Origin of the sequence: Shinella sp. HY16, assembly GCF_028534175.1 — a bacterium.
Lineage (GTDB): Bacteria > Pseudomonadota > Alphaproteobacteria > Rhizobiales > Rhizobiaceae > Shinella.
The window spans coordinates 2,665,947-2,721,114 of sequence record NZ_JAHYXL010000001.1 but is presented as its reverse complement, the minus strand read 5'-3'; the positions used below and the strand labels follow the sequence as shown (position 1 = coordinate 2,721,114).

Sequence of the window (55,168 nt, the reverse complement as noted above, 5' to 3'; positions counted from 1 at the left end):
GCTCGACCTGGTCCTTCGTCACATCGACGCGGTAGCCGCCGAGGCCTTCGTCATAGTTCAGCTTCGCCCAGGGCAAGGGATAGTGGTCCTGGCCGAGGCCGAGGAAACCGCCGAAGCTGAGTACCGCGTAGGAGACGTGACCGCTGCGCTTGTCGAGAATCAGGCGCTCTACCGAGCCGATATGCTTGCCGTCGGCCCCGTAGACACTCGTTCCCTCCACTTTGTCGCTGGCGATCAGATTCTGGGTTTCGCGAATGTTTGCATCCTGCATGGCCATAGGTGTTTCTCCTTGCTTGTGATGGACAGGAAACGGGCCAAGGCGGTAATGGTTCCTTATGAGGGTATGCATCGGATTCAATTCGGCTTCCGGCCGTCCGCTGCACCGGTGCCGTCCATTGTCGAGGTGATCGAATGACTGAGAAGACCTATCCGCGCGACCTGATCGGCTATGGCCGCACGCCTCCCAAGGTTCGCTGGCCGGGTGATGCCAACATCGCCGTGCAATTCGTCATCAATTACGAGGAGGGTGGCGAAAGCTGCCTGCTGGACGGCGACCCGGCATCGGAGAACCTGCTCTCGGAAATCGTCGGCGCGCAGCCCTGGCCGGGGCAGCGTAACCTCAACATGGAATCGATCTACGAATATGGCTCGCGCGCCGGCTTCTGGCGCCTGCATCGCCTGTTCACCAGCCGCAACGTCACGACCACCGTCTATGGGGTGACGCTTGCCATGGCACGCAATCCGGAAGCCGTCGCCGCCATGAAGGAAGCCGGCTGGGAAATCGCCAGCCACGGCTATCGCTGGCTGGAATACAAGGACTTTTCCGAAGAGAAGGAACGCGAGCACATTCGCGAGGCCGTGCGCCTGCACAAGGAGCTGACCGGCTCCCACCCGCTCGGCATGTACCAGGGCAAGCCCTCCGACAACACGCTGCGTCTCGTCATGGAGGAGGGCGGTTTCGTCTATTCCTCCGATTCCTACGCCGACGACCTGCCGTATTTCGTGCCGGGTCTCGATGGCGAACCCTTCCTGATCATCCCCTATACGCTCGAAACCAATGACATGCGCTTTGCGACGCCGCAGGGCTTCAATGCCGGCGACCAGTTCTTCAACTACCTGAAGGACGCCTTTGACGTGCTCTACCAGGAAGGTGCGGAAGGCAGCCCGAAGATGCTGAACATCGGCCTTCATTGCCGGCTGGTCGGCCGTCCGGGCCGTGCCGCGGCGCTTGCCCGCTTCGTCGACTACGTGCTCGGCCACGAGAAGGTCTGGATCCCGCGCCGCATCGACATTGCGCGCCACTGGATCGAGAATCACCACCCGTCGAAGGCGAAGGGCGCATGATCGACCGCGCAGATTTCCTCGCCCGCTTCGGTGGGGTCTTCGAGCACTCGCCTTTCATCGCCGAGCGTGCGCTGGATGTCGGCACCGTTGCCCTGCCGCTGACGGCAGAGGGCGTGCATGCCGCGCTGGCGGCGGCATTCCGCAGGGCGAGCGAGGCCGAGCAGCTCGGCGTGCTGCGCGCCCATCCGGATCTTGCGGGCAAGCTGGCGATTGCGGGCGAGTTGACGGAGGACAGCCGCAGCGAGCAGGCCGGCGCCGGCCTCGACCGGCTTTCTCCGGCCGAACACGCCCGCTTTACCGAACTCAACACCGCCTATATGGAAAAGTTCGGCTTCCCCTTCATCATCGCAGTGAAAGGGCTTACCAAGGACGACATCCTTGCCGCCTTCGAAGCCCGTATCGGCAATGTGGCGACGGTGGAATTCGAAACCGCGAAGAAACAGGTGGAGCGCATCGCGCTCCTCAGACTGACCGCTGCCCTCCCCGGAGAATGAACATGCCCGACCACCAAAGACCGCCCTTCCTCTCCCCGGGAGGGCTGTCTCATGGCTGAGAAACTGACGATCCGGCCGTTGACCCAGGAAGCCTTCGCCCCCTTCGGCACGGTGATCGAGGCTGATCCCGCCACGATGCGCCATATCAACGGCGGCAACACGGAGCGCTACCATGCGCTTGCCGAGGCCGAGGCCGTCGGCGAAGATGCGAAGGTCATCATCAACCTTTTCCGCGGCAGCCCGCGGCGCTTCCCCTACGCCGTCGACATGATGGAGCGCCACCCTTTCGGCAGCCAGAGCTTCTCGCCGATCGACAACCGGCCCTGGCTGGTGGTGGTGGCGGAGGACGAGGGTGGCAAGCCGGGCCGGCCGCAGGTCTTCCGCGCCGGCGGGCGGCAGGGCATCAACTATCGCCGCAACGTCTGGCATCACCCGCTGATGACCCTGGATGCGGTGAGCGATTTCCTCGTCGTCGATCGCCTCGGCGGCGGCGTCAATCTGGAAGAGTTCTTCTTCGACGAGCCCTTCATCATCGAGCACCCTTGAGGGAACCATGAGCAAGCCCGGCCGCCTCACGACCCATGTCCTCGACACCGCACTCGGCCAGCCCGCCGCGGGTCTCGCGATCGATCTGTTCTGGATAGAGAACGGCGAGCACCAGCACATCGTGCGTGCGGTGACGAACAGCGACGGTCGCGTCGATGCCCCGCTGGTCGAGGGCGTCGGCTTCATGGCTGGCACCTACGAGCTGGTGTTCCACGCCGGTGACTATCTGCGCGCGACGGGGGCGGATGTCAGCGAACCCGCCTTCCTTGACCGCATCCCGCTCCGCTTCGGCGTCGCTGATCCGTCGAGCCACTACCACGTCCCGCTGCTGCTCTCGGCCTACAGCTACTCGACCTATCGCGGCAGCTAGAACAATTTTCGGCCGAAGCGGGATCGCTTCGGCGTCGGACAATGCGTTAGAGCGTCGCCTTCATGGGTTTGCCGGCCACGTAGGTCTCTCGCACTGCCCGGTCGTCGCCGAGCGTCTGGAGCAGGAAGAGTTCGTCCGTCAGCGAGCGCACCACTTCCATCTTCAGCGCCATGGCGGGCGTTGCGGCGGCGTCCAGCACCACGAAGTCGGCGTCCGTGCCGGCGTCCAGCGTGCCGATGCGGTCTTCCAGCGACAGCGCCTCGGCATTGCCGAGCGTCATATGGTAGAAGCTCTCGAACGGGTTCAGCCGCTCGCCGAGCAATTGCTGGATCTTGTAGGCTTCGTCCATCGTCTTCAGCATGGAATAGCTCGTGCCGCCGCCGACATCCGTCGCGACGCCGATGCGTACCGGCTTTTCCCGGCGCGACAGCGCCTTGAGGGGAAAGAGGCCGGAGCCGAGGAAGAGGTTGGAGGTGGGGCAGTGCACCGCGACGGCGCCCGCCTCGCTCATCGCGTCCGCCTCGCGTTCGGAGAGATGGATGCAGTGGCCGAACAGGCTTTTCGGGCCGAGCAGACCGTATTTCGCATAGACATCCGTATAGTCGATCGCGTCCGGATAGAGTTCGCTGGTGAAGCGGATCTCGTCGTGGTTCTCGGAAAGGTGCGTCTGGATATGGAGGTCCGGGAACTCGCGGGCCAGAACCGCCGCCATCTCCATCTGTGCCGGCGTCGAGGTGATCGCGAAGCGCGGGGTGATGGCGACATGGTTGCGGCCCTTGCCGTGCCATTCGGCGATCACGGCGCGCGTCTCGTCATAGCCCATTTCGGGTGCGTCGAGCAGGCCCTGCGGCGCGTTGCGGTCCATCATCACCTTGCCGCCCACCATGCGCATGCCGCGCTTGAGTGCTTCGGCGAAATAGGCGTCGGAGGAGGCCTTGTGCACGGAGCAATAGGCGACAGCTGTCGTCGTGCCGTGGCGGATCATCTCGTCGTAGAAGTGGCGGGCGATACGGGCGGCATGCGTGCTTTCGACAAAACGGCACTCTTCCGGGAAGGTATAGGTGTTCAGCCATTCCAGCAGGTTCGCGGCATAGGAGCCGATCACCTGCATCTGCGGGAAATGCAGGTGCGTGTCGATGAGGCCCGGCAGGATGAGGTGCGGGCGATGATCGATCTCCTCCACGTCGGCGGGCGTGCTGGCGCGCAGGTCCGCGTAGGGGCCGACGGCGGTGATCTTCCCGTCCTCCACCAGCAGGCCGCCGTCTTCCTCGTAACGATAGCTTGCGGCATCGTCGATCGCGACCGGGCGGCGGTGGAAGGAGAGCAGGCGCCCGCGGATGAGGGTTTTCGTCATGGCGGTCAGCTTCCTTCTGCTGCGGTTTCGAACCAGGCGGCGATGAGGGCCCGCTCTTCCGCCGTCATGCCGGTGACGTTGCCCGGCGGCATGGCGTGGCTGCGCCCCGCCTGCAGATAGATCTCGCGCGCGTGGAGGGCAATCGCCGTTTCGCTTTCGAGCACGACATCTTTCGGCGCCGCGCGCAGACCTTCCCAGACGGGTTCGGCGGCATGGCACATCGAACAGCGGGTGGAGACGAGATCGCGCACCGCCGGGAAATGCCCGTTCGATGCGAAACGCTCTACGGAGGAGGGCAGGCCGGCCTCGGCGCTTTCGCCGGTAAGCACCTTCGGCACGGTGGAAAGCCACATGATGAGGAGGAACAGGAGCGCGGTGACGAGCCAGGTCCAGGTGGGTTTGCCCTTGCGGGCATGGGTCGTGTTGAACCAATGCCGGATCGTCACACCCATCAGGAAGACCAGCGCGGCGATGATCCAGTTGAAGGCCGTCGCGAAGGCGAGCGGATAGTGGTTCGACAGCATGAAGAAGATGACGGGCAGCGTGAGGTAGTTGTTGTGCGTGGAGCGCTGCTTGGCGATGACGCCGTATTTCGGATCAGGCGTGCGTCCGGCGATGAGGTCGGCTACGACGACGCGCTGGTTCGGCATGATGATGAAGAACACGTTGGCCGACATGATCGTCGCCGTGAAGGCACCGAGATGGAGGAAGGCGGCCCGGCCGGTGAAGACCTGCGTGTAACCCCAGGCCATGGCGACGAGGATGCCGTAGAGAACGAGCATCAGACCCCAGGTGTTCCTGCCGAGCGGGGACTTGCAGAGAAGGTCGTAGAGGATCCAGCCGAGCGCCAGCGAGGCGAGCGAGATGAGGATGGCGACCGGCGTCGAGACGTCGAGCACCGAGCGATCGATGAGGAAGAGGTCGGCGCCGCCGTAGTAGACCAGACAGAGCAACGCGAAACCGGAAAGCCAGGTCGCGTAGCTTTCCCATTTGAACCAGGTGAGGTGCTCGGGCATCTGGGCCGGTGCGACCAGATATTTCTGGATGTGATAGAAGCCGCCGCCGTGCACCTGCCATTCCTCGCCATAGGCGCCGGCCGGCAGATGCGGCCGCTTCACGAGGCCGAGATCGAGCGCGATGAAGTAGAAGGACGAACCGATCCAGGCGATGGCGGTGATGACATGCAGCCAGCGGACCGCGAAGGTCAGCCATTCCCAGGCGATGGCGTATTCATACATCGGTGCGCTCCCTCATCGTCGTTTTGCAAGGCGCACATTGCGCAAGAATCGCGGGCGAGGAAAGGGGGCGGCCTACCGGCGGTTTCCATGCCCGTCCCGAGCCGGGTTTCAGGGTGTAGTGCTCACGCCGCCGCCGGCATCGTCGCCAGGATCCAGTCGCGGAAGGCGCGAATCTTCAGGATGTTGCGGCGGTTTTCCGGATAGGCGAGCCAATAGTCGCGGCCGTCGTTGCAGGTCAGCGTGAAGGGTTGATAGAGCTGGCCGGCGGCGACCTCCGCCCGGAAGTGGCCGGGATTGAGGATTGCGACGCCCTGGCCGGCCATCGCCACCTGCGCGTCGATCGTCTGCACGCCGAGCTCGTTCGGGGGGAACCGTTCGAGGCCCGGGTTGTCGATGCCAGCCGCGGAAAACCAGGTGCGCCACCAGATGTCCAGCGGGCTGATGATCGGTAGCTTCAGGAGGTCGGCCGGCTCATTTATGCCGCCGATCGTCTCGGCCAGTGCCGGGCTCAGCATGGGGGCGAAGTCCATGCGCATGATGCGGTGGCAGGTCAGGCCCGGCCAGTCGCCCTTGCCCCAGCGGATCGAGACATCCGCCTCTTCCCGGGCAAAGTCGATCAGGTCCTGTGACGTGGAAAGCCGGACGGCGATGGTCGGATGCTTGAGCTGGAAGTCGCCGAGCGTGCGGCTCAGCCATTGCGTGGCGAAGGTGGGCGTCGAGTGGATGTGCAGCTTCTGCTCGGCCGCGCCGCGCAGGTCCGCCACCGCTTCGGCGAGTTTCGTCAGCCCCTCGGCTACCTTCGGCGCCAGTCGCTCGCCGGCCTCGCTCAGGATGACCTGCCTTGGCTGGCGCAGGAACAGCGTCTCGCCGAGCGTCTCCTCCAGGAGCTTGATCTGGTAGCTGACCGCGGTCTGCGTCATGCCCAGTTCGTCGCCGGCACGGGTGAAGCTGGCATGCCGGGCGGCCGCCTCGAAGACGCGGAGCGCATTGAGCGGGAAATTGCGCGACATCTTCAAGGCTGAGTTCTCTTTATGGGTGCAGACGAAGCTTCGATTGGAATTCCATCATTTTTGCGCGCATCCTGCAAGCAATGGATTGGAATTTACGAGGTTTTACCATGGCATGCATCGTCAACGAGACCCCGGTGGCACATCTGTCGTTTCGCAAGGAAGGCCTTTGGCATAAGCTCTCCCGTGTCTTTCATTGGCGGCAGCACAGACGTCGCCCCCGCCTCGATCCGTGCGAGCTTTCCGACTACATGAAGCGCGATCTCGGTTTTCTCGACGGTCGTGGCTAGTCCGCCGTGGGTGCGCTGTCCCTATGCCGCCACGTGGCAAAGGCAAGCAGCACTTCCGAAGTGGTCATGGCGGCGATGACCTCCGGGCGCTTGTCGTCCACTGCCGTACCGCCGATCGGCAGAACCAGCCGGTCGGCGGCGCTGCGGTCGATGCCCTGTCGTTCCAGATGGTGCAGGAAGGAGGCGCGCTTCGACTTCGATCCGACCATGCCGACATAGGCAAGGTCGGTGCGGGCAAGCGCTTCCTGCCCGATCAGGAAATCCAGCGCATGGTCATGGGTGACGATGACGATGGCCGAACCCGGCGGAACATCGGCGACAAGCGCTTCCGGCAGGGCGGCGAGGCGATGGTGCACCTCGGAGGTGAGCTGGTCGAGCTCGCTCTGGCGTGCCTCCACGACGAAGACGTTGAGCGGCAGCATGGTCAGTGCATCCGACAGTGCCCGGCCGACGTGACCGGCACCGAAGATCCAGACCTGCGGCTTCCGCCGCTCCTCTTCCGCAAGGCGCGCGTCGAGGGTCCGGCGGGCCTCCTCGTCGGCGATGGTGAAGGCGAGTTCGACACGCCCGCCGCAACACTGGCCGATCTCGGGCCCGAGCGGGATATCGAGTCTTGCCTCACCGCCGGCACCCGCCAGCATCTTCCGGGCATTCTCGATCGCGTCATATTCAAGCTGGCCACCGCCGACGGTGCCGTGAATTTCGGTCGGCGCCACCAGCATGAACGTGCCTTCGTCGCGTGGGGTCGACCCGCTCGCCGCCGTGATCTCGACGATGACGATGCGGTGCTCCCGGGCGAGAAAGCCCTCCAGACTGTCCTGCAGAAAGTTCATGTCATCCTTCTTCGACGGCCCTTGGCCGTCCGATGGCCGATACACGCGTTTCGGGCGTGTGTGGCCTCTGGCGGAGCAAGGCGCTCCGCCGCCGGGGATCTGCGGGCATAGCGGGTGCCCAGCATGTCCGTTTCTATTGGGCGGTCCAGCCGCCATCCACCGATATATGGGTGCCGTTGATCGATTTTGCCGCATCGGAGGCGAGGAAGAGCGCGATGGCCGCGACTTCGTCGACCCCGACGAATTCCTTGGTCGGCTGGAACTTCAACATGACATCGGACTTCACCTGGGCTTCGCTGATGCCGCGGGCCTTGGCCGTGTCGGGGATCTGCTTTTCGACGAGCGGTGTCAGCACATAGCCGGGGCAGATGGCGTTGACGGTGATGCGGTTCTCGGCGACTTCCAGCGCGACGGTCTTCGTCAGGCCCATGATGCCGTGTTTGGCCGCCACATAGGCGGATTTGAACGGCGAGGCGACGAGGCCGTGCGCCGAGGCGACATTGATGACGCGGCCCCAGCCCTTGCGCTTCATGTGCGGAATGGCGGCGCGGATCGTGTGGAAGGAGCTGGAAAGGTTGATCGCGATGATCTGGTCCCACTTCTCCACCGGAAAATCCTCGATCTTCTCGACGTGCTGGATGCCGGCATTGTTGACGAGGACATCGACGCCGTCGAACTCTTCCACGGCCGTCTGGATGAGGTCGGAGATCTCGTGCGGCTTCGTCATGTCGGCGGGGTGGTAGAGCACGCGCCCCTTGCCGAGGCCGTCGAGCTTTGCGCGGGTTGCCTCGATCTCGTCCTTTGCGCCGAAACCGTTGATGAGGACATTGGCGCCGCTTTCGGCGAAGGCGGTGGCAATGGCAAGGCCGATGCCACTGGTGGAGCCCGTTACGACGACGCTTTTCATGCTTGCTGTCTCCCGATCATGCTGCGTTGCGGTAGCCTACGCCTAAAACTCGCGCGATGACAATTGCGTTTTCCGCGCGGTACAGTCCCGCTGAAAGCAGAACATGGCTTGCGTTTTGTTTTCCTTTGACATTCGTTTTAGTATCGTATTGAAGATTCCGAAGGGTCTGGGAGCGACCCGCAGCTGGGAGGAAATGATGGGCGGATATGTTCTCGCGATCGATCAGGGCACGACATCGAGCCGGGCGATCGTCTTCGACGGTAGCCAGAAGGTCGTCGGTTCCGGCCAGAAGGAATTCACGCAGCACTTTCCGCAATCCGGCTGGGTCGAGCATGATCCGGAGGAAATCTGGGACAGCGTCGTCTGGTCCGTCAAGGCCGCGTTGAAGAAGGCGGGCCTTGCCGCTTCCGATATTTCCGCCATCGGCATCACCAACCAGCGCGAGACTGTCGTCGTGTGGGAGCGCGAGAGCGGCAAGCCGATCCACAACGCCATCGTCTGGCAGGACCGCCGCACCGCCTCCTATTGCGAGAAGCTGAAGAAGCAGGATCTCGAAAAGACCTTCACCCGGAAGACAGGCCTGCTGCTCGATCCCTATTTTTCCGGCACGAAGCTTTCCTGGATGCTCTCCAACGTGAAGGGCGCGCGGGCGCGGGGCGCCAAGGGCGATCTCTGCTTCGGCACGATCGACACGTTCCTGATCTGGCGGCTGACCGGCGGCAAGTCCCATGTCACCGACGCCACCAATGCCAGCCGTACGCTGATGTACAACATCGGCACGAACGCCTGGGACGAGGAGTTGCTCGACATCCTGCGCGTGCCCAAGGCCATGCTGCCCGACGTGCTGGACTGCGCCGCCGATTTCGGCGTGACGGAGAAGAGCCTGTTCGGCGCGGAAATCCCGATCCTCGGCGTTGCCGGCGACCAGCAGGCGGCCACCATCGGTCAGGCCTGCTTCGAGCCGGGCATGATGAAGTCGACCTATGGTACCGGATGCTTCGCGCTGCTCAACACCGGCACGGACATGGTGCGCTCGAAGAACCGCCTGCTCACCACCATCGCCTACCGGCTCGACGGCGAGACGACCTATGCGCTGGAAGGCTCGATCTTCATCGCCGGTGCGGCCGTGCAGTGGCTGCGCGACGGGCTGAAGGTCATCAAGGCCGCGCCCGACACCGGCGAGCTTGCCGCCAAGGCCGATCCGACGCAGAACGTCTATCTTGTGCCCGCCTTTACCGGCCTCGGCGCGCCGCACTGGGATCCGGATGCCCGCGCTGCCATCTACGGCATGACGCGCAACACGGGGCCGGCGGAATTCGCCCGCGCCGCGCTCGAGGCCGTCTGCTACCAGACGCGCGACCTGCTCGACGCCATGCACAAGGACTGGAAGGCGAACGGCAAGGAAACGGTGCTGCGCGTCGATGGCGGCATGGTCGCATCCGACTGGACCATGCAGCGCCTCGCCGACATCCTCGATGCTCCCGTCGATCGCCCGACCATCCTGGAGACCACGGCCCTCGGCGCCGCGTGGCTCGCCGGCCAGCGCGCGGGCGTGTGGCCGGACCGCAAGGGGTTCGCCAAGTCCTGGGCGCGGGACACGCGTTTCGAGCCTCAAATGGACGAGAAGACCCGTGCGGTGAAGATCAAGGGCTGGAAGGATGCGGTTCGGCGAACGCTGAGCGACAGGTAGGCATTCCTGCCGAAGCCGGCATACTCTCGATACGGGCGGCCTTTCGGTGCGGCGCCTCCAGATGCTATGGCCATGGCATGCAGCTATCCTCTCCCACCGTCGAAGGCCGATCCTGCGGTTCGTGCACGCTCTGTTGTCGTTTGCCCGAGATCGACCTGTTCGACAAACCGGCCAACGCGTGGTGCACGCATTGCGTCGAAGGGGCGGGCTGTTCCATCTATGCCGACCGCCCCTCGGTCTGCCGGGACTTTCTCTGTCTCTGGATGGTCGACGAAACGCTTGGGGACGAGTGGGAGCCAGCCCGCGCGCGCATGATGATCTATCGGCAGGGGCCGCAGATGACGGTCCTCGTCGATGTGGATCACCCGGACATCTGGCGAAGCGAACCCTACCACACGCAATTGCGTCAATGGGCGCGTGAGGCCGAGCGCTCGGGCGGCTATGTCATCGTCTTCTGGCGCGACGACGTGTTCAAGATCTGATCGGCAGCCGCGTCCGGTTGTTCGCCCTTGGTGACGGCGCGCTATGGCCTTTGGGTCCGGCGCCCGAAGACGTTGGTTTTCCCGGGTGTGGGGGCGGCCTGGCGGATTGGAGGCGGTGACGGCTCCTGCCTGCATGCCGTCGGCCCGGGCAGGCGATAATGCGTGTGCGGCACGAAGAGAAGATCGTGCTCCGCGACGATCGCGACCATGCCGTGCGGCAGCGCGAGCGTCGGCAGGTGGTCGTGCATGAAACGATGAAACTCGACGGCGATCAGCGCGTTGAAAACCACCTCAGCATAGGCCACCGGGTCACTCGTCGCCGTTCTCCCGCCCGAGGCCGTGACGCCAGTCGAAAATCCATAGTGGTAGTGATCGCCGCGCGGGATGGCTGCCGCCAGCGCCAGCACATCGTGCATGCCGTCGATCGGAGCGGATTCGAGCGTGTCGAAGGCGCCCTGCCAGGCGCTGCCGACGGCATTGCATTCGCTTGTGATCTCGGCATCGGACTTCGCCAGGAAATCGTAGACCCCGCGATTGTAGAGGCTGATCTCGATGCCCTGGTGGAAACGCTTCGCCGCGTCGACGGCGCGTTCATGCGCCGAGAGATCGAAACCGAGACCGCTGAAGGTTTCGGGCATTCCCGGCTGGTGGCCGGCATGGCGGAAGGCGGCATGCGTCGCCCGCTGGATCTCGCCGGCCTCGTCGCCGATGCGAAGGGTGAAGACGGGGTCGAAATTCCGGGCGGGCAGGTCCTTCAGGAGTGCGGTCAGCTGGTCCTTGCCGTTTGCAAAGGCACGGCGATCCACGATCTCTCTGGTGAGGGAGAAAATCCCGGATTTCCAAGCGCGGAACTCATCGATGAGCCTTGCACGTTCGTTCTCCGCCACCATGGAAAGGGTCTCCGTTTCGACCTTTCCTAGCATTTGTGAATTAAGATATTCCCGGCCCGATTGCGCAAATTTGACGGAACCGGCGCGCGAGACCGGCATTGCCGGTCCGTTTCTTGCCGATGGTCAAAAATATTCCTGTGCGCCCTGTCGGCGGAGCAGCTACTCCTACGTCTATCAACCAATGGGAGATCACCATGCTGTATGCCGTTCTTTGTTACGATGCCGAAAGTGAAGTCAACGCCTGGTCGAAGGAACTCGATGCGCAGGTCATGGCCGATCTCGGTGCGGTCAACCAGCGTTATGCCGAGGCCGGCAAGCTCGGTCCCGTCGCGCGGCTGATGCCGACGACGGCGGCCGTCACCGTGCGCAAGGGCGCGACGGACGATATCGTCATGGACGGCCCCTTTGCCGAAACCAAGGAGCAGTTCCTCGGCTTCTTCGTGCTCGACGTGGAGACGCTGGAGGAGGCGATCACCTTCGCCCGCGAGCTTTCCGCGGTCAATCCGGCGAACGGCACCTATGAGGTCCGGCCGTTGCAGTATTTCAATCCGGGAGTACCCATCACATGACAGAGCTTGCCTGGATCGATCTGGCGCTGACCTCGGCACGGCCGCAGGCCATGGGGGCGCTGTTGCGCTATTTCCGTGACCTCGACATGGCGGAGGAGGCCTATCAGGAGGCGTGTCTTCGCGCGCTGAAGACCTGGCCCGACAAGGGCCCGCCGCGCGATCCGGCTGCCTGGCTCATCTTCGTCGGCCGCAACAGCGGTATCGACCAGGTGCGCAAGCGTGCCAAACACCAGCCGCTGCCGCCCGAGGAGGTGCTGTCCGATCTGGAGGATACGGAAAGCGATCTCGCGGACCGGCTGGACGGTGCGCATTACCGCGACGACATTCTCCGCCTGCTCTTCGTCTGCTGCCACAAAGACCTGCCGGCGACGCAGCAGATCGCGCTGGCGCTGCGCATCGTCTCGGGCCTGTCCGTCCGGCAGATCGCCCGTGCGTTCCTCGTCTCGGAGGCGGCGATGGAGCAGCGCATCACCCGCGCGAAGGCAAAGGTGGGAGCCGCCGGCATTCCCTTCGAGACGCCGGATGCGGTGGCGCGGGCCGAGCGGCTCGGCCTTGTCGCCGCGATGATCTATCTCGTCTTCAACGAGGGCTATTCGGCCGGCGCGCCGGACAAGGCGGATACGCCCTTCTGCGCCGAGGCGATCCGGCTGGCGCGCCTGCTCCTGAAGCTCTTTCCCGCCGAACCGGAGATCATGGGTCTGACGGCGCTGCTCCTGCTCCAGCACTCGCGGCTTGCGGCCCGTTTCGACGGGGGCGGGCAGATCGTCCTGCTGGAGGACCAGGACCGCGCGCTGTGGGACCGGGGCCTGATCGACGAGGCGCTGGTGCTGATCGACAAGGCGATCCGCCACCGGGCACCTGGCGCCTTCCAGATCCAGGCGGCGATCGCCGCGTTGCATGCCCGTGCGAAGACGGCCGGTGAGACGGACTGGTTCGAGATCGACCTGCTCTATCAGACGCTGGAGCGCCTGCAGCCTTCGCCGGTGGTGCGGCTCAACCGCGCCGTCGCCGTTTCCAAGCGGGAAGGGCCGGAGGCGGCGCTGGCGCTGATCGAGCCGCTTGCCGAAAAACTGAACGGCTACTTCTATTTCCACGGCCTGCGCGGCGGCCTTCTGAAACAGCTCGGCCGTTATGGCGAAGCGCATGAGGCCTTCGACCGCGCCATCGCGCTCGCCACCTCCTCGGCCGAGGCCGCCCATATCCGCCAGCATCTCGACAGCATGCAGCGGGAAAGGGCCGCGGCCGAAAAATAATCCGCTTTCGATGTCGGATTGGTCGCCTGACAGGCGTCCTTGAGACGAACCAGAGAACATACCCAACGAGGAGACAGACATGACCGACGTCGAGATCAAGCCCGCCAACACCCGCGAACTGGTGCTCACCCGCGTTTTGAACGCCACACCCGCGCAGCTCTTCAAGGCCTGGACGACGCCGGAGCTGATGAAGGAGTGGTTCGCGCCAAAACCCTACGAGACGCCGGTCATCGAGATCGAGCCGCGCGACGGCGGCAAGTTCCGCACGGTGATGACCGGCCCGGACGGCTTCCATATGGACAGCACCGGCATCTTCCTGAAGGTTGAGAAGGACAGGCGCATCATTACGACCGATGCCTTCGGCCCCGACTGGAAGCCCACCGAAAAGGCCTTCTTCAGCGCCGAGATCCTGTTCGAAGACGCCGGCGACGGCAAGACCCGCTACACCGCGATCGCCCGTCACTGGTCCGTCGAGGATTGCGAGATGCACGAGAAGATGGGTTTCCACGAGGGTTGGGGCCAGGTGGCGACGCAGCTGGAGGCGGTGGCCGCGCGGCTCTGACAGATGTGCGGGGACGGGCGCGCTGCATCCGTCCTCTTCATCTTCGTGAACACACTGTTTCCCGAACGGCCCTTTCAAGCCGCTTGCGCCGGCCATATCTCTTGGCAAATCCCTCTTGCTTGGAGCATCCCATGGAACTTGGCCTCTATACATTTGCCGACGTCGATCCGAATGCTGCCGACAAGGGGCGGGAAGGGGAGCGGCGGCTGAAGCATCTCCTGGAAGAGATCGAGCTTGCCGACCAGGTCGGGCTCGACGTCTTCGGGCTCGGCGAACACCACCGGGCGGACTACGCCGCCTCCGCGCCGGCCGTCGTTCTGGCCGCCGCGGCCGCGCGAACCAAGAGCATCCGGCTGACGAGCGCGGTGACGGTGCTCTCCTCGGATGATCCGGTGCGCGTCTTCCAGCAGTTTTCGACGGTCGACCTCATCTCCGGCGGTAGGGCGGAGATCATGGCGGGACGGGGCTCCTTCGTCGAATCCTTCCCGCTCTTCGGCTATGCGCTCGATGACTATGACCGGCTCTTCGAGGAGAAGCTGGACCTGCTTTTGGCGCTCAACGAGAGCGAAACGGTGTCGTGGAACGGGACGATGCGTCCGCCCTTGCCGGGGCTCGGCGTCTATCCGCGCCCCGTGCATGGCCGCATGCCGGTCTGGATCGCCGTCGGCGGCACGCCGCAATCGGTGGCCCGGGCGGGGGCCTATGGGTTGCCACTGGCGCTTGCCATTATCGGCGGTACGCCGTCACGCTATGCACCGCTCTTCGATCTTTACCGCGAGGCTGCCCGCCGCGCGGGTCAGGATGCGGGCAAGCTGAAGACCAGCATCAACGTGCACGGCTTCATCGCCGACACCACAGCCGCTGCGGCCGACACCTTCTACGGTCCGCAGGCCGAGGTGATGAACCGCATCGGCCGCGAGCGCGGCTGGGGGCCGACGAGCCGGGCGCAATTCGACCAGTCGACCGGGCCGGCCGGCCATCTCTTCCTCGGCGATCCCGAGACGGTGGCAAAGAAGATCGCCGATCACCACCGGATCTTCCGCAACGACCGGTTCCTGCTGCAGATGGCGATCGGCCCGATGCCGCATGACGCGGTGCTGCGCGGCATCGAGCTCTACGGCACGAAGGTCGCCCCGCTGGTGCGCGAGATGCTCGCGGATGCAACAAAGGATGCCGTCGCCGCTTCTGCCTGACAGCGGCGCGCGGGCGTGATAAGAGGCCCGCGAAAGAGAGATGCGATGACCCTGGAAAACGACGAAGACCTCAACGGCCTGAAGGCCATCGGCCGGATCTGCGCCAATGTGCTGCAGCACATGTCGACGGCCATTCAGCCGGGCATGACGACGGCCGAACTCGATCTGATCGGCCGGCGAATGCTGGAGGCGGCGGGCGCGCGTTCGGCGCCGGAAAGCTGCTACGCCTTTCCGGGCGCGACCTGCATCAGCGTCAATGAAGAGGTGGCGCACGGTATTCCGGGCGACCGGGTGATCCGCGACGGCGATCTCGTCAATATCGACGTTTCCGCCGCGCTCGACGGCTATTTCGCCGATACCGGTGCGTCCTTTACCGTGGGGCGGTCGACGCCGGCCGTCGAGCGCCTCTGCCGTGACGGCAAGCGGGCGCTCTGGGTCGGGCTGAAGTCGGTGAAGGCCGGCCGGCCGCTCGCCGAGGTCGGCAATGCCATCGGCGAATTCGCCCGCAAGAACCGCTACACGCTGATCGCCAATCTCGCCAGCCACGGTGTCGGCCGCTCGCTGCACGAGGAGCCGACGGAAATCGCCACCTGGCCGGACCCGCAGGAAAAGCGCCGCATGACGGAAGGTCTCGTCTTCACCGTCGAGCCGTTCCTCTCGCTGGGCGCCAACTGGGCGGAGGGCGGCAGCAACGACGAATGGACGCTCTACAGCGAGCCGAGCGCGCCGACGGTGCAGTTCGAGCACACAGTCGTTGCCACCCGCAACGGGCCGCTCGTGGTGACGCTGCCGGGTTGATCCGGAGGATCAAAGGCCGGCTTTTGCCGGCCTTGTCGCTGCAACAGGCGGCCTTGGCCGCGTGCATCCCACCGGCACACTGCCGACCGGGTGCGTGCAGGAATTGGCTGGCCGCAAGGGACATTTTCCTTGCCGGCAAGCTGGCTGCGTCGGCGGAATGCCGTCTTCGGCGCCACCGTTCCCGGTGGAGCGCCTTCCATTAAATCTCGGTAATCCGGGCGCTTGGCGATTGTTGCGATGCGTAAACTCCTCTAGGTTCTGCGCGAACCGGCGGCACTGCCGCCCCATGCAAACGAGAGTTTCGCACCTTGTTCCATTCCTTCTTCCCGCAGCCGAAGCTGTTCTTTTCCTCTCTTGTCGTCTGGACGCTGCTTTCGATTGCGGTCTGGTACACGGTCGGTGCCGATTTCGGTGCCTTGATCGGCCTTCCGCCTCTGCCGGCCGGTACGGAGCCTCCGGTGGGCCTCGGCTACTTCGTGACGACGGACAATATCTGGTTCTATCTCTATTTCATGATCTGCACCGGCCTCTTCGGCCTGTTCTGGCAGATCCGGGCGAAGGATCATCCCTGGACCAACTGGTCGATCTGGGGTTCGGCCTTCATCATCTTCTCGACCTATTTCAGCGTGCAGGTCTCGCTCGCCATCAATAACTGGCGCCGCCCCTTCGGCGATACGCTGATGGGCGCTTTCCAGCCGAACAGCACCGTCACGGTCGCGAATTTCTTCGACCTGATGCTGATCTTCTGCCAGATCGCCTTCATCAGCGTCTTCGTCTACGTCATCACGCGCTTCTTCGTCAGCCACTACGTCTTCCGCTGGCGCACGGCGATGAACAATTACTACATGTCGCTCTGGACGCGCGTACGCCACATCGAAGGCGCCTCGCAGCGTGTGCAGGAAGACACGATGCGCTTCGCGTCAATCACGGAAGGCCTCGGTGTCAGCCTGATTGACGCCGTCATGACGCTGGTCGCGTTCCTGCCGGTGCTCTTTGCGCTTTCCGTCCATATCGGGCCGATGCCGTTCATCGGCGAAATCCCGCATGCCCTGTTCTGGGCCGCGATCCTCTGGTCGGCCTTCGGCACCTTCCTGCTTGCCTTTGTCGGCATCAAGTTGCCGGGCCTCGAATTCCGCAACCAGCGTGTCGAGGCGGCCTATCGTAAGGAACTGGTCTACGGCGAGGACGACGAAGCGCGGGCCCAGCCGCCCACCGTGCGGGAACTGTTCGACAATGTCCGGACGAACTATTTCCGGCTCTATTTCCACTATCTCTATTTCAACGTCGCCCGCATGTTCTACATTCAGGCGGATAATCTCTTCGTCTATTTCATCCTTGTGCCCACCATCGTTGGCGGCAAGATCACCTATGGTATCCTGCAACAGATCCTGACGGCCTTCGGCCAGGTCTCCAGCTCGTTCCAGTATCTTGTGAATTCGTGGTCGACGATCATCGAGTTGCAGTCGATCCACAAGCGCCTCCGCGCCTTCGAAGCGGCGATTGAGGGGCAGGAGTTGCCGAGCATTGACCGGCAGTTCATTGACGTCGGCGGCAATGAGGAGCTGGCGAAGTAAGGTCGACGATCAGAGGGCGGCTCCGGCCGCCTTCTTCTCGTTTGCGAGAATGTCCATCGCCTCAACATAGCTGACGCAAGCGACGTCCTGTTTGCCGCAGGTCTCCGTCAGGAAACGGTCGAGCGCGCGCCAGTAGGCGCCGGCATTCATCTCCACGAAATGGAAGCCGAGCTGGAGGGGGATGCGCCCGCCGTCATATTGCTTCGTGAAGGCGTCGCGGTAGGCCTGAAGCGTGCTTTCCTCGAAGGCGGCGCTCTTTTCCGGCGCTTCCTTGCCCTTGGAGTGGCGGACATAGAGATTGTAGTCCATGGCGATGACCGGGCGCCGTGCCGCGCCTTCCGGCACGAGGGGCAGGGCGAAACGAGCGACCGTGCCGCTAGCGACCGGCATGGCAGGCCCCTTCGAGACGAGGCTGGCATCGTAGGTGAAGCCATGTGCCTCCAGCGCCTTGACCAGTCCGCTGCCGGCCGAAAGATAGGGCGCGCGAAAGCCCTTGATGTCCTCCGTGACGAAACGCTGCCAGTCCGCCGGCTCCCGTTCGCCGACACCGGCATTCTGCCAGGCGTTCTTCAGCGTCTCGTGGAAGAAGGTGAATTCGCTCTTCCAGTCCTCCGTGCTCCACTTGCCGCCGTCGAAATGGCCGCAGGCGTGGCTGCCGATATCGTGGCCCTCGAGCTTTGCCAGCCAGATCTCGCCGAGGCGCAGGATCGTCTCCTCCCGGTCCTGGGAGAAGCCGACATTGGAGCGCCCGCGCTTTTCATGCGGCGCCTGGTAGGTCGCGCGCTCGTCCTTCGGGAACAGGAAGGTGCAGGAGAGGAAGTAGGTGAAATGCGCGCCGGTGCGTTTCGCCATGGCGCGGCTCTTCTCCCACAGGAGATTGTCGTGTGCCCCGTCGAAGGAGACGATGACGAGCTGCTTGGGCTTTGCGGTCTCGACTGCGTCGTCCTTAGCAAGGGCCGGGCCGGCGGCGAGCGCGGCGGCGAGGGGAAGGAGGACAATTCGGGACGAGACTGAGGACGACATGGCTACCCGCGACAATTTGCAAAGGGGTTTTCATGGTTTGCGAATGCGGCAATCCTTTGATCGGGCTGGAATTGTCGCCTTGCGGAAGCTATTCCAGAAGAAACGGCCGCGGGCCGCGCTTTCTTCAAGGGGCATTTTCATGACGTTGCTCATCGCCGGTCTTGTTCTTTTCATCGCCACCCATCTTCTGCGGCCCTTTGCGCCGGGCCTGCGCAATGCCGGCATCGCCGTCCTCGGCAAGCCGGGCTGGATGGCCCTGCATGGCATCGTCTCGCTGCTCAGCCTCGTGCTCATCGCCTATGGCTTCGTCGACGCGCGCGAGAACGGCGGCGAGATGCTTTATTTCCCGCCGACCTTCCTGTCGCATATCGCGCTGACGCTGATGCTGATCGCCTCGATCTGTCTCGTCGCCGGCTTGCTGCCGGCGGGGCATATCCGCACGAAGCTGAAGTTCCCGCTGCTCATCGCCATCAAGACCTGGGCGCTGGCGCATCTTCTGGCGAACGGCGAAAGCTATTCGGTACTGCTCTTCGTGACGATCCTCGCCTGGGCGGTCATCCTGCGCATCACGCTGAAGAAGCGCATCGCCGCCGGGGAGACGAAGCTGCCGGTTTTCGTCTCGGCGAAATATGACCTGATCTCCATCGTCGTCGGCCTCGCGCTCTATGTCGCGATCGTCTTCAAGCTTCACGAATGGGTGATCGGCGTTCCGCCCCTGCCATGATCATCGCCTGATCCCCGGCTTTTCGCGCCTGCCCCCTTACAACGCCGTCAAAATGGGGTAGAAGGCGCTAACTTTAAGCGTGAATTCGAGCCGGGCAGAACATGGCAAATCAGGACGACAGCTTTATCCGTGAGGTGAACGAGGAACTGCGCTCCGACCAGATGCGTCTGGTGTGGAAGCGTTTCGGTCGCATCCTCATCGGCGCCGCCGTCCTCGTCGTCCTCGGCACGATCGGCAAGGTGAGCTACGATTACTGGCGCGACAGCGAGGCTTCTGCAGCCGGCGACAGCTTCCTTGCTGCCCTGACGCTCGCCCGCGACGGCAAGAACGAAGAGGCGCTCGCCGCGCTGACCGCGCTGGAAAAGGACGGCTTCGGCTCCTATCCGGTGCTGGCACGCATGCGCTCCGCCTCGCTGCTGGCGACGACGGACGCGCAGGGTGCCGTCAATGCCTTCACGGCAATCGCAAAGGACAGCTCCGTACCGCAGGCGCTGCGCGATGCCGCGCGTCTTCGTGCCGCCTACCTTCTCGTCGATAGCGGCACCTATGATCAGGTTTCCGCCGAAGCCGAGCAGCTTGCGACGCCCCAGAGCGCGCTGCGCCACTCCGCACGCGAGGTTCTCGGCCTGTCCGCCTTCAAGCACGAGGACTATGCGCGGGCCAAGGAATGGTTCGACGCAATCATCGCCGACAGCGAAAGCCCGCGCAATGTCGCCAACCGGGCGCAGATGCTGCTTGACCTGATCGCCGCAAGCGGCAAGCTGTCCTCCTGATCTCGTATCGTTTTTATGCAGTTCCGGATGAAAGACCGCTTCGCCCTTTTACCGGAATTGATTTAGCCGGCCACCGAAACGGAACACATCCATGAGCTTCACCGTCGCCATTGTCGGACGCCCCAATGTCGGCAAGTCCACCCTGTTCAACAGGCTCGTGGGCAAGAAGCTCGCGCTTGTCGACGACACGCCCGGCGTCACGCGGGACCGCCGCCCGGGCGATGCGCGCCTCATCGACCTGAAATTCCGCATTATCGACACCGCCGGCCTCGAAGAGGCTGCGCCCGAGACGCTGCAGGGCCGCATGCGTGCCCAGACGGAGGCGGCGATCGACGAGGCCGACCTGTCGCTCTTCGTCGTCGATGCCAAGACGGGCCTGACCCCCGTCGATACGGCGCTCGCCGACATGCTGCGCCGCAAGGGCAAGCCCGTCGTGCTCGTCGCCAACAAGTCGGAAGCGCGTGGCTCCGACGGGGGCTTCTACGATTCCTATACGCTCGGCCTTGGCGAACCGACGGCGATTTCCGCCGAGCACGGTCAGGGCATGCTCGACCTGCGCGACGCCATCGTCGCGGCGATTGGCGAGGAGCGCGCCTATCCCGAAGACGACGAGGCCGTCACCGATGTTGACGTGCGTGCGGAAGCTGCCGCCGAAGGCGCAGAGCAGGACGAGGATTTCGAACCGGAATATGACGAGACGAAGCCGCTGCGCGTCGCCATCGTCGGCCGCCCGAACGCCGGCAAGTCCACGCTGATCAACCGCTTCCTCGGCGAGGACCGGCTGCTGACCGGCCCGGAGGCCGGCATCACGCGCGATTCGATTTCCGTCGAATGGGACTGGAAAGGCCGGACGATCAAGATGTTCGACACGGCCGGCATGCGGCGTAAGGCGAAGGTGCAGGAAAAGCTGGAGAAGCTTTCCGTCGCCGATGGCCTGCGCGCCATCCGCTTTGCCGAGACCGTCGTCATCGTCTTCGATGCGACCATTCCCTTCGAGAAGCAGGATCTCCAGATCGTCGACCTCGTGCTGCGCGAGGGCCGCGCCGCCGTGCTCGCCTTCAACAAATGGGACCTGATCGACGACCCGCAGGCCGTGCTTGCGGAGCTGCGTGAGAAGACCGACCGCCTCTTGCCGCAGGCACGCGGCATCCGCGCCGTGCCGGTGTCCGGCCAGACCGGCCGCGGTCTCGACAAGCTGATGCAGGCCGTCATCGACACGGACCGCACCTGGAACCGCCGCATCTCCACCGCCAAGCTCAATCGCTGGCTGGATGCGCAGCAGACGCAACATCCGCCGCCGGCCGTTTCAGGCCGCCGCCTGAAGCTGAAATATATGACGCAGGTGAAGGCTCGTCCGCCGGGCTTCATGATCTCCTGCACGCGCCCTGATGCGCTGCCGGAATCCTATATCCGCTACCTGACGAACGGCCTGCGCAACGACTTCAATCTGCCGGGCGTGCCGATCCGCATCCACTTCAGGGCGACGGACAATCCGTTCGCGTCAAAGGCGAAGAAGAAGCGCTGACGCCCGGATCTGGCCTGATGTGCCCGCGGATTGCGCTCGGTGCGAAGCCGAAGCGCGCGCGAAACCGCGCCGCAAAGCGGGATTGCGATTCATAGCCGACTGCGTCCGCGATGCGCAGGACCGAGAGTTCCGTCGATTGCAGGAGCTGCATGGCGACCGACATGCGCACGTCGATCAGGAGCGTCTGGAACGACCATTTTTCTGCTGCAAGCCTGCGCCGCAGCGTTGCCTCGCTGACGCCGGTGGACGTGCAGATGCGGGCACTCGTCCAGTCGCCCTGCGGATCGCTGGAGATGAGGTCGCGCACGCGCTCGCTGAAGAGAGCCGGCCTTGGCATCGCAAATCGCGCCCCTGAAAGATCGAGCCAGAGCAGGAGTTCATCGATACGGTGGCGGACGATCTCGGCGGGGGTGCTGTCGGGGTCCCCGATTGCCCGTGCGCAATCGGCAAAGGCGCCGCGAAAGCCCTTGTGCATGCTCAGGACAGGGAAGGCGCGCGGGAAGGGTTGGCCTTTGCCGGGCTTTCCGGCAAAGGCCGCGACGGTGTCGGGCTCGAAGGCGATCCAGCGGGCCTCGTAAGCGCGCTCGCCATCGGCGGCATTCACCACGTCGAAGGTCTCGCCCTGCGCAAGTGCAATGCAGCCGCCCGCCGGCACCACCCATTCCTCCTCGCCGCTGCGCAGGATTTTTGTCCCGTGCTCGACGAGGATGAGGAGTGGGCGATTGATCAGGATATTGGCGTATCGCAGCCGGTTGTACTGCACGATGCGGGCCGAGGCGCCGATATCGGGGCGTATGGCGATCTTCATCTGGTCCATCCAGTCTCGTGCCCGAGCCTATCGCGCCTCGGCGGGCCAGGACAAGACGCCTGCCGTCAGCGTCTGCCCTTCGCCGAGAGGGTGGCGGTGGCGAGTGCGTTCATGGTGCTGACGAAACCGACCATGGCGGGCGTGGCATTGTCCGGTACGGGCAGTTTGTCGATGCCAAGCGCCTTCACCGTGATCGTATAGTCGTGTTCCGGCCCTTGCGGCGGGCAGGCGCCAAGAAAGCCCGGTGTGCCCATGTCCGTCGGTGTCATGCGCGCGCCTGCGGGCAGTGCGGCCTTTCCGCTGCCCGCACCGGCGGCAAGCGACGTGGCGCCGGCAGGCAGGTCCACCACGACCCAGTGCCACCAGCCCGAGCCGGTTGGTGCATCCTTGTCGTAGATCGTCACGACAAAGCTGCGGGTACCCTCCGGTGCGTTCGACCACTGGATGTCCGGCGAGAGATTTTCGCCGGTACAGCCCATGATGTTGGCGAACTGGGGCGGCTGGACGGTTCCGGAGGCGAAGGCCTTGCTGGTAACGGTAAAATCGGCCGCTTGTGCTGCCGGTGAGCAAAGGGAAAGCGTGGCGGCAAGCGCCGCGACGAAGCGTGGTGTCGTCATGGATCGATCCTGTCCTTGATGAGAGACAGGAAAAGACTAGGGCGGATTTGCGCCCGTGTTGGCGCCCGACCGATCGATTTTGGCACCGACCCGATCAATCAGCCGTTCGGTAGCTTGTCCCTTGCCACCAGGGCACCGTGATGCTGGATGACGGCAGCTGCGACATCCGCGGCGAAGCGGGCGGCCTCTTCCGGCGATGCCCCCGTCGCAAGGCGGGCGAGGAAGGCGCCGTTGAAGCTGTCGCCGGCACTGGTCGTATCGACGATCTTTTCCACCCGGGCGGAGGGGGCATGACTGCGCTTTTCGCCGAAGACAAGGGTTGCGCCCTCTGCGCCGTCCTTCACGACCAGCTCGGCGACGCCGAGCGCCCGGTAGCGCGCGATGGTCTCCTCGAGGCCGGAATCGCCGAAATGCGTCGTCTCGTCGTCGAGGCTCGGCATGACCAGCGTTGCGGCGCGCGCGCCCGCGGTGATCGTCGCGCGCATGCGCTCGGCATCGTCCCAAAGACGCGGGCGGATGTTCGGGTCGAAGGCGACGCGTTTTCCCGCGGCCTTGGCACGCCTGAGTTCGGCGAGCAGCGTTTCGACATCTTCCTCCGGCAGGATCGCCAGCGTGATGCCGGAAAACACGACGATGTCCGAGGCGTCGACGGCGGCGCGCAACCGGTCGCCGTCGCGCGCCAGAAGCTTTGCTGCCGAGACGGAGCGCCAGTAGGAGAAGCTGCGTTCGCCGTCCTTCAAGTGGATCATGTAAAGGCCGGGCGAGCGGCCCTCGATGCGCGCCATATGCTGCGTGCCGATGTGGTGTCCATCCATGAAGGCCAGCATTTCGTCGGAGATCATGTCGGTGCCGACGGCCGAGAAATAATCGACGCTCCAGTCGGCCGGCAGGTACTGGCGGGCATAGTAGGCGGTGTTGAACGTGTCGCCGGCAAAGCTCTTGCGCATGAGGCCACCTTCGGCCTGCATCAGTTCCACCATGCATTCGCCGATCGTCAGCAGGCGTGCCGCCATATCCGAAAGTCCTCCCGACCCGCGCATTTCCGGATGAAGCTGCGTTGCTTCTGTCCTGGAAAATACGGTCACTACAAAACGCTCTAGTTGCGCCGGAAAGAGGAAATACTGTCAAAGAGTTGGCGGGGCAAGACGATACCGCCGCTTTCCGCCTGCCGTTGCCGCTCCACGCGGTCGAGGCCGGGGATGTGCACGCCATAGATGCTGGAAAGCCGTTCCACCTGGTCGGCGAAGCGGGCGGAGAAACCGTCGGCGAGAAGCTGCGGGGCGAGCGCGAGGATGAAGAGGCCGACGCCGGGGGAAGCCTCGCCCGCCTGGAAGTCCGGGGCATCCAGCGACCAGTTTGCGCCGGTGAGGCCGGCGGCGAGCACTTCCACCATGAGGGCGACATTGGCGCCGCGCGTTCCGCCGAAGGCGAGCAGGGCCCCCTTCATTGCGGCGAAGGGATCGGTGGTCGGCTCCCCCTCCTGGTCGAGCGCCCACCCCGCGGGAATGGTTTCGCCCCGGGCGGCCGCCTCACGGATCTTCACATAGGCGGTGGCGCTGGAAGCCTGGTCGACCAGCAGGAAGCGCCCGTCGGCGAGCGGGGCGGCGAAGGCCAGCGGGTTGGTGCAGTAGACGGGCAGGCGGCTGCCTGCGCCGGCCAGCAACGCCGGCCCGTTGGTTGCCGCGATCGCGACAAGACCTTCCCGGGCAAGCTGCGCGGCATACCAGCCGAGTTCACCGGTGGTGTAACTGTTCTGGACGGTGAAGACGGCGACGCCGAACGCCTTCGCCTTCGTTACCAGTTCCTCGTGGGCGATCGAAAAGCCATGCTGGGCCACGCCGCCCATCGCGTCGCATTTCACGATGGCGGGAACCGGGGAGGTGAGGAGCGGTTCCGCCCGTCCGGTAATCCGTCCATCGACAAGGCCGCGCAGGTAATCCGTCAGATGTGCAAAGCCGATCGCGCTCTTGCCCGCCATTTCGGCATCCACGGTGGCGTCGGCAAGGGCCGTGGCTGCGGTCTCCACCATGCCGACGCGTATCAGCGCCGTTCGGGCAAGGTCGCGTGCGTCCTGCGGGGAAAGGGTGACGGCATCGGTCATGGGGTCAACCTTCTCTCTGGAATTTGCCGGCATCATCCCGATCGACCCGGCTTGCGTCAACCTTCGAAAAATCGGGGGGCTGCCGTTTACGGCCTGCGGGGGCCGCGTTACATCTTGCCGAAGGCAACTGGTAACCGGAGCGAAAAGGCATGGCGAAGCCCCGTAGGACGGTCGACGATTGGTGGCGCGGCGCGGTGATCTATCAGGTCTATCCCCGTTCCTTCCAGGATACGACCGGCGACGGCATGGGAGATCTCCGGGGCATCACGAAACGGCTCGGGCACATCGCCTCGCTCGGCGTTGATGCGATCTGGCTCTCGCCCTTCTTCAAGTCGCCGATGGCGGACATGGGCTATGACGTCTCCGACTATTGCGACGTCGACCCGATGTTCGGCACGCTCGCCGATTTCGACGCGATGCTGGCGGAGGCCCATCGCCTCGGCCTCAAGGTCATCATCGACCAGGTGATCTCGCACACGTCGGACCAGCATCCCTGGTTCGTCGAAAGCCGCTCCAGCCGGGGCAATCCAAAGGCGGACTGGTATGTCTGGGCCGATCCCAAGCCGGACGGCACGGCGCCCAACAACTGGCTGTCGATCTTCGGCGGGCCGGGCTGGGAATGGGACGGTGTGCGCAAGCAATACTACATGCACAACTTCCTGACCTCGCAGCCCGATCTCAACTTCCACAATCCGGATGTGCAGGACGCGCTTTTGAAGACCGTGCGCTTCTGGCTGGATCGCGGCGTGGACGGCTTCCGCCTCGACACGGTGAATTTCTACTTCCACGACAGGAAGTTGCGCGACAACCCGCCGCACGAGCCCGACCCGGAGGCGACCGGCCTCGATGCGCCCGATGTCAATCCCTACGGAATGCAGACCCATCGCTACGACAAGACGCAGCCGGAGAACGTCGATTTCCTGAAGCGTTTTCGCGCGCTGCTCGACGAATACGAAGGTCGTGCGACGGTGGGCGAGGTGGGCGATGGTGCGCGCTCGCTGAAGACCGTCGCCGATTACACGAGCGGTGGCGACAAGCTGCACATGTGCTACACGTTCGATCTTCTCGGGCCCGATTTCACCGCCGATCACGTCCGCAAATGCGTCCAGGGCTTTCAGCGCGCGGTAACGGATGGCTGGGTCTGCTGGGCTTTTTCCAATCACGACGTCAACCGCCATGTCAGCCGCTTCATCCGGGCGCCGGAAGAGCGCGAACGCGTCGCCAAGCTCGCCATCACCCTGCTGTCGACCTTGCGTGGTTCGATCTGCCTCTACCAGGGCGAGGAACTCGGCCTCACCGAAGCCGACCTCGCCTTCGAGGACCTGCGTGATCCCTATGGCATCCGCTTCTGGCCAGCCTTCAAGGGCCGCGACGGATGCCGTACGCCGATGCCCTGGCAACATGGCGAGGCCCATGCCGGCTTCAGCGCCGGAAAACCCTGGCTGCCGGTGCCGGAGGACCATGCGCGGCTTGCCGTCGACCTGCAGGAGAAGACCGCCGGTTCGGTGCTCAACCACTACCGCGCCACACTCGCCTTCCGCAGGGAGCACGAGGTTCTGCACGACGGCGACATGGCCTTCCTGCACTCCAACCACGACATCCTTGCCTTCACCCGCGAGAAGGGCGGCGAGAAACTGCTCTTCGTCTTCAACCTGACGCATGAAAAGGCCGAATTCGCGCCGGCCAAGTCGCTGAAGCTTGGCGCACCGCTTTCGGTGCCGGGTTTCGGTGCAAAGCTGAAGGACGGGGCGATCGAGCTGGACGGGCTCGATATGGCATGCATGCAGCTGTGAAGATCGGGCGGCCGGGCGTTTCAGTGTCTGATCGCCGCGGCCGGCAAGGAACCCGGCAATCGAGATGTCTTCGTCCAGGCTATCCCAGTGAATGCCGCCCGTGCTGAGTTCGTAACCTTAGACGTGCGGCTTTGTTTGCAGCGAGAAGGCGAGGCAACCAGGCAAGGGGAGTACCAAGCGTCCGGCCATCATCCAGCGATACCCACATCGTATCATCGTTGAGGTGAATCTCAGTTGCTGAAATATTCACGCCACGTCGTCTCGATAAGCTGTCTGTTGTCGATGACAAGGCGCAGGATGGAAGAAAGCTCCTCGCTGTTGAAGCCATGGCTTTCCGCGACGCCGATCGACGGCTCCAACCACTCTTTCGCAGTGGCGCCGCCGCCCCTGACATGTATGTGCAAGGGGCCCCTCGGATCGCTTCGTTCGAACAGAAGAAGAACTTGAGGTCCTTGTAAGTAAATACGGTCGGCATTCCGGCCTTCCGGATCGGTTTTGCCGCAGAATTTACCGAGTTCCGCGCAGTCGTCTTCAGCGCAATCCGTTATTCGGCTGGCCTTGTCGCAACGGCCGCTTTTGGGCGAAGGAGTGTCTCCCGGAAAGTCGAGAGCTGCAGTTCAATCCATCAGCATGAACCGGTCCACATCCACCATTCCACGGTCCGAAATCTTGAGATGCGGGATCACGGGCAGCGGCAGGAAGGCGAGCTGGAGGAAGGGCTCCTCCAGTGTGGCGCCCAGCGCGAAGGCGGCCTGGCGCAGGTGGTGCAGCGTGTCGCGGACGGTTTCGTAGGGTTCCAGGCTCATCAGGCCGGCGACGGGCAGTGCGATCTCGCCCGTTACCTTGCCGTCCTCCACGACCACGAAGCCGCCCTTGATCTCGCCGAGACGGTTGGCGGCGAGCGCCATGTCGTCCTCGTCGACGCCGACGACGCAGATATTGTGGCTGTCGTGGCCGACCGTCGACGCGATGGCGCCCTTCTTCAGCCCGAAGCCCTGTACGAAGCCATTGGCGTGGTTGCCGTTCTTGCCGTGGCGCTCGATGACGGCGACCTTGATGATGTCCTGCGCCAGATCGACGGTCGTCTGGTTGCCCCTGGCGGGCAACCGATAGCGGCGATGTTCGGTGATGATCTTGCCCGGCAGGACGCCGATCACGGGCGTCTCGCCGTCGGTGACGGGTACGGCGAAATGGGCGGCGTTGACCGGGCGGGCCTTGACGCTGTCGAGCCCGACCGGCGCGACGGGCCGGCGTGTCGCAAAGAGCGTATCGTCCACCCTGCGACCGGCGGAAAGGACCATCTCGGCCTTGCAGTTCTCAAGCGTGTCGATGACGACGAGGTCGGCGCGCCAGCCGGGCGCGACGAGGCCGCGGTCACGCAGCCCGAAGGCTTTGGCTGCCGAGATCGAGGCAGCGCGGTAGACGGCGAGCGGCGCGCGCCCATGGCCGATGGCGGTGCGGATCATGTAGTCGAGATGGCCCTGTTCGGCGATGTCGAGCGGATTGCGGTCGTCCGTGCACAGTGCAATGAAGGGTGAGAGACGCTCGGTGATGACGGGCAGCAGCGCCAGAAGGTCCTTGGAGACCGAGCCCTCGCGCACGAGGATATGCATGCCCTTGCGGATTTTCTCCAGCGCCTCCTCGGCGGTCGTGCACTCGTGCTCCGTGCGGATGCCGGCGGCAAGATAGCCGTTGAGATCCTTGCCGGAGAGCAGCGGCGCATGTCCGTCGATATGACTGCCCTGGAAGGCCTCCAGCTTGGCGAGGCAGACGGGATCCTTGTGGATGACGCCGGGGAAATTCATGAACTCTGCAAGGCCGATGACCTTCGGATGGTCGCGGAAGGGCAGCAGGCGTTCGATCGGAAGGTCGGCGCCCGATGTCTCCAGATGCGTCGCCGGCACGCAGCTCGATAGCTGCACGCGGATGTCCATGATTGTTTCCAGCGCGCTGTCGAGGAAGAACTCGATGCCTTCCGTGCCGAGCACGTTGGCGATCTCGTGCGGGTCGCAGATCACGGTCGTCACGCCATAGGGCAGCACGCAACGGTCGAATTCGTGCGGGGTGACGAGCGAGGATTCGATGTGCAGATGCGTGTCGATGAAACCGGGCACGACGATGCGGCCTGAAATGTCGATTTCCTCGCGGCCTTCATAGCCGCCGCAGGTGCCGACGATTCGGTCGCCCGAAATGGCGATATCGGAGGCGACGAGGTCGCCTGTCACGAGATCGAAGAACCGCCCGCCCTTCAGCACGATATCGGCGGGCTCCCGGCCTGTCCCCTGATCGATGAAGCGTTCCAAGTCGGTCATGGCGAAGTCTCCCGATTCCATTGCGGGAAGACTCTAGCGGGGTAGCGGCAAGAAAAAAGGGCCGTTGCTTCGAATTGTGCGTGTGTCGGCTCAGACCGGGAAGGTGACGGTGAAGGCGAAGCGCGCCTGCGCGCCCGCTGCAAGCATTGTCGTAGAGGGCCTGTCTTTCAGTTCGCGCGATCCGCCATATTCCGCCGCCGTGCCATGCCAGGGCTCGACGCAGAGGAACGGTGCGCCGGGCTTGGTCCACAGCGCGAGGTTCGGCAGGTTCTCGAAGCGGAAGGCCAGTGCGGGGCCGCCTTCGGCCTGGAAGGTCAGGCTGCTGCCCGCGCCTTCGGGGAAAACCAGGGCGTCGTCGATGAAGAGATCAGGGGAGAGCACGAGTCGGCCCGCTGAGAAGGGCGAGGCGGTGCGGCCTTGCGACAGCAGGCCTTTTTCCAGTGGCTGGCGCTGCGGCTCTCCGCCATTGTCGAGTGTGACGACATGCGGCTTTCCCGCTGCACCGGGCAGGGGCCAGATGAAGGCGGGATGAAAGCCGAAGCCGAAGGGCATGGCGGACGTGCCGCGGTTCTCGACCTCTGCGGCCACGGTAAGGGTCGGGCCGTCGAGGCTGTGCTCGACGGTGAGCAGGAAATCGAACGGATAGACGGCGCGGGTTTCGTCAGAAGCCTCCAGGCTGTAGCGGCAGAGCGTGTCGCTTGCCGTGGTCAGCGAAAACTCCCGGCGCCTTGCAAAACCGTGCTGCGTCATCGCATGGGGATTGCCGTCAATGAGGATCGTGTCGTCGGGTGCCTTGCCGACGATCGGGAAGAGCACGGGCGAGCGGCCCGTCCAGAAGGCGGCGTCGCCGTTCCATAGCCATTCCGCCGCGTCTCGGGTCGTAATCGACTGCATTTCTGCGCCGAGCGATGACACATCGACCGACAGATGGTCGTTCTCTATGCGGGTCGTGGTCGGCATCGGCTCGTCCTCTCGGTTTCCGGCGCGCACAATAGCCCCAAAAGCGCCCGGACTTGCAAGGCCTATCCGGCCATGGCTAAAGCATGCCGGAAAAAGGGTGAGCTGGCGCTGTGACCGGCATAGGGCCCCTGGACGATCGCAATGTGGTTTGGGTGCGCCTGCGCCAGCGAGGAGGAAACTGATGCAGCCGGCATGGACCACGAGGGTACCGGGATCTTCTGAAATCGGGGCGCTGGCGCAGCTCTGGTTCGAGGGGTGGCAGGACGCACATGCGGCGGTGCTTCCGGCCGCGCTGGCCCGCCTGCGCACGCAGCAGAGCTTTGCCGACCGCCTGCCAGCCATGCTTGCGGATACGCGCGTCATCGGGGAGCCCGGCGCCGTGCTCGGCTTCTGCACCATCCGGCATGACGAACTCGACCAGCTCTTCGTGGCGCCGGCGGGGCGCGGCAGCGGGGTTGCTGCGGCGCTTGTGGCGGATGCCGAACGGCGCCTTGTCGCCCATGGTATGACGACCGCCTGGCTCGCCTGCGCGATCGGCAACCACCGTGCCGCGCGGTTTTACGAGAAATGCGGCTGGTACCTTGCCGCGACCGTCGTCCATCGGCTGGGCACGACCGAAGGACCTTTTGACCTGGAGGTCTGGCGCTATGAAAAGCAGCTTTCTGCAGCGGTTGCGGATTGATGGCGCGTCGTCGCCATCCTATGTTGAGGGTATGACCCGGAACGACGCGGCAGGACCGATCATCGTCTTCGATGCGGAGTGCATTCTCTGCTCGGCCAATGCGCAGTTCGTGCTGCGGCACGATCGTGCCCGGCGGTTCCGGCTTGCCTCCATGCAGAATGCGGTCGGTGCGGCGCTCTATCGTCACTTCGGCATCGATCCCGCCAATCCCGAATCGATGATCATCGTGGACGGCGACCGGTTGCTGAAGGACAGCGATGCGGTGCTGGCGATCTATGCCGGGCTCGGCTGGCCCTGGAAGGCTCTGTCCTTGCTGCGGTTCATCCCGCGCGCCCTGCGGGACCCGGTCTACCGCTGGCTGGCGCGCAACCGTTACAGGCTGTTCGGGCGGCGGGATGCCTGCTGGATACCCGCGCCGGAGGATGCGGACCGGGTGTTGTGAGGCGCGTCATCGTTCTCGGCGGTTATGGCGGCTTCGGCGCCCGGCTCTCGCGGCGGCTGGCGGCGGATGGTTGGGAAGTGCTGATCGCCGGCCGTGACGGCGGTGCTGCCGCGCGTCTCGCCGCGGATTTGCCGAATGCCGTGGGGCTGGTGGCCGATCGCAATGGCGATCTCGGTTCCCTCCTCGAAGACCACCATCCGATTTTGCTGATCGATGCGGCAGGCCCTTTTCAGGGCAGCGGCGACCACGTTGCGGAGGCGTGCATCGTGCGGGGCGTGCACTATGTCGATCTTGCCGATGCGCGGGATTTCGTCTGCGGCATCGGCCGGCTGGATGCCGCGGCGCGGGCGGCGGGCGTCGTGGTGATCTCCGGCGGTTCCAGCGTGCCGGCGCTTTCGGGAGCGATCATCGCAGGGCTTGCGACAGATATGCGCCGGGTGTGTTCGGTCGAAATGTCGATCAGCGCTTCGAACCGGGCGACGGCCGGTGCGTCCGTGGCGGCGGCAATCCTCAGCTATGTCGGAAAGCCGGTGCGTCTCTGGCGCGGCGGACGCTGGCGGCAGGAGACGGGCTGGCACCGGCTGCACCGGCAGGACTACGTGGTTCCCGGCCGTCCATCCATCCGGCGGCGGGTGGCGCTTGCGGACGTGCCGGACCACGATATCGTCCCGGCATCGCTCCCCGGCCGGCCGGCGGGCATTTTTCGTGCGGGCCCTGAATTCTCCTTTCAGCTCCTGACGCTCTGGCTCCTGAGCTGGCCGGTAAAATGGGGATGGCTGCGCTCGCTTTCGCCCTTCTCCCGCTGGCTGCTGCCGCTGCAGAAGCTGAGCGCCCGCTTCGGCACAGACCGCTCGGCGATGGCGGTGGAGGTGAAAGGGATCGTGGGTGATGTGCCGACGAAGCGCTGCTGCACGCTGATTGCGGAAAACGGCGACGGCCCCGAAATCCCGACCATCGCGGCCCATGTTCTGGCCAATGCCATTGCGGCAGGGTGCCTTGCGCCTGGTGCACGGCCGGCGGCCGGCACGGTGCGTCTTGAAGACTTCGCTCCGCATTTCGAAAGGCTTGCGGTCCACCGGGCGATCGACAGCCGGTCTTATGTGCCGCTCTACCGCCGTGTCATCGGCCCGGCCTATGATGCAATGCCACAGCCGGTGCGGGAGATGCATGACGTGATCGGCGATGCCGGTGCCGCCGGCCGGGCGCGCGTGCGCCGGGGTCGTTCCTTGTTGGCGCGGCTTGTCTGCAACGTCATGCGCTTTCCGCCTGAGGGCGAGCACGAACTGCATGTCTCCTTCGAGGAGCGGGACGGCGTCGAGCGCTGGACCCGGGATTTTGCCGGCCGTGCCTTTTCAAGCGAACTCAGCGAGAAGGGGACGCGGCTCGTCGAGCGGTTCGGGCCGATGCGGTTTTCGTTCGACCTGCCGGTGGATGCCGCCGGCCTCACCATGGTGATGCGCGGATGGTCCGTCTTCGGCCTTACGATGCCGCTGGCTCTGGCGCCGCGCAGCGTGGCACGCGAATGGGCCGACGGGGAGGATTTCTGCTTCGACGTGCCGATCGCGCTGCCGGGCATCGGCGAAGTCGTGCACTATTCCGGCCGGCTGCGACGGCTGTGATCAAAACGGAAATGGCGGCCGTAGCCGCCATCCCATCCTGCCCATCGGTTTCCCGGATCAGATGTTGTTCTGCAACACCTCGCGCAGCTTGCCGAACAGCTCGTCGATCTCCCGCTTCTCGATGATGAGGGGCGGGGAGAGTGCGATGATGTCGCCCGTCGTGCGGATGAGCAGGCCTTTTTCGTACGCCTTGAGGAAGGCGTTGAAGGCCCGTTTGGTGGGCTCGCCCGGAATGGAGGCGAGCTCGATGGCGCCGATCAGGCCGACATTCCTGATGTCGATGACATCAGGGCAGTCCTTCAGCGAGTGCAGGCCGTCCTCCCAATAGGAGGCGAGTTCGGCGGCACGGGTCAGCAGGCCTTCTTCCTTGTAGGTGTCGAGCGTGCCGAGCGCGGCGGCGCAGGCGATCGGGTTGCCGGAATAGGTATAGCCGTGGAAGAACTCGATCATGTGCTCCGGGCCGTTCATGAAGGCATCATGGATCTCGGAGGTCACGAAGACGGCGCCCATCGGGATCACGCCGTTGGTGAGGCCCTTGGCGGTGGTGATGATGTCCGGCTTCACGTCGAAATACTGCGCAGCAAAGGGTGCACCGAGGCGGCCGAAACCGGTGATGACCTCGTCGAAGATCAGCAGGATGCCGTGCTGCGTGCAGATCTCGCGCAGCTTCTGGAGATAGCCCTTCGGCGGGATGAGCACGCCGGTCGAGCCGGCAACCGGCTCGACGATGACGGCGGCGATGGTGGAGGCGTCGTGCAGGGTGATGATGCGCTGCAGTTCGCTGGCGATGTCGCCGCCATGTTCCGGCTCGCCGCGCGAGAACGCGTTCTTGTCGGGGAAATGGGTGTGTGGCATGTGGTCGACGCCCGTCAGCAGGCTGCCGAACATCTTGCGGTTGGAGACGATGCCGCCGACGGAGATGCCGCCGAAATTGACGCCGTGATAGCCGCGTTCGCGGCCGATCAGGCGGGAGCGCGCACCGTCGCCCTTGGCGCGATGATAGGCGAGCGCCACCTTCAGCGCGGTCTCGACCGATTCGGAGCCGGAATTGGTGTAGAGGACGTGGTCCATGCCCTCGGGCGCGATGTCGACGAGGCGGTTGGCAAGCTCGAAGGCCTTCGGATGGCCGAGCTGGAAGGCGGGCGCATAGTCGAGTTCGCCGGCCTGTTCGCGGATCGCCTCGGTGATCTTCGGGCGACAGTGGCCGGCATTGACGCACCACAGGCCGGCCGTGCCATCCAGCACCTGGCGGCCATCATGGGTGGTGTAATACATGTCCTTGGCGCCGACGAAGAGGCGCGGTTCCTTCTTGAATTGCCGGTTTGCCGTGAACGGCATCCAGAAGGCACGCAGATCGTTGGGGGTGTTGAGGCGGTTGGACATGCGGTCTCTCCGTGATCCTTGAAATGCTCGGCCTTTGAAAGCGGGGGCCGTCCCGACGGGCGGTGCGGATGGATTTTTTACCCGGTGGTCAAATTATCAAGGCGCTTCCGGGCGTCAAGCGGGTGATTCCAAGCAAAACGCCCCGGCTTTCGGCCGGGGCGTTGCAAGCGGGGTCCGTCTGGGTCCGTCAGGCGATGCGGAGCTTCTTTTCCGTCACGCCGTTGCCATTGACCCTGTAGATGCGGTCAAGCGCGTCGAGAATCGTGAGAACGGCGTCCGACTTGCTCGAATAGTAGATCGTCTGGGCATCGCGACGGGTCGTCACGAGGTTCTGTGCGCGCAGCTTCGACAGATGCTGCGACAGCGCCGACTGGCTGAGGCCGACCTGGTTTGCGAGGGTACCCACGGCGATTTCGCCCTCGACCAGGACCTTCAGGATGAGCAGGCGTTTCGGGTTTGCCATGGCAGACAGAAAGTCGGATGCAACCTCGGCCTGCGCATGTTCTGCGTCTGAAATCTTGTCCATCTGAAACTCCTTTGGGCGTTTCCGCTTCAAATTATGTGATTTTATTTGAATCCGCTTGTTAGCATATAAACAAAATACCCCTCAGCAAGAGCCAGAAATGGGGGTATCCTGCACGCATAGCGATAAACGCTTTTCCGGCCGGAACACGGTGCGCCAAGCGAATTTCACGCAAATACAGGCAGTTCAGCCCGCTGCCCTTGCTTCGTGAAGCAAACGCGCAAGCTCGCTGCGAAGTTCCGTCGCGTGATCAAGTTCCCGTGAGAACTCGAGGCGCTTCAGTTTGTCGCCGCTCGCAAGGTCGATCCCGGCGGCGTCGAGCCCCACAATGACCCAGTCGCCGTCCTTTTCCCCGCAGAAATGGCGGGCGTAGATGCCGGCCGCTTCGGCATGGTCGCTGTTCATGTGTTCCACGGCGCCGGTCTCCATGTCTGCAAGCGCGCCGCGGGCGGGAGAGCGAATCAGAAGGTCGTCCGCCGTCAGCACGAAGGCCTTGCCGAAGCCGCCGTTGAGATGGGCGCGCAGCGGCACGAGGCGGAAGAAGGCGAAATCGGGGAAATCGACATAGAGTTTCGCCTTGGGATGGCGACGGATGAAGCGTTCGCGCAGCGCCGCATGGGCGGCGCTGTCTCGGACGACCTCCTCCGCCATGCAGAGAACCGTCAGACGGGGATGGGCGAGGGGATCGCCCTTGCCGGGCTCGCCTGCCAGAAGCGAGGCGCGCGGGTCGCGCCGGAGCGCGTGGGTGTGGACGGAAAGGGCCGAGACGAGGATGACGGGTGTGCCGTCGGTGTCGGTGCCTGTGAGCGTGCGGCTGGCGAAGGGCGCGCCGCTTTCCGGCTCGTTCACGGCGAGTGCGCAACTGCGGGCGGAGCGCAGGAGCGTGCGGGCAAGGCGGCGGGCGTCGTCGTCCGTCTCGCGCAGAACGCTCGGCTTGTCCTTCTCGGTCATGATCTCGCTCCCGTCCTTCCATGAAAAAAGCAGCGCCCGCGGGGGCGCTGCTCTATCTAGTCCTTTCACGAAGGCCTGTCAGCCGCGCCGGCGGTGCCGCGTCAATCCGTTCACGATGTCCTGCGCGTTGATCGTGCCGACGACCGTGCCGTTGTCGACGACGCCGACATTGCCGGGCGTGCGAGCCATGGCATCGAGGATATCGACAAGCGGGGTCTGCGGCGTGGCGGTTGCCGTCACGCCGGCATCGCTGGAGGCGCCGTGCTGCATCACGTCGCCGGCCGTCAGCATGTTGATCGGGTTCATGTTCTGCACGAAGTCCGCGACATACTGGTTCGCCGGGTTCTTGACGATGTCCTGCGGTGTGCCGCACTGGATGATGCGCCCGCCTTCCATGATGGCAATGCGGTTGCCGATGCGGAAGGCCTCGTCGAGGTCGTGGCTGACGAAGAGGATGGTTTTCTTCAGCCGGCGCTGGAACTCCAGCAATTCGTCCTGAAGGCGCGTGCGGATCAGCGGGTCGAGTGCGGAGAAGGGCTCGTCCATGAGCAGGATCGGCGCGCCGGTGGCGAAGGCGCGGGCCAGTCCGACGCGCTGCTGCATGCCGCCCGACAGCTCGTTGACCTTGCGGCCCGCCCATTTGGCGAGGTTGACGAGTTCAAGCTGCTCGGCGACGCGTGCCTTGCGCTCCCGATCCGGCACGCCGGCAAGCTCGAGGCCGAAGCCGACATTGTCCGCGACCGTGCGCCAGGGCAAGAGCGCGAACTGCTGGAACACCATCGAGACGGTGTGCATGCGGAAATCGCGCAGCGCCTTCGGGGTTGCGGTGTAGGGGTTCACCGTTCCATTCCCGGCCTTCACCTGCACATCGCCGCGCACCACGGGCGCAAGCCCGTTGACGGCGCGCAGCAGCGTCGACTTGCCGGAGCCGGAAAGGCCCATCAGCACCAGGATCTCGCCCTCGGTGATCGAAAGCGTGGCATCCGCCACGCCGAGCACCAGGCCGGTCTCCGCGCCGATCTCGTCGCGGGTCTTGCCCGCATCGACCATGGCGAGCGCCTTCTGCGGGCTATCGCCGAAGATGATGGAAACGTTCTTGAAGACGACGGAATCGGTCATTTGGCGTCTCCATCATCGGCGGCGCGGAAGAGACGGTCGAGGATGATCGCAAGGATCACGATGCACAGGCCCGCCTCGAAGCCCATGGAGATGTTCACGGTGTTGAGTGCGCGCACCACGGGAACGCCGAGCCCCTTGGCGCCGACGAGCGCGGCGATGACCACCATCGACAGCGACAGCATGATGGTCTGGGTAAGACCGGCCATGATCTGCGGCGTGGCATAAGGCAGCTCCACCTTGCGCAGCACCTGGCCCGGCGTTGCGCCGAAGGCCTGGGCGGCCTCCACCAGTGAGGGCGGCGTCGAGATGATGCCGAGGCGGGTGAGGCGGATCGGCGCCGGGATCGCGAAGATCACGGTGGCGATGAGGCCCGGCACCATGCCGAGGCCGAAGAGGATCAGCGCCGGGATGAGGTAGACGAAGGTCGGGATCGTCTGCATGAGGTCGAGGATCGGCCGGAGGATCGAATAGAACCACGGCCGCCGCGCCGCCGCGATGCCGAGCGGCACGCCGACCACCATGCTGACGCCGGTTGCCGCCAGAACGAGCGCCAGCGTCTCCGTCGTCTCCTTCCAGTAGCCCTGGTTCACGATGAGAAGCAGACCAAGGAAGGTGAAGGCGGCGACGCCGATCGAACGGCGGAACCACCAGCTGAGACCTGTCACGAGTGCGATGAGGAACAGCGCATAACCGAACTTGCCGCCGGCGCTGGAGAACGGCCCCTGCAACAGGAAGAGCACCGCATCGATGCCGGCTTGCAGGAAGACTTTCAGGAAGTCGAACAGTCCCTTGCCATTCGTCGTCAGCCAGCTGACGGCATCCTTGGCGATCGGGCCGATCGGAATTTTTGAGACGGTGAGCCAATCCACGGCAGTAAGCCTTCGTCTTGAGGTTGACGATGCGCAGCCGGAACGCCTGCGCAATCCGCAACGCAAAACCGCTCGCGCGCCTTTACGGGAATTGCAGTATCCGGAGGCAAGAAGGGCGGGAAAGTTTCCTTCCCGCCCTATTCTGGTCCGTTAGAGACCGAGTGCCGTTTTTGCGGCCGGCAGAGCCTCGCCGCTGCCGTCCTTGGTCGTCACGCCGGCAAGCCACGGCTCGATGGCGGCCGGGTTGGCCTTCAGCCACTCGGTGGCGGCCGTTTCCGGATCCTGTCCGTCGTTCAGGATCTTGCCCATGATCTGGTTTTCCATTTCCAGCGAGAACTTGAGGTTCTGCAGGAATTTGCCGACATTCGGGCATTCGGCGACGTAGCCCTTGCGCACGTTGGTGTAGACCGTCGCACCGCCGAAGTTCGGGCCGAAGATGTCGTCGCCGCCGGTGAGGTAGGTCAGCTTGAAGTTGGCGTTCATCGGGTGCGGTTCCCAGCCGAGGAAGACGACCGGTGTGCCTTCCTGCTCGGCGCGGGCGACTTCCGCCAGCATGCCCTGTTCGGAGGATTCGACGACTTCGAAGCCGGTCAGCTCGAACTTGTTGGCCGAGACCATGTCGATGATCAGGCGGTTGCCGTCATTGCCCGGCTCGATGCCGTAGATCTTCGAGCCCAGCGCATCCTTCTGCTTGGCGATGTCGGCGAAATCCTTGATGCCGAGTTCGGCGCCCTTGGCGTTGGTCGCGAGCGTGTACTTCGCGCCCTCCAGGTTCTCGCGCACGGTCTCGACCGTGCCGTTCTCGCGGAACGGCTTGATGTCGGCTTCCTGGGTCGGCATCCAGTTGCCGAGGAAGACGTCGATGTCCTTGTTGCTGAGCGAGGTATAGGTGACGGGAACGGAAAGGACCGTTACTTCCGTCTCGTAGCCGAGACCCTTCAGGATGACGCTTGCGGTTGCGGTCGTGGCGGTGACGTCCGTCCAGCCCACGTCCGAGAAACGAACCTTGCCACAGCTTTCGGCTTCGGCGGCCGAGACATTGGCGGCGCCAAGCGCGAGGACGGAGACCGCTGCGGCAAGAAGGGTCTTGAATGGTGATGCAGACTTCATTTTATTGCTCCCCTTATAACTGGTGGTTTAGCCAATCATCAAAACGACATGCTTTCAAGCACCTTGGCGTAGCTGGAAGCCCCTGAAAGGTCCAATAAATTTCGGGCCTGTTCGCAATTTTGCACATGGATGTCGCAGAAGGCGGGCCGCGCGGTTTTCTGTGGTTTTCCGGCCTTTTCGACTGGAAAATCGTGCCCTGCCGGGTCATGAGGCAAGGACGGAGAAAATCATGGCCAAGCTCTATTTCAGTTACGCGACGATGAACGCGGGCAAGTCGACGCTGCTCCTGCAGGCGTCCTACAACTACCGCGAACGCGGCATGCGCACGGCGATCCTGATCGCCTCCTTCGACGACCGCGCCGGCCAGGGGCGGATCTCCTCGCGCATCGGCCTGACCTCGGAAGCCATCGCCTTCGACCATGCCGACGACCTCTACAAACATGTCGAGGACCTGAACGGCGATGGCGGGGGCGAGATCGCCTGCGTCTTCGTCGACGAGGCGCAGTTCCTCTCCGAAGAGCAGGTCTGGCAGCTTGCCCGCGTCGCCGACCGGCTGCACATACCCGTCATGGCCTATGGTCTGCGCACCGATTTCCAGGGCAAGCTTTTCCCCGGTTCGCAGGCGCTGCTCGCCATCGCCGACGAGTTGCGCGAGGTGCGCACCATCTGCCATTGCGGACGCAAGGCGACGATGGTCGTCCGGCTCGGCGCCGACGGCAAGGTGGCCCGGGAAGGCGCACAGGTGGAAATCGGCGGCAATGACAAGTACGTTTCCTATTGCCGCCGCCACTGGGACGACATCATGAACGCCGATTGACGGCGAAAGGGGCGGTGAGGGGATAAACGATGAAGCATCTTTCTGCCCTGACGGCCGCCTTCCTCTGTCTTGCCGCCCCCGCGTCTGCGGAGGGCGATGCGGTTGCGGGGAAGATGGTCTTCAAGAAATGTGCGCCCTGCCATTCCGTCGAGCCGGTCAACCGCGTCGGGCCAACGCTCGCCGGTATCGTCGGGCGGCCGGTCGCCTCCGTTGCAGACTATGAATATTCTGCAAGGATGCGAGCCTTCGCCGAGGGCGGCAGGGTGTGGAACGAGGCCTTGATCGCCGAATATCTGCTGTCGCCCAAGGCGATGGTGCCGGGCACCCGCATGACCTTCGCAGGCCTCAAGAAGATCGAGGACATTGCCAACCTCATCGCCTATCTGAAGGCACCGGCAGGCTACTAGGCGCGTGCCGAAATTTTTCGGCACCGGTCTTGCGGGCCGTCTGCGCTGTCCCACATGTTGTTCGGTAAAAGCGGCGGGCAGGTTCCTATCTGCCTGAATTCGTATAGTGTTGCCGCGATGGAATAAATCGGGCGGCGCAGACGTCTGCCGTGGAGAGTTTCAAGGGGACAAGCATGGCCACACTTCAGAACTTCGATGCGGAAATCGAGAAGACCCGCAGCGTCGTCAACCAGATGCGCAGCAAGATGGAGCAGTCGAGTGCCGTGCTCGACCAGTTCGCCAAGGCGGATACCAAGCTCGGCGACGTCAATTTCGATATCGAGAACGCCCGCATTTCCGATGTCATCAACCAGCAGAAGGTGATGGAGGGCAATATCGCCGATCTCATCATCGGGCTGGAGGATGCGACGAACATCTTCGGCACCGAATTCGAGAGCATGAAGAGCTATACGGGCTACGAAAAGTTCATCGGCATCTTCTCCAAGCAGAAGATGCAGCGCATGCGCACCGACCGTGTCCGCAACATGTCGCTCGCCGGCAACCTGCAGGAACTGCTCTCCAAGTCCGACACGATCGTCGGCATCCTCAAGGAGCAGAAGTCGATCCTCGACCAGCGCTACAAGACCTCTGAGGCGAGCCTCGTGCAGGTGATCGAGCGGCGCAAGGGAACGATGGTGAACCTTGAGGCGACCCAGAAGCGCATCGAGGAGCTGAACCCGATGCTGATGGACCTCGAAAACCGTATTGCCGCCTCGACCGACCAGAAGAGCCGCACGGACCTCGAGGGCGAACGCTCGGCGCTCGCGACCGAGTACAACATGATGCAGGCGAAGGAGCAGGAGCTGCTCGCCGAAAGCCAGACGCTGGAACGTTACACCTCGATGTTCCAGACCTTCGTCGATTCGCTCAACAACCAGATCGCTGCGCAGAACACGCTGATCAACAAGCTGACCATCGATACCGAGCAGCGCATCGTGCTCTACAAGGCGCTGGAAGATTCGTTGAAGACGGCCGCCCAGCAGGATGTGGCGCACAAGATCAACACGCTCGGTTCGCAGGTCGATACCGCAGCGGAAGAGACCATGGCCGGCATCGGCTCGGCCGCCCAGCGCCATATCGGCGACCTTCTCGAAATGCACGAGAAGAACATGCTGTCGACCCAGGACATCCAGCGCCGCAAGAAGCTCGCCGACGATGCTTTCGCGCGGCGCTTCCAGGCCGTGATGGACAAGCACAACACCGCCAATTACGTGAAGCAGTGATGGTTGCAGGCATGCCATTGCCCCTCACCCTAACCCTCTCCCCGCAAGCGGGGAGAGGGGACTTGCCCCATGAACGGCTGTTGGCTGGGGAAAGGCGTGCGGCATATCTCCTTCGCCCCGTTTACGGGGAGAAGGTGGCCGGCAGGCCGGATGAGGGGCGACTGCGGACCGCCCGCGAGGATGCTGCGCCATGAACGCCTCTGCCGACAGCGCCGTCGCGCAATATTTCTCCACCATCCGCGCCGCCCTTGGCGGGCTGGAAATCTTCCTTGCCGACCGCAACTCGCCACTCTACCGCAACTCCGTGGTAGGCGAGATCGTCGTGCCCTATCTTGCCAGGCTGAAGGCCTCCTTCGCCTGCTGGGAAAACCGCATCGGCTTCGTCCAGCAGTTTCGCGTGTCGCGCGCCGAGAGCGGCTTTCCGGTGTTTCAGAATGTGCTGGAGCTGGAAAACGACCGGCAGAGCGCGGAAAAACGGCTTGCTGCGATCCCGAACGCCGACCAGCTGCGCGGCGAGATGGCGGATTTCATCCTGCGCCAGAAGGTCTTTCCGAGCGACCTCCAGGCACGCATGGCCGAACGGCTCTATCTGGAGCAGATCGGCAAGGGCGACATCTTCTCGCCCTTCGTGCTGCCCGAGACGATCCGCGTGGCGGTCAATCCGAAGACCATGCGACCCTACTATGTCGTGTGCTGGGGCGCTTTCGACGGCACGGCGACATTGCCGATGGTCTATATGGCGACCATCGAGGATTCGGGCGAAAACGTCATCAACATGCTGGTGACGAAAGACGGCAAGCTCAATCCGGACGTGGACATTCCGCTGCCGGTCGGCGGCCTGCTCAATCCCGAGCTTGCCAGCCGCTTCGACGATTTTGCGCTGAAAAACAGCGCTTACTCGCTGACACCGGCGACCATCGCCACCAATCTCGACAAGGATTTCCCGACGCTGCACCCCAAGCAGTTGCGCCGCATCGTGCTCGGGCCGTTCTATTCGGCCGGAATCACCGAGAACAACGAACGGGTCAACGAGATCCTTTCCAAGGTGAGGAAGCCGGAAAATGCCTGGCTTTTGACCTGGACGGTGCAGGAGGTCTTTTCCAAGGCCGAGCGGCCGGCGCAAAAGGGGTTCTGGAGTTCCACCCCGGCGCAGGAGGAGTTCCACATCGAGACCAACGATCTCGAGGCCGCCCGCATGGGTGTCAGCGCCTACGAGAAACACGCGCTGGTGCCGCACGATGCCTATCAGGCGCTCTATGCCGCCGGCGAGACCGCCGGCATTTTCGGCGCTTACAAGGTGCACGTGATCTCGGGCAACCAGGTGATCAGCGAAGGCTAGGCTCTCCTCTCGCCTCGCCGGCCTTGCTGAACACCGGCTGCAAACGGCTCCGCGGAGCCTAAAATCTCTCGGTGGCTCTTCGTCGCCGAATTTTCGGAAGGACTGAGACCGATGAGCCTCAATGCCGGACTGACGACGATCCACGAAGACGATATCGCCAAGCACCAGGCGACGGCGCAGAGCCTCGTCACAAAGCTCGTCATCCTCGAAAGCGAAGACGGCAAGAGCGGCACAGCGCTCGCCGGCACCGGCCGGCGTTTCGTCTCCACCGTCTCGACCGCCGGCACAAGACGCACGCGTGAGGTGGAACTCGCAAAAACCATCCAGTCCGTGCATGCAGCCGATCCGCTGCTGACGCCGCAGCAGCATGCCGTGCTCTTCCGCTCCCGCCGTGGGCTGCAGGTGGCGCTGGCGGTGACGGATGCGTTTTCCCGCCAGACCAATCTGGAGGGCCTACAGGCGCGCAATCTCGCTTCGCCGCTGGCGGGCGACGAGGCCAACCAGTTCAAGGCGCTGCTTTCCGCCTCCGCCTACATTGCCGCCTTTACCTTCGCCGCCTATCTCGGCGCGACGCTGCCGGGCGAGGGGGAGCCGGTGGAGGACGGCGGCGAGCCGGATTATCTCTTCGATACGCCGCAGGATGCCTTGAAAAGCATGGTCGCCGGTCTTGACCGCACGCTTGCCGGAGCGCCTGACGATGCGGCGCTCATCAGCCGTGCCCGCGCCTTTTCGCGCGTTGCCATCGAGGGGCTGATCGGGCGTCGCGCGCGCTTCACCGGCCTTGCCGGCTTCGAGAATGCCCATATCCGCATCGAGCAGGACGATTTCACGCTCTCCGGCTTCGACGTCGCGCCTGGCCAGAAGCGCAAGCCGCTGACGATGACCTTCAAGAAGCCCGAGGAGATCATCGGCAACCACATCGCCAAATACCAGGCGATGAAGCTTGCCAAGATGCTGGTCGCCTATGATTTCGAGCGGCAACTCAACCCCTTCGTCGAACTCGGCGGTTTCCTCTTCACCTTCATCGGCGACGGCATGCCGGGCACCGGCAAAACGATCCTCATCCAGATGCTCGCCGGCCTCGTCAACGATTACTGCCAGACCGCCGGCTACGCCTTCCACTACGAGAATTTCGGCGTCGACCAGATTTCCTCCTACCAGGGCAAATCCGGCCAGAACTGCAAGGAATTCGTCAACAACGTCATCAACCCGAAGGCAATCGGCTTCGGCACGATCGACGACGTCGACCAGGTCGCGGCCAAACGCTCCGACGACCGGGCGTCCGCCGGCCAGCACGAGGTGACGGCGGTGCTGATGGAAAGTTTCGCCGGCGCCTCGACGGTCATTCGCGGCAACTGCACCTTCGGCATGTTCTCCAACTATCCGGAAAATGTCGACGACGCTCTGCGCCAGCGCGCCGGCGCCCGGTGGCTGGTGGACGGCCCGCAGACCGAGGACGACTATATCGATATCTTCGCCATGCTGGTCGGCAAGAACCATTCGATCCCGCTCGGCGGGCACACGCTTTTCGAGGGGCAGGAGATCAAGCGCGCCGTCTCCACCTCCTATGGGCAGCATGCCAAACCGCAGGAAGACGGCCTGCTTGCCGTCTGGGAGATGCACGAGAAGGAGCACGGCGCGATCAAGACGCTCGCCGATATCGGCGCCTATCTGCACCGCATCAAGATTGCCGAACCGCGTTTTACCGGCCGCGCCGTCAAGAACATCACCGATGCCATCAAGATGCGCGCCATGGACGTGGAGCTACCGGACGACTGGTTCGCGACGGCCGGCGCTTTCATGCACAAGGGCTACGACGAGAAGAAGGCGATGATCGAGGAGCTGCGCGGGCCGATCACCATGGAGATGGTGCTCCAGGAGATCAACCGCTACGCCGACAGCGAATTCCGCTACACCGACAAATCCGACGACGCTGCCGTTTCGGACATCATCCGCCGCGAACGCCAGCGTGAAAAGGCGATCCACGAGATCGAGACGATGAAGGCGGAGGGGCGGTGGTGATCGCGGGAGTGCCCCTCATCCGGCCTGCCGGCCACCTTCTCCCCGCAAGCGGGGAGAAGGGATTTGCGGTAATGGGTTCCCCCGATCAACAGCCTTTTGCGGGGTATGTTCCCTCTCCCCGCTTGTGGGGAGAGGGTTAGGGTGAGGGGCAAATGCGCGGCGCAAACGAGCGAAAGACCGTCAAGGCCCGCCGACTGCGCCAAGTCGACAATGATGCAGAGGCATTGCTTTGGTCCGACTTGCGTGGCCGTCGTCTGAACGGTCTCAAGTTTGTGCGGCAATTCGCGATCGGGCCATACTATGCTGACTTTGCGTGCCGGGAGAAAATGCTGGTGGTCGAGGTTGACGGGAGCCAGCATGTCGGTAGTGAGTATGACCAGAAACGAAATGAATTCATGCGCATAAATGGCTGGTCAGTTGCCCGCTTCTGGAACGTTGATGTAATAGGAGAGCGCGAGGCTGTGTTGGAAACGATTTTGGCAGCGTGTGAAGGGCGTCTTTCCGAGCGCGTATCGGCAGCGGACTTTACATATCTGCCTGCAGCGGAGCGCCCATGAAACGCCTCCTCGAAGCCGAATTGATCTATGGCCGGCTGCTGCCGGTCGATGAGCCGCATCTTGTCGAGCGCTACAACAAGGCGCTCGACGGGTTCGGCATCAAGCGCACCGCTCTGACCAGCTTCCGCATCGACATGACCGGTTTTTCGCCTGAAATTGCCGACGAACTTGGCGACCGGGACTACCTCGATCCGAACCGCGTCAACCGCCGCTTCGTCATCATGACGCCGGAGCAGGTGAACCTGCCGGTGGTGCATACGAGCTTTTCCAACACCGCCGCCCTGATGCACGAGTTCTTCTCGGCCAATGCGCGGGCGATCAACGCCATCACCATCCGCGATGCGCTCTATGGCGAGATCGAGGATTCCGTTTCCGTCGTCAACGACATCGACGACCTGCTGTCGATCAACGAGGTGCGCTTCAAGGTGCTCTCTGCCGAGGACATGCTGGGCAAGGCGGCGGAGCTGCGCGGGCTGGTCGATCGGCTGAAGACCGTACCGAATGCCTGGTCGGATGACACCATGCTCAACCGCATGGTGGAGCTTGCCAAGCAGACCGGCGACATCCGCCAGAACGCGCTGGTGCCGGACCAGCTCGTCTTCCGCCACGAAGCCTATTGGGCGAACCATTTCGGCGGCGTCTATGTCTTCCTCGACGACAAGACGACGACCGTCATCTGCGATCCCTCCGTGCCCGGCTTCCGCCGCTCGCGGCCCTGGCAGGTGAGCTATATCGCGCTCGACGATCACAAGCGCATCTTCGACTTCCTGGCTTCCACCAAACGGCTGGAGCTGCCGCGCGCCTCGTGGGTGGAGCCGTCCGGCCTTTTCCAGCATCGTGCGGAGATGACGGTCGTCGGCCTCGTCAACCGGGGCGATCCGACCGCCGATCTCGAAAAGGCCGACCGCATCTGGCTGCAGACCTGGATGCACCGCAACGCCGAGCTCGTGGCGCGCGACGGGACCTACCCCTTCCTGCAGGAGGCGATCCGTACCGTCGCGTCGACGGGCGAGATCAAGATCAACGAGGTATCGCCGGAGCGGCGCTTCATGCTGGTGCGCGCCGCACCGGCGCACCCGGACCAGTGGCTGGTCAACCGCCTGATTTCGCAGATGGTTCCCTACGATTTCGTCTCCCGCTTCGTCTTCGACAAGCAGGGATTCTACGCCGCCTACGAACAATACAGCGAAAAGTTCCGCGCCTATGTTGTGACGACGTTGACGCGGACCTATCTGCAGGACAAGGCTGCCTTCCGCAGGAAACTATTCGGTATCAAAGAGGACGACGCCCATGCTTGACCCGATCGTCGCGTTTTTCCAACGCATCTTCGCGGCCATCGGCCGGGGCATCGGCCTCGTGATCGCCTGGATCCTCTGGCCGTTCATGACGGTGACGAACTGGTATCGGGCACGCGGATGGATCATCAAGGGGCCGATCGGCATCGGCCTTCTCGTGCTCATCGGCTTCTACGCCTATTTCATCTGGCAGACCCAGATGTGGAGCGGCTTCAACCCCGACTACGTCAACAGCTACAACCTTGCCCAGCGCAAGCAGGATGCCGGTACGGCCGCCTCGGGCGCCCAGGCGACAACGCCGGCAACGGGCGAGGTTGCCGAGCCGGAGCCGAAGACCTGCGTGCGCTCGGCGATCGTCGACGTCACGGCCGATCTCATCGACTACAATGTCGACCAGAATGCCTGGATCTCCTCCATGCTGCTCTACAAGCTTGGGCTCTTCGGCCTCGACTGGGACAAGACGCCCTGGTTCGACAACAAGGCCTCGTTCCAGCGCGGCATCAACCAGGCGGTCCGCCGCACGGCGGTGGAGCTCGTCGATTCGCTTGGCCGCGTGCGCGGCACCTCGGGCATCAATGCCGATCTCCAGCGCGCCCGCGGCAATATCCAGTTCGATGAGGAAACCTGGTATTTCGGCTCGGATTCGCTGCTGCCGAAGACCCCGACGCCGAACTACTATCGCACGGCCATGGCGGACCTGCGCAAGTTCAACGCCTCGCTCGAAGCCTGTGACGCGATCTTCGACGGCCGCTCGGACAACCTGATCGAATTCCTCGACCGCATCGCCAACGATATCGGCTCGACTTCGGCCATCATTCGCGAGCGGTCGGAGTTCCACAATGGCGGCTGGTTCGATACGCGTGCCGACGACCGTTTCTGGTTCGCCTATGGCCAGCTCTACGGTTACTACGGCATCCTCGCCGCTGCCGGTGCGGATTTCGACGCCGTCATCAAGGCACGCGGCATCGAGCCGCTCTGGGTGGAGAGCATCAAGCAGCTGCGGTCCGCGCTGAACATCCAGCCGGCAATCATTTCGAACGGCCGCGAAGACGGGTGGATCATGCCGACGCATCTAGCCACGATGGGCTTCTACATTCTGCGCGTGCGCTCAAATCTCGTCGAAATGCGCGATGTGCTGGCGCGATAAATAAGACAGAGCTTTTAAAGTGGCGCGCGTCGGATAACGCGCGCCGCTTTCGTTTCAGGCGCAAATTTATCTCCGTGTGTCGCTTCTGGTCTAGCGGGCGGCAAAACCCGGTGTGGCATCACCACGGGCTTCACGGTGAAATGGCGCGCCAGACAAGGAAGGAAGCGCCGCCTTCGGGGGAGGAGCCCGGTTGCGGTAGCAGTGCCGAAAGGGAGCGACACCGCATGGCCGACGTGAAATCCGATATCGAAATAGCCCGCGCCGCAAAGAAGAGGCCGATCCTGGAGATCGGCGAAAAGCTCGGCATTCCCGCCGAGCATCTGTTGCCCTATGGCCATGACAAGGCGAAGATCAGCGCCGAGTTCATTGCCGGGCAGAAGGGCAAGAAGAACGGCAAGCTGATCCTCGTCACCGCGATCAATCCCACGCCGGCCGGCGAGGGCAAGACGACGACGACGGTCGGCCTCGGCGACGGCCTCAACCGCATCGGCAAGAAAGCGATCACCTGTATCCGCGAGGCCTCGCTCGGGCCGTGCTTCGGCGTGAAGGGCGGAGCGGCCGGCGGCGGTTACGCGCAGGTCGTGCCGATGGAGGACATGAACCTTCACTTCACCGGTGACTTCCACGCCATCACCTCGGCACACAACCTGCTTTCCGCGCTCATCGACAACCACATCTACTGGGGCAACGAGCAGAACATCGACATCCGCCGCATCGCCTGGCGGCGTGTCATGGACATGAACGACCGGGCGCTGCGCCACATCGTCGCCTCGCTCGGCGGGGTCGCCAACGGTTATCCGCGCGAGACGGGTTTCGACATCACGGTTGCCTCGGAGGTCATGGCGATCCTCTGCCTTGCGACGGACCTGAAGGATCTCGAAAAACGTCTGGGCAGCATCATCGTCGGCTATCGCCGAGACAAGTCGCCGGTCTTTGCCCGGGATATCAAGGCGGACGGCGCGATGACGGTGCTGCTGAAGGATGCCATGCAGCCGAACCTCGTGCAGACGCTGGAGAACAATCCGGCTTTCGTGCATGGCGGCCCCTTCGCCAACATCGCGCACGGCTGCAATTCGGTTGTCGCAACCACGACGGCGCTGCAACTCGCCGACTATGTGGTGACGGAAGCCGGTTTCGGCGCCGATCTCGGGGCGGAAAAATTCTTCGACATCAAGTGCCGCAAGGCCGGGCTGAAGCCGGACGCGGCGGTGATCGTCGCCACCGTGCGCGCCATGAAGATGAACGGGGGCGTGAAGAAGGACGATCTTGGCCGGGAAAACATCGATGCGGTGAAAAAGGGCTGCGCGAATCTCGGTCGTCATGTGCAGAACGTCAAGAAGTTCGGCGTGCCCGTCGTCGTCGCCATCAACCATTTCATCTCGGACACGGATGCGGAAATCCAGGCGGTGAAGGACTATGTCGCGACGCTCGGCGCCGAGGCGATCCTCTGCCGGCACTGGGCGCTCGGCTCGGCCGGCATCGAGAACCTTGCGCGCAAGGTGGTGGAGCTGGCCGAATCCGGATTGTCGCAGTTCTCGCCGCTCTATCCCGACGAGATGCCGCTGTTCCAGAAGATCGAGACCATCGCCAAGGACATCTACCATGCCGGCGAGGTGATCGCGGACAAGTCGGTGCGCGACCAGTTGCGTATCTGGGAGGAGCAGGGCTACGGCAACCTGCCGGTCTGCATGGCCAAGACGCAATATTCCTTCTCGACCGACCCGAACCTGCGTGGCGCGCCCTCGGGCCACACGGTGCCGGTGCGCGAAGTGCGCCTTTCGGCCGGTGCCGGTTTCGTCGTCGTCATCACCGGCGAGATCATGACCATGCCGGGCCTGCCGAAGGTGCCGTCGTCGGAAAAGATCTTCCTCAACGAGGAAGGTTTTATCGAGGGGCTGTTCTGAGGCGAGCGTGTTGGCGCTCTCGCAGACCTCTGTTCCGTCATGGTCGGGCTTGACCCGATCATGACGGAACACCCGCTGCATGGATCCTCGGGTCAAGCCCGAGGATGACGGAGGGGAGAACCGGATATCTGAAGGTCCAGAAGGTCTTACGCCCGCCCAAGATAGTCCAGCTTGCCCACTGCGACGCCATTGTGGCGCAGGATCGCGTAGGCGGTCGTCAGATGGAAGTAGAAGTTCGGCAGGGCGAAGGTGAGGAGATAGTCCCTGCCGGAGGAGCTCAGCTCTCCGCCGCGTGTCTTTACCACGACGGTGCGGTCCTCTGCGCCTTCGAAGGCGGCTTCCGGCACGCTTGCGAGATAGGCCGTGGTCTTCTCGATGCGGGCGCGCAGATCAGCCATTGTGGTTTCGTCATCGGCAAAGCTCGGTGCCGCCGTGCCGGTCAGGCGCGCGGCGGCGCCCTTTGCGGTGTCGCTCATGCGCTGGATCTGGCCGGCAAGCGAAAGCATGTCCGGTGCTAGGCGGGCATTGACCAGAATTTCCGGTTTGATCTTCTTGTCTTCAGCGAAGGCCTCGGCCTTGTCGAGCAGCTTGGCGAGCACGGTAAAGCCACGTTGGAAGGCCGGGATGGAGAGATCGTAGGGGGTGATGGACATGGCGGGAACCTTGTTGGGCAGAAAGGACGAAAGGCCGGAAGGCCCCGCCTGAAATAGGGCTGCCACCCGGGTTTTTCAGGAGCCGGCTGAAATATAATCCTCCTACCAGCAATAGCGGTAGCCGCCGCGCCGGTCCTTCACGTCGAGATGCAGGTGGTTCTGGTGTGCCGCGTCGCTGCCGGGGTCGAGCACCGTGGTGAAGTAGAGACAGGCTGCCTCCGTGATGGCGCGCTGGAAGGCGCCTTCGAGGGTCGGCTCCTTGTCCGCCGGGCGGATCGTGACGGTCTTGCCGCTTTTCAGCGTAAAGCCGGCAATGTCCACGGCGTTGCCGAAGGCGTGTTCGGAGATCTTGCCGTCCTCGGCGTTGTTGCGGTTGCGGCAAACATAGGCCGAGGCCTGGGAGAGCATGGTGACGGTTTCGCCGGGCATGGCGGCTTCGAGGGACGTTTTCACCGATCCTTCCATCCAGCGGGCGAGCTGTAGCGCAGTCTCGCAGCGGATCGTCGCTGCGGGCTCGACCTTGATGCCGCCCGGCAGGGTCTCGAGCAGGACGGGCCTGTCGATGCCGCAGGCCTTGCCGTCGTTGACGGCGGGCGCCGCCTTGAAACCGGCCCCGACGGTCTTCAGTGCCGCCAGGCAGGCGGCTTCCTCTGTGTCGTCCTCCCGCGGGCGCTCCTTTGCCTTCCCCGCATTGTCTTCCGCCTTGCGCTCGGCTTCTGCCGAAGCCTTTCCGGAGCCTTCTTCGAATTTCTGTTCCGGCCTTGCTACGGGCAGGGGGCCGTCCTTCGGCAGGTCGGCGGCGCCGGCCAGAATGAGGAGGGCGGCGAGCATGGCTGGTCGGTGGAGTGTGACGATGGTTCCGTCTCCCGGCTGACAAGATCAGCGGGGAAACGCCGGAAACCGGATTTGGTTGCCGGCGGAGCGGTCAGATGCCCGCGCCGTTTGTGATTTCCATCAGCGGACGGGACTGGGCGGTATAGTCGCCGATGATCGTGCGCACCCGCTGAATGAGGTGAACACTGTCGCCGCCGTCATTGTCTTCGATGAGGTCGAGGAAAAGGCCGACCAGGGTGTGGGCCTCGTCGGCATTGCGCGGTTCGTACCGGTAGAGGGTGTCGAAGGCACGGGCGATCCTGCCGTCCAGCCTTGTGAACTCCGGTGTTTCATAGTCCGCGATCGTTTCTGCAAGCAGGATCTGCATTTCGCGGAACTGTTCCACCATGATGGAGACCATGGGTTCTTGCCTTGATGTCGATGGTTTATCGTGCGCCATTAGCATATGCTCACGGAAGGGGCAAACCTCCAGGCATGGCGAATTCTCGCCATATTGACGGATTGTTTCGCCGCCCTGGTCCGATGCGCAGCAAGCGCGATGCCGGGTGATGCGAGGGCGCAACATCCGGAATACCGTGTCGCGCGGGCCGCAATCGGCCTTGCGTGCGCCTGCACTTCACGCTAACACTCCGCTCATGGAAAAGATGATCAACATCGCTGGTTGGTGGTGGGCTCGCTGAGGCGGCCTTGACCAGTCATGCGTGATTGAGACGACAAGCCGCCCGGAACCTTCGAGGCGGCTTTTTCTTTTTGGGCCGCCGTCACGGGACCGGGCCTGAAACGGAGTTGGGGAATGGCCACGAAAATTCTGGAAGATGGTGCCGAAGCCTACGAGACGAGGGGCGGGGTCACCGTCACACGTCGTCGCCGCGCCGCCGACTATGCCCATGCGATTTCCGCCTATGTCGACAAGCTTGACGAACGGCGCGGCGCGGTTTTCTCGTCGAACTACGAATATCCCGGTCGCTATACCCGCTGGGACACCGCCGTCGTCGATCCGCCGCTCGGCATCTCCTCCTTCGGCCGTGCGGTCTGGATCGAGGCCTACAACGCCCGCGGTGCCATACTGCTCGCCTTCATCGCCGACCGTCTGGCGGAGGTGCCGGAACTGGCGCTCGGCGCCCGTACGGAAAACCGCCTCGATCTCGAGGTGAAGCTGCCCGACCGGGTCTTCACCGAGGAAGAGCGTTCCAAGATGCCGACGGTCTTCACCGTGCTGCGCGCCGTCACCGATCTCTTCCATTCGGACCAGGACGCGAGCCTCGGCCTTTACGGCGCCTTCGGCTACGATCTCGCCTTCCAGTTCGATGCGATCGACCTTAAGCTCAAGCGGCCGGACGACCAGCGCGACATGGTACTCTTCCTGCCTGACGAGATCCTCGTCGTCGACCACTACGCCGCCAAGGCCTGGATCGACCGCTATGATTTTGCCAAGGACGGCACTTCGACGGAAGGCAAGGGCGAGGCGATCGCACCCGAGCCGTTCGAGACCGTTGACGTGATCCCGCCGCATGGTGATCATCGCCCCGGCGAATATGCCGAGCTCGTCGTCAAGGCGAAGGAAAGTTTTCGGCGCGGCGACCTCTTCGAAGTGGTTCCGGGCCAGAAATTCTTCGAGCGCTGCGAAAGCAAGCCGTCGGAAATTTCCCGCCGGCTCAAGGCGATCAACCCGTCGCCCTATTCCTTCTTCATCAATCTCGGCAACCAGGAATATCTCGTCGGCGCCTCGCCGGAAATGTTCGTGCGCGTGTCCGGCCGCCGCATCGAGACCTGCCCGATCTCGGGCACGATCAAGCGCGGCGACGATCCGATTGCCGATTCGGAACAGATCCTGAAACTGCTCAATTCCAAAAAGGACGAATCCGAACTGACCATGTGCTCGGACGTCGACCGCAACGACAAGAGCCGCGTCTGCGAGCCGGGTTCGGTCAAGGTCATCGGCCGTCGGCAGATCGAGATGTATTCGCGCCTCATCCACACGGTCGACCATATCGAGGGGCGCCTGCGCGACGACATGGATGCCTTCGACGGCTTCCTCTCGCATGCCTGGGCCGTCACGGTCACGGGGGCGCCGAAACTCTGGGCGATGCGCTTCATCGAGGCGCATGAGAAGAGCCCGCGGGCGTGGTATGGTGGGGCGATCGGTATGGTCGGCTTCAACGGTGACATGAACACGGGCCTGACGCTGCGCACCATCCGCATCAAGGATGGCATCGCGGAGGTGCGTGCCGGTGCCACGCTGCTCTACGATTCTAACCCCGAGGAAGAAGAAGCCGAAACCGAACTGAAGGCCTCCGCCATGATCTCCGCCATCCGCGACGCCAGGTCCGGCAATTCCGCAAAAGTCCAGCGCGATGTCGCGGCCGTCGGCGCTGGGGTCAATATCCTGCTCGTCGACCACGAGGACAGTTTCGTCCACACGCTCGCCAACTACTTCCGCCAGACGGGTGCGACGGTGACGACCGTTCGCACGCCGGTTCCCGAGGAGGTGTTCGATCGCATCAAGCCCGACCTCGTCGTGCTTTCGCCTGGACCGGGCACGCCGAAGGATTTCGACTGCAAGGCGACGATCAAGAAGGCGCGGGCGCGCAACCTGCCGATCTTCGGGGTCTGCCTCGGCCTGCAGGCGCTTGCCGAGGCCTATGGCGGTGAACTGCGCCAGCTCGCCATCCCCATGCACGGCAAGCCGTCGCGCATCCGCGTGCTGGAGCCGGGCGTTGTCTTCTCTGGTCTCGGCCGCGAGGTGACGGTCGGCCGCTACCATTCGATCTTCGCCGATCCGGCCACGCTGCCGCGTGATTTCATCATCACGGCGGAAAGCGAGGACGGCACGATCATGGGTATCGAGCATGCCAGCGAGCCGGTGGCGGCGGTGCAGTTCCACCCGGAATCGATCATGACGCTCGGCCAGGATGCCGGCATGCGCATGATCGAGAACGTGGTGGCGCACCTTTCGAAAAAAGCGAAGGTAAAAGCCGCCTGAGGCTTTGACAAAACGGCCGAACTGGCCGATATCGACCCCAAGAGAAAACCGCGTGCACGACCCCGTGCGCGCGGTTTTGCGTTGATGGACCAGGCTTTTTGCAACTCGGTTGCATGCGCATGGAGAGTGGCATGGAAAATTCTGACAGGGTCAAGCGGCTGGCGCTCTGGGGCATCCCGCTTTCGCTTTTCGTCATGGGGCTGAAGCTCGTCGCCTGGTGGGTGACGGGGTCCGTGGCGCTCCTGTCGGACGGGCTGGAATCGAGCGTCAATGTGGTGGCGGCCATCGTCGCTTTCGCCGCGATCACCTATGCGGCGAAACCGGCGGACAAGACGCATCCCTTCGGCCACCACAAGGCGGAGTATCTGTCGGCGGTCCTGGAGGGCGTGCTGATCGTCGTGGCGGCGTTGCTGATCGTTGCCGAGGCGTTGCCGGCGGTGCTTGCACCCACGCAGATGGAGGCGCCGGCGCTGGGCCTTGCCATCAACTTCCTTGCGGGCGTGATCAACGCGGTCTGGGCCTACACGCTCATCCGTGCAGGGAAACGCTATCGCTCGCCGGCCCTGTCGGCGGACGGACAGCACATCCTCTCCGACGTCGTGACTTCGATCGGCGTGCTCGTCGGCCTCGTTCTCGCCATCGCCACCGGCTATGCGGTGCTGGATCCGCTGCTGGCCGTGCTTGTGGCGCTGAACATCCTTTACCAGGGCTGGAAGGTCATCGCCCATTCGGTCGATGGCCTGATGGACCATGCGGTGGAGCCGGAGGAAGCGGAGGCCATCCAGGCGGCGATTGCCGCGCACGGCGCGGGCTCGCTCGGCGTGCATGACCTGAAGACGCGTAGGGCGGGGGCGGCGACCTTCGTCGATTTCCACCTCGTCGTGCCGGCGCGGATGCCCGTCGGCGAGGCGCACGACATCTGCGACCGGCTGGAGGATGCCATCCGCGCCGTGCAGCCGGGCGCGCAGATCGCCATCCATGTCGAGCCGGAGACGGAAAAGGCGCATGGGATCAGAGTGAAGATCGAAGAGGTTCACAATGAGCAAGACTGACGTATCGGGACTGTCGCAGCTCGGCCAGCCGGTTGATCTGCCGTCCAACCCGGACACCGCCGTTCTGGAAAAGGTGCCGAGCAGCCACGCCGGCACGGATTTCGTGGTGCGTTTCACCGCGCCGGAATTCACCTCGCTCTGCCCGATGACCGGCCAGCCGGATTTCGC

Annotated in this window: 57 protein-coding genes (2 of these 57 only partly in view); 32 read left to right on the top strand and 25 right to left on the bottom strand. The window is 63.8% G+C overall.

Annotated elements, in window-relative coordinates; genetic code table 11:
• A protein-coding gene (locus K0P03_RS13540) for a PRC-barrel domain-containing protein (protein ID WP_050744141.1) crosses the window boundary here: on the bottom strand, nucleotides 1-277 show its 5' portion. 98 nt of this gene lie to the left of the window's left edge; the window shows 277 of its 375 coding nt (coding positions 1-277); its start codon is at nucleotides 275-277; its stop codon lies off the left edge, out of view.
• Between the two features lie 134 nt (nucleotides 278-411).
• Between K0P03_RS13540 and puuE the strand changes: the two genes are divergently transcribed.
• The 4 genes from puuE to uraH are packed head-to-tail and all read left to right on the top strand — an operon-like array spanning nucleotide 412 to nucleotide 2,754.
• Nucleotides 412-1,344, top strand: coding sequence for an allantoinase PuuE (gene puuE, locus K0P03_RS13535; protein ID WP_050744142.1), 933 nt, complete (start codon nucleotides 412-414; stop codon nucleotides 1,342-1,344).
• Complete coding sequence (uraD, locus tag K0P03_RS13530) at nucleotides 1,341-1,838, top strand: 2-oxo-4-hydroxy-4-carboxy-5-ureidoimidazoline decarboxylase (protein WP_272789860.1); 498 nt, start codon at nucleotides 1,341-1,343, stop codon at nucleotides 1,836-1,838. The genes puuE and uraD overlap by 4 nt, the downstream gene beginning before the upstream one ends.
• A gap of 51 nt (nucleotides 1,839-1,889) precedes the next feature.
• On the top strand, nucleotides 1,890-2,384 hold the full coding sequence (locus K0P03_RS13525) for an ureidoglycolate lyase (RefSeq protein ID WP_130517235.1): 495 nt from the start codon (nucleotides 1,890-1,892) through the stop codon (nucleotides 2,382-2,384).
• A 7-nt stretch (nucleotides 2,385-2,391) separates the two neighbouring features.
• Nucleotides 2,392-2,754: a hydroxyisourate hydrolase gene (uraH, locus tag K0P03_RS13520; RefSeq protein WP_272789859.1), complete on the top strand. Its 363-nt coding sequence runs from the start codon at nucleotides 2,392-2,394 to the stop codon at nucleotides 2,752-2,754.
• 46 nt (nucleotides 2,755-2,800) lie between these two features.
• Here the strand turns inward: uraH and guaD are convergent, their stop codons facing one another.
• From guaD to K0P03_RS13505, 3 genes are all read right to left on the bottom strand, one after another.
• Nucleotides 2,801-4,108, bottom strand: a complete 1,308-nt coding sequence (guaD, locus tag K0P03_RS13515) for a guanine deaminase (RefSeq protein WP_272789858.1) — start codon at nucleotides 4,106-4,108, stop codon at nucleotides 2,801-2,803.
• Nucleotides 4,109-4,113: 5 nt separating this feature from the next.
• Nucleotides 4,114-5,346 carry a urate hydroxylase PuuD gene (gene puuD / locus K0P03_RS13510; RefSeq protein ID WP_272789857.1) on the bottom strand — a complete coding sequence of 411 codons (1,233 nt, stop codon included), beginning with the start codon at nucleotides 5,344-5,346 and terminating at the stop codon, nucleotides 4,114-4,116.
• Nucleotides 5,347-5,468: 122 nt separating this feature from the next.
• Nucleotides 5,469-6,362 carry a LysR substrate-binding domain-containing protein gene (locus tag K0P03_RS13505; protein WP_272789856.1) on the bottom strand — a complete coding sequence of 298 codons (894 nt, stop codon included), beginning with the start codon at nucleotides 6,360-6,362 and terminating at the stop codon, nucleotides 5,469-5,471.
• A 101-nt stretch (nucleotides 6,363-6,463) separates the two neighbouring features.
• Between K0P03_RS13505 and K0P03_RS13500 the strand changes: the two genes are divergently transcribed.
• Nucleotides 6,464-6,643, top strand: coding sequence for a hypothetical protein (locus K0P03_RS13500; protein WP_272789855.1), 180 nt, complete (start codon nucleotides 6,464-6,466; stop codon nucleotides 6,641-6,643).
• Here the strand turns inward: K0P03_RS13500 and xdhC are convergent.
• The gene (gene xdhC / locus K0P03_RS13495; protein WP_272789854.1) at nucleotides 6,640-7,476 is read right to left on the bottom strand and encodes a xanthine dehydrogenase accessory protein XdhC; all 837 of its coding nucleotides are present in this window, start codon (nucleotides 7,474-7,476) and stop codon (nucleotides 6,640-6,642) included. The genes K0P03_RS13500 and xdhC overlap by 4 nt on opposite strands.
• Nucleotides 7,477-7,609: 133 nt before the next feature.
• A complete protein-coding gene (locus K0P03_RS13490) occupies nucleotides 7,610-8,383 on the bottom strand; it encodes a 3-hydroxybutyrate dehydrogenase (protein ID WP_272789853.1) in 774 nt (257 codons plus the stop codon).
• Nucleotides 8,384-8,579: 196 nt separating this feature from the next.
• Between K0P03_RS13490 and glpK the strand changes: the two genes are divergently transcribed.
• Together glpK and K0P03_RS13480 are read left to right on the top strand one after the other, a co-directional pair.
• The gene (gene glpK, locus K0P03_RS13485) at nucleotides 8,580-10,073 is read left to right on the top strand and encodes a glycerol kinase GlpK (protein WP_272789852.1); all 1,494 of its coding nucleotides are present in this window, start codon (nucleotides 8,580-8,582) and stop codon (nucleotides 10,071-10,073) included.
• 140 nt (nucleotides 10,074-10,213) lie between these two features.
• Nucleotides 10,214-10,555 (top strand): YkgJ family cysteine cluster protein, encoded by a 342-nt coding sequence (locus K0P03_RS13480; RefSeq protein ID WP_245290103.1) that lies wholly within the window; start codon nucleotides 10,214-10,216, stop codon nucleotides 10,553-10,555.
• A 41-nt stretch (nucleotides 10,556-10,596) separates the two neighbouring features.
• On the opposite strand, the gene K0P03_RS13475 is transcribed toward K0P03_RS13480, so the two are convergent.
• On the bottom strand, nucleotides 10,597-11,445 hold the full coding sequence (locus K0P03_RS13475; RefSeq protein WP_272789851.1) for a hypothetical protein: 849 nt from the start codon (nucleotides 11,443-11,445) through the stop codon (nucleotides 10,597-10,599).
• A 194-nt stretch (nucleotides 11,446-11,639) separates the two neighbouring features.
• On the opposite strand from K0P03_RS13475, the gene K0P03_RS13470 reads away from it, so the two are divergent.
• The 6 genes from K0P03_RS13470 (at nucleotide 11,640) to sbmA (ending at nucleotide 17,394) form a co-directional block, all read left to right on the top strand.
• Nucleotides 11,640-12,014 carry a YciI family protein gene (locus K0P03_RS13470; protein ID WP_024270168.1) on the top strand — a complete coding sequence of 125 codons (375 nt, stop codon included), beginning with the start codon at nucleotides 11,640-11,642 and terminating at the stop codon, nucleotides 12,012-12,014.
• The gene (locus K0P03_RS13465) at nucleotides 12,011-13,267 is read left to right on the top strand and encodes an RNA polymerase sigma factor (protein ID WP_272789850.1); all 1,257 of its coding nucleotides are present in this window, start codon (nucleotides 12,011-12,013) and stop codon (nucleotides 13,265-13,267) included. The genes K0P03_RS13470 and K0P03_RS13465 overlap by 4 nt, the downstream gene beginning before the upstream one ends.
• 79 nt (nucleotides 13,268-13,346) lie before the next feature.
• Nucleotides 13,347-13,829: an SRPBCC family protein gene (locus K0P03_RS13460; RefSeq protein ID WP_272789849.1), complete on the top strand. Its 483-nt coding sequence runs from the start codon at nucleotides 13,347-13,349 to the stop codon at nucleotides 13,827-13,829.
• 131 nt (nucleotides 13,830-13,960) lie between these two features.
• The gene (locus K0P03_RS13455; protein ID WP_272789848.1) at nucleotides 13,961-15,022 is read left to right on the top strand and encodes an LLM class flavin-dependent oxidoreductase; all 1,062 of its coding nucleotides are present in this window, start codon (nucleotides 13,961-13,963) and stop codon (nucleotides 15,020-15,022) included.
• Between the two features lie 45 nt (nucleotides 15,023-15,067).
• A complete protein-coding gene (gene map, locus K0P03_RS13450) occupies nucleotides 15,068-15,820 on the top strand; it encodes a type I methionyl aminopeptidase (protein ID WP_130517262.1) in 753 nt (250 codons plus the stop codon).
• Between the two features lie 308 nt (nucleotides 15,821-16,128).
• Nucleotides 16,129-17,394, top strand: coding sequence for a peptide antibiotic transporter SbmA (sbmA, locus tag K0P03_RS13445; RefSeq protein ID WP_024270167.1), 1,266 nt, complete (start codon nucleotides 16,129-16,131; stop codon nucleotides 17,392-17,394).
• 9 nt (nucleotides 17,395-17,403) lie between these two features.
• Here sbmA and K0P03_RS13440 read toward each other — a convergent pair whose 3' ends face one another.
• The gene (locus tag K0P03_RS13440; protein ID WP_050744154.1) at nucleotides 17,404-18,417 is read right to left on the bottom strand and encodes a polysaccharide deacetylase; all 1,014 of its coding nucleotides are present in this window, start codon (nucleotides 18,415-18,417) and stop codon (nucleotides 17,404-17,406) included.
• 139 nt (nucleotides 18,418-18,556) lie between these two features.
• Between K0P03_RS13440 and K0P03_RS13435 the strand changes: the two genes are divergently transcribed.
• From K0P03_RS13435 to der, 3 genes are all read left to right on the top strand, one after another.
• Entirely contained in the window at nucleotides 18,557-19,141 is a 585-nt protein-coding gene (locus K0P03_RS13435; protein ID WP_023515063.1) for an NnrU family protein, read from the top strand.
• 101 nt (nucleotides 19,142-19,242) lie between these two features.
• Entirely contained in the window at nucleotides 19,243-19,914 is a 672-nt protein-coding gene (locus tag K0P03_RS13430) for a tetratricopeptide repeat protein (RefSeq protein WP_023515064.1), read from the top strand.
• Nucleotides 19,915-20,005: 91 nt separating this feature from the next.
• Complete coding sequence (gene der / locus K0P03_RS13425; protein ID WP_023515065.1) at nucleotides 20,006-21,439, top strand: ribosome biogenesis GTPase Der; 1,434 nt, start codon at nucleotides 20,006-20,008, stop codon at nucleotides 21,437-21,439.
• Here der and K0P03_RS13420 read toward each other — a convergent pair.
• From K0P03_RS13420 to K0P03_RS13405, 4 genes are all read right to left on the bottom strand, one after another.
• Entirely contained in the window at nucleotides 21,390-22,247 is an 858-nt protein-coding gene (locus tag K0P03_RS13420; RefSeq protein WP_272789847.1) for an AraC family transcriptional regulator, read from the bottom strand. The genes der and K0P03_RS13420 overlap by 50 nt on opposite strands.
• Before the next feature lie 65 nt (nucleotides 22,248-22,312).
• Nucleotides 22,313-22,864: a YbhB/YbcL family Raf kinase inhibitor-like protein gene (locus K0P03_RS13415; protein ID WP_272789846.1), complete on the bottom strand. Its 552-nt coding sequence runs from the start codon at nucleotides 22,862-22,864 to the stop codon at nucleotides 22,313-22,315.
• A 98-nt stretch (nucleotides 22,865-22,962) separates the two neighbouring features.
• Complete coding sequence (locus K0P03_RS13410) at nucleotides 22,963-23,877, bottom strand: sugar kinase (protein ID WP_272789845.1); 915 nt, start codon at nucleotides 23,875-23,877, stop codon at nucleotides 22,963-22,965.
• Between the two features lie 83 nt (nucleotides 23,878-23,960).
• On the bottom strand, nucleotides 23,961-24,965 hold the full coding sequence (locus tag K0P03_RS13405) for an Ldh family oxidoreductase (RefSeq protein ID WP_272789844.1): 1,005 nt from the start codon (nucleotides 24,963-24,965) through the stop codon (nucleotides 23,961-23,963).
• 149 nt (nucleotides 24,966-25,114) lie between these two features.
• Here K0P03_RS13405 and bglA point away from each other — a divergent pair, with 149 nt between their 5' ends.
• Complete coding sequence (gene bglA, locus K0P03_RS13400; protein ID WP_272789843.1) at nucleotides 25,115-26,758, top strand: beta-galactosidase BglA; 1,644 nt, start codon at nucleotides 25,115-25,117, stop codon at nucleotides 26,756-26,758.
• Between the two features lie 79 nt (nucleotides 26,759-26,837).
• Here bglA and K0P03_RS35600 read toward each other — a convergent pair whose 3' ends face one another.
• The 4 genes from K0P03_RS35600 to K0P03_RS13380 form a co-directional block, all read right to left on the bottom strand.
• Entirely contained in the window at nucleotides 26,838-26,966 is a 129-nt protein-coding gene (locus tag K0P03_RS35600) for a DUF2442 domain-containing protein (RefSeq protein ID WP_336314293.1), read from the bottom strand.
• 22 nt (nucleotides 26,967-26,988) lie between these two features.
• Nucleotides 26,989-27,192 (bottom strand): DUF4160 domain-containing protein, encoded by a 204-nt coding sequence (locus K0P03_RS13390; protein WP_443020581.1) that lies wholly within the window; start codon nucleotides 27,190-27,192, stop codon nucleotides 26,989-26,991.
• Nucleotides 27,193-27,375: 183 nt separating this feature from the next.
• The gene (gene ade, locus K0P03_RS13385) at nucleotides 27,376-29,070 is read right to left on the bottom strand and encodes an adenine deaminase (protein ID WP_272789842.1); all 1,695 of its coding nucleotides are present in this window, start codon (nucleotides 29,068-29,070) and stop codon (nucleotides 27,376-27,378) included.
• Nucleotides 29,071-29,160: 90 nt separating this feature from the next.
• Nucleotides 29,161-30,030: an aldose 1-epimerase family protein gene (locus tag K0P03_RS13380; RefSeq protein WP_272789841.1), complete on the bottom strand. Its 870-nt coding sequence runs from the start codon at nucleotides 30,028-30,030 to the stop codon at nucleotides 29,161-29,163.
• Between the two features lie 181 nt (nucleotides 30,031-30,211).
• On the opposite strand from K0P03_RS13380, the gene K0P03_RS13375 reads away from it, so the two are divergent.
• The 3 genes from K0P03_RS13375 to K0P03_RS13365 are packed head-to-tail and all read left to right on the top strand — an operon-like array spanning nucleotide 30,212 to nucleotide 32,773.
• Nucleotides 30,212-30,712, top strand: coding sequence for a GNAT family N-acetyltransferase (locus K0P03_RS13375; protein WP_272789840.1), 501 nt, complete (start codon nucleotides 30,212-30,214; stop codon nucleotides 30,710-30,712).
• Nucleotides 30,713-30,743: 31 nt separating this feature from the next.
• Nucleotides 30,744-31,154: a thiol-disulfide oxidoreductase DCC family protein gene (locus tag K0P03_RS13370; RefSeq protein ID WP_037405741.1), complete on the top strand. Its 411-nt coding sequence runs from the start codon at nucleotides 30,744-30,746 to the stop codon at nucleotides 31,152-31,154.
• Nucleotides 31,151-32,773: an SDR family oxidoreductase gene (locus tag K0P03_RS13365; protein WP_272789839.1), complete on the top strand. Its 1,623-nt coding sequence runs from the start codon at nucleotides 31,151-31,153 to the stop codon at nucleotides 32,771-32,773. Before K0P03_RS13370 ends, K0P03_RS13365 begins: the two co-directional genes overlap by 4 nt.
• A 57-nt stretch (nucleotides 32,774-32,830) precedes the next feature.
• Here the strand turns inward: K0P03_RS13365 and K0P03_RS13360 are convergent, their stop codons facing one another.
• From K0P03_RS13360 to K0P03_RS13335, 6 genes are all read right to left on the bottom strand, one after another.
• The gene (locus tag K0P03_RS13360) at nucleotides 32,831-34,156 is read right to left on the bottom strand and encodes an aspartate aminotransferase family protein (RefSeq protein WP_130517287.1); all 1,326 of its coding nucleotides are present in this window, start codon (nucleotides 34,154-34,156) and stop codon (nucleotides 32,831-32,833) included.
• A gap of 187 nt (nucleotides 34,157-34,343) precedes the next feature.
• Nucleotides 34,344-34,682: an ArsR/SmtB family transcription factor gene (locus tag K0P03_RS13355; RefSeq protein WP_024270165.1), complete on the bottom strand. Its 339-nt coding sequence runs from the start codon at nucleotides 34,680-34,682 to the stop codon at nucleotides 34,344-34,346.
• A 183-nt stretch (nucleotides 34,683-34,865) separates the two neighbouring features.
• A complete protein-coding gene (locus K0P03_RS13350) occupies nucleotides 34,866-35,630 on the bottom strand; it encodes a HugZ family pyridoxamine 5'-phosphate oxidase (RefSeq protein WP_272789838.1) in 765 nt (254 codons plus the stop codon).
• 78 nt (nucleotides 35,631-35,708) lie between these two features.
• On the bottom strand, nucleotides 35,709-36,749 hold the full coding sequence (choV, locus tag K0P03_RS13345; RefSeq protein ID WP_272789837.1) for a choline ABC transporter ATP-binding protein: 1,041 nt from the start codon (nucleotides 36,747-36,749) through the stop codon (nucleotides 35,709-35,711).
• On the bottom strand, nucleotides 36,746-37,618 hold the full coding sequence (choW, locus tag K0P03_RS13340) for a choline ABC transporter permease subunit (protein ID WP_023515623.1): 873 nt from the start codon (nucleotides 37,616-37,618) through the stop codon (nucleotides 36,746-36,748). The genes choV and choW overlap by 4 nt, the downstream gene beginning before the upstream one ends.
• A gap of 150 nt (nucleotides 37,619-37,768) precedes the next feature.
• Nucleotides 37,769-38,728 (bottom strand): choline ABC transporter substrate-binding protein, encoded by a 960-nt coding sequence (locus K0P03_RS13335; RefSeq protein WP_023515622.1) that lies wholly within the window; start codon nucleotides 38,726-38,728, stop codon nucleotides 37,769-37,771.
• Between the two features lie 229 nt (nucleotides 38,729-38,957).
• Between K0P03_RS13335 and K0P03_RS13330 the strand changes: the two genes are divergently transcribed.
• From K0P03_RS13330 to K0P03_RS13290, 9 genes are all read left to right on the top strand, one after another.
• Nucleotides 38,958-39,545 (top strand): thymidine kinase, encoded by a 588-nt coding sequence (locus K0P03_RS13330; RefSeq protein ID WP_023515621.1) that lies wholly within the window; start codon nucleotides 38,958-38,960, stop codon nucleotides 39,543-39,545.
• A 29-nt stretch (nucleotides 39,546-39,574) separates the two neighbouring features.
• Nucleotides 39,575-39,952 carry a c-type cytochrome gene (locus K0P03_RS13325; protein ID WP_050744165.1) on the top strand — a complete coding sequence of 126 codons (378 nt, stop codon included), beginning with the start codon at nucleotides 39,575-39,577 and terminating at the stop codon, nucleotides 39,950-39,952.
• 173 nt (nucleotides 39,953-40,125) lie between these two features.
• On the top strand, nucleotides 40,126-41,214 hold the full coding sequence (locus K0P03_RS13320; RefSeq protein WP_050744166.1) for a hypothetical protein: 1,089 nt from the start codon (nucleotides 40,126-40,128) through the stop codon (nucleotides 41,212-41,214).
• Between the two features lie 190 nt (nucleotides 41,215-41,404).
• Nucleotides 41,405-42,553 carry a hypothetical protein gene (locus K0P03_RS13315; RefSeq protein WP_272789836.1) on the top strand — a complete coding sequence of 383 codons (1,149 nt, stop codon included), beginning with the start codon at nucleotides 41,405-41,407 and terminating at the stop codon, nucleotides 42,551-42,553.
• A 111-nt stretch (nucleotides 42,554-42,664) separates the two neighbouring features.
• Entirely contained in the window at nucleotides 42,665-44,575 is a 1,911-nt protein-coding gene (locus K0P03_RS13310; RefSeq protein WP_272789835.1) for an AAA family ATPase, read from the top strand.
• 152 nt (nucleotides 44,576-44,727) lie between these two features.
• Nucleotides 44,728-45,132, top strand: coding sequence for an endonuclease domain-containing protein (locus tag K0P03_RS13305; protein WP_023516032.1), 405 nt, complete (start codon nucleotides 44,728-44,730; stop codon nucleotides 45,130-45,132).
• A complete protein-coding gene (locus tag K0P03_RS13300; RefSeq protein ID WP_024270163.1) occupies nucleotides 45,129-46,430 on the top strand; it encodes a DUF6638 family protein in 1,302 nt (433 codons plus the stop codon). The genes K0P03_RS13305 and K0P03_RS13300 overlap by 4 nt, the downstream gene beginning before the upstream one ends.
• Nucleotides 46,423-47,574, top strand: a complete 1,152-nt coding sequence (locus tag K0P03_RS13295) for a DUF2333 family protein (protein WP_023514036.1) — start codon at nucleotides 46,423-46,425, stop codon at nucleotides 47,572-47,574. Before K0P03_RS13300 ends, K0P03_RS13295 begins: the two co-directional genes overlap by 8 nt.
• A 224-nt stretch (nucleotides 47,575-47,798) precedes the next feature.
• A complete protein-coding gene (locus K0P03_RS13290) occupies nucleotides 47,799-49,478 on the top strand; it encodes a formate--tetrahydrofolate ligase (RefSeq protein ID WP_272789834.1) in 1,680 nt (559 codons plus the stop codon).
• 146 nt (nucleotides 49,479-49,624) lie between these two features.
• Here K0P03_RS13290 and K0P03_RS13285 read toward each other — a convergent pair whose 3' ends face one another.
• The 3 genes from K0P03_RS13285 to K0P03_RS13275 all read right to left on the bottom strand — a co-directional run bounded on the left by K0P03_RS13285 (nucleotide 49,625) and on the right by K0P03_RS13275 (nucleotide 51,365).
• The gene (locus K0P03_RS13285) at nucleotides 49,625-50,131 is read right to left on the bottom strand and encodes a DUF1993 domain-containing protein (RefSeq protein ID WP_272789833.1); all 507 of its coding nucleotides are present in this window, start codon (nucleotides 50,129-50,131) and stop codon (nucleotides 49,625-49,627) included.
• 102 nt (nucleotides 50,132-50,233) lie between these two features.
• Complete coding sequence (locus K0P03_RS13280) at nucleotides 50,234-50,962, bottom strand: extensin-like domain-containing protein (RefSeq protein ID WP_272789832.1); 729 nt, start codon at nucleotides 50,960-50,962, stop codon at nucleotides 50,234-50,236.
• A gap of 94 nt (nucleotides 50,963-51,056) precedes the next feature.
• Nucleotides 51,057-51,365 carry a hypothetical protein gene (locus K0P03_RS13275; protein ID WP_024270162.1) on the bottom strand — a complete coding sequence of 103 codons (309 nt, stop codon included), beginning with the start codon at nucleotides 51,363-51,365 and terminating at the stop codon, nucleotides 51,057-51,059.
• A gap of 393 nt (nucleotides 51,366-51,758) precedes the next feature.
• Here K0P03_RS13275 and K0P03_RS13270 point away from each other — a divergent pair, with 393 nt between their 5' ends.
• The 3 genes from K0P03_RS13270 to queF form a co-directional block, all read left to right on the top strand.
• On the top strand, nucleotides 51,759-53,948 hold the full coding sequence (locus tag K0P03_RS13270) for an anthranilate synthase (protein WP_272789831.1): 2,190 nt from the start codon (nucleotides 51,759-51,761) through the stop codon (nucleotides 53,946-53,948).
• Between the two features lie 131 nt (nucleotides 53,949-54,079).
• The gene (locus K0P03_RS13265) at nucleotides 54,080-55,000 is read left to right on the top strand and encodes a cation diffusion facilitator family transporter (protein WP_443020552.1); all 921 of its coding nucleotides are present in this window, start codon (nucleotides 54,080-54,082) and stop codon (nucleotides 54,998-55,000) included.
• Nucleotides 54,987-55,168: the 5' end (the start) of a preQ(1) synthase gene (gene queF, locus K0P03_RS13260; protein WP_272789829.1), read on the top strand. 283 nt of this gene lie beyond the right edge of the window; 182 of the gene's 465 nt are visible here — the first part of the coding sequence; it begins with the start codon at nucleotides 54,987-54,989; its stop codon lies off the right edge, out of view. Before K0P03_RS13265 ends, queF begins: the two co-directional genes overlap by 14 nt.

Coding starts and splice junctions, on each gene's coding strand:
- K0P03_RS13475 (WP_272789851.1), bottom strand. CDS start 11,445: ATGGTGGCGGAGAACGAACGTGCAAGGCTCATCGATGAGTTCCGCGCT.
- K0P03_RS13440 (WP_050744154.1), bottom strand. CDS start 18,417: ATGTCGTCCTCAGTCTCGTCCCGAATTGTCCTCCTTCCCCTCGCCGCC.
- K0P03_RS13285 (WP_272789833.1), bottom strand. CDS start 50,131: ATGTCCATCACCCCCTACGATCTCTCCATCCCGGCCTTCCAACGTGGC.
- K0P03_RS13490 (WP_272789853.1), bottom strand. CDS start 8,383: ATGAAAAGCGTCGTCGTAACGGGCTCCACCAGTGGCATCGGCCTTGCC.
- K0P03_RS13265 (WP_443020552.1), top strand. CDS start 54,080: ATGGAAAATTCTGACAGGGTCAAGCGGCTGGCGCTCTGGGGCATCCCG.
- K0P03_RS13335 (WP_023515622.1), bottom strand. CDS start 38,728: ATGAAGTCTGCATCACCATTCAAGACCCTTCTTGCCGCAGCGGTCTCC.
- K0P03_RS13405 (WP_272789844.1), bottom strand. CDS start 24,965: ATGACCGATGCCGTCACCCTTTCCCCGCAGGACGCACGCGACCTTGCC.
- glpK (WP_272789852.1), top strand. CDS start 8,580: ATGGGCGGATATGTTCTCGCGATCGATCAGGGCACGACATCGAGCCGG.
- K0P03_RS13460 (WP_272789849.1), top strand. CDS start 13,347: ATGACCGACGTCGAGATCAAGCCCGCCAACACCCGCGAACTGGTGCTC.
- K0P03_RS13325 (WP_050744165.1), top strand. CDS start 39,575: ATGAAGCATCTTTCTGCCCTGACGGCCGCCTTCCTCTGTCTTGCCGCC.
- K0P03_RS13290 (WP_272789834.1), top strand. CDS start 47,799: ATGGCCGACGTGAAATCCGATATCGAAATAGCCCGCGCCGCAAAGAAG.
- K0P03_RS13330 (WP_023515621.1), top strand. CDS start 38,958: ATGGCCAAGCTCTATTTCAGTTACGCGACGATGAACGCGGGCAAGTCG.
- K0P03_RS13375 (WP_272789840.1), top strand. CDS start 30,212: ATGCAGCCGGCATGGACCACGAGGGTACCGGGATCTTCTGAAATCGGG.
- uraH (WP_272789859.1), top strand. CDS start 2,392: ATGAGCAAGCCCGGCCGCCTCACGACCCATGTCCTCGACACCGCACTC.
- K0P03_RS35600 (WP_336314293.1), bottom strand. CDS start 26,966: ATGTGGGTATCGCTGGATGATGGCCGGACGCTTGGTACTCCCCTTGCC.
- ade (WP_272789842.1), bottom strand. CDS start 29,070: ATGACCGACTTGGAACGCTTCATCGATCAGGGGACAGGCCGGGAGCCC.
- puuD (WP_272789857.1), bottom strand. CDS start 5,346: ATGTATGAATACGCCATCGCCTGGGAATGGCTGACCTTCGCGGTCCGC.
- K0P03_RS13355 (WP_024270165.1), bottom strand. CDS start 34,682: ATGGACAAGATTTCAGACGCAGAACATGCGCAGGCCGAGGTTGCATCC.
- K0P03_RS13315 (WP_272789836.1), top strand. CDS start 41,405: ATGAACGCCTCTGCCGACAGCGCCGTCGCGCAATATTTCTCCACCATC.
- xdhC (WP_272789854.1), bottom strand. CDS start 7,476: ATGAACTTTCTGCAGGACAGTCTGGAGGGCTTTCTCGCCCGGGAGCAC.
- K0P03_RS13275 (WP_024270162.1), bottom strand. CDS start 51,365: ATGGTCTCCATCATGGTGGAACAGTTCCGCGAAATGCAGATCCTGCTT.
- puuE (WP_050744142.1), top strand. CDS start 412: ATGACTGAGAAGACCTATCCGCGCGACCTGATCGGCTATGGCCGCACG.
- K0P03_RS13380 (WP_272789841.1), bottom strand. CDS start 30,030: ATGCCGACCACGACCCGCATAGAGAACGACCATCTGTCGGTCGATGTG.
- K0P03_RS13500 (WP_272789855.1), top strand. CDS start 6,464: ATGGCATGCATCGTCAACGAGACCCCGGTGGCACATCTGTCGTTTCGC.
- K0P03_RS13525 (WP_130517235.1), top strand. CDS start 1,890: ATGGCTGAGAAACTGACGATCCGGCCGTTGACCCAGGAAGCCTTCGCC.
- K0P03_RS13410 (WP_272789845.1), bottom strand. CDS start 23,877: ATGGCGGCACGCCTGCTGACGATCGGCGAATGCATGGTGGAACTGATG.
- K0P03_RS13310 (WP_272789835.1), top strand. CDS start 42,665: ATGAGCCTCAATGCCGGACTGACGACGATCCACGAAGACGATATCGCC.
- der (WP_023515065.1), top strand. CDS start 20,006: ATGAGCTTCACCGTCGCCATTGTCGGACGCCCCAATGTCGGCAAGTCC.
- K0P03_RS13295 (WP_023514036.1), top strand. CDS start 46,423: ATGCTTGACCCGATCGTCGCGTTTTTCCAACGCATCTTCGCGGCCATC.
- map (WP_130517262.1), top strand. CDS start 15,068: ATGACCCTGGAAAACGACGAAGACCTCAACGGCCTGAAGGCCATCGGC.
- K0P03_RS13305 (WP_023516032.1), top strand. CDS start 44,728: ATGCGCGGCGCAAACGAGCGAAAGACCGTCAAGGCCCGCCGACTGCGC.
- K0P03_RS13300 (WP_024270163.1), top strand. CDS start 45,129: ATGAAACGCCTCCTCGAAGCCGAATTGATCTATGGCCGGCTGCTGCCG.
- K0P03_RS13360 (WP_130517287.1), bottom strand. CDS start 34,156: ATGTCCAACCGCCTCAACACCCCCAACGATCTGCGTGCCTTCTGGATG.
- K0P03_RS13270 (WP_272789831.1), top strand. CDS start 51,759: ATGGCCACGAAAATTCTGGAAGATGGTGCCGAAGCCTACGAGACGAGG.
- K0P03_RS13430 (WP_023515064.1), top strand. CDS start 19,243: ATGGCAAATCAGGACGACAGCTTTATCCGTGAGGTGAACGAGGAACTG.
- uraD (WP_272789860.1), top strand. CDS start 1,341: ATGATCGACCGCGCAGATTTCCTCGCCCGCTTCGGTGGGGTCTTCGAG.
- bglA (WP_272789843.1), top strand. CDS start 25,115: ATGGCGAAGCCCCGTAGGACGGTCGACGATTGGTGGCGCGGCGCGGTG.
- K0P03_RS13350 (WP_272789838.1), bottom strand. CDS start 35,630: ATGACCGAGAAGGACAAGCCGAGCGTTCTGCGCGAGACGGACGACGAC.
- K0P03_RS13415 (WP_272789846.1), bottom strand. CDS start 22,864: ATGACGACACCACGCTTCGTCGCGGCGCTTGCCGCCACGCTTTCCCTT.
- K0P03_RS13370 (WP_037405741.1), top strand. CDS start 30,744: ATGACCCGGAACGACGCGGCAGGACCGATCATCGTCTTCGATGCGGAG.
- K0P03_RS13435 (WP_023515063.1), top strand. CDS start 18,557: ATGACGTTGCTCATCGCCGGTCTTGTTCTTTTCATCGCCACCCATCTT.
- K0P03_RS13465 (WP_272789850.1), top strand. CDS start 12,011: ATGACAGAGCTTGCCTGGATCGATCTGGCGCTGACCTCGGCACGGCCG.
- K0P03_RS13280 (WP_272789832.1), bottom strand. CDS start 50,962: ATGCTCGCCGCCCTCCTCATTCTGGCCGGCGCCGCCGACCTGCCGAAG.
- K0P03_RS13420 (WP_272789847.1), bottom strand. CDS start 22,247: ATGAAGATCGCCATACGCCCCGATATCGGCGCCTCGGCCCGCATCGTG.
- choV (WP_272789837.1), bottom strand. CDS start 36,749: ATGACCGATTCCGTCGTCTTCAAGAACGTTTCCATCATCTTCGGCGAT.
- K0P03_RS13455 (WP_272789848.1), top strand. CDS start 13,961: ATGGAACTTGGCCTCTATACATTTGCCGACGTCGATCCGAATGCTGCC.
- K0P03_RS13470 (WP_024270168.1), top strand. CDS start 11,640: ATGCTGTATGCCGTTCTTTGTTACGATGCCGAAAGTGAAGTCAACGCC.
- guaD (WP_272789858.1), bottom strand. CDS start 4,108: ATGACGAAAACCCTCATCCGCGGGCGCCTGCTCTCCTTCCACCGCCGC.
- K0P03_RS13320 (WP_050744166.1), top strand. CDS start 40,126: ATGGCCACACTTCAGAACTTCGATGCGGAAATCGAGAAGACCCGCAGC.